Here is a 56,132-nt window from a genome sequence, read left to right on the forward strand (position 1 = left end):
CTGATCGAGCTCGTCAAGATCCGGGCCTCGCAGATCAACGGTTGCGCCTTCTGCATCAACATGCACACCGAGGATGCGCGCAAGCGCGGCGAGACCGAGCAGCGCATCTATCTGCTCAACGCCTGGCGCGAGTCCCCGCTCTATACCGATCGCGAGCGCGCCGCGCTGGCCTGGACTGAGTCCGTGACGTTGATTGCGGAGACGCACGCGCCCGACGACGTCTACGAAGAGGTTCGCGCCCAGTTCTCCGATGCCGAGACGGTCAACCTGACCGCGCTGATCGGCGCGATCAACGCCTGGAACAGGCTGGCGATCGCGTTCCGCTCGGTTCATCCGGTGAAGGTGAAGGCGTCGGTGGCGTAGGGGAGGACAGTGCCGTAGGGTGGGTTAGCCGAAGGCGTAACCCACCACCTCTGTCTCCGCGGAAACCAAAGAGGTGGGTTACGGCTTCGCCTAACCCACCCTACGGCAACCGAGCGGTGGCTTAAACCGCCGTCGCCTTGGCGAACTCCACATAGATCTCGCGCAGCCGCGTGGCCATCGGGCCGGGCTTGCCGTCGCCAACCTTCTTGCCGTCGATCGCGACCACGGGCTGCACGAACAACGAGGCCGAGGTGGCGAAGGCTTCCTTGGCGGCCAGGGCCTCCTCAACCGTGAAGGACCGTTCCTCGACGCGGAGTTGGCGCTCTTCGGCGAGAGCGACGACCGCCTTGCGGGTGCAGCCCGGCAGGATCGCATTGGAGTTCTTGCGGGTGACGATGACGTCATCCTTGGTGAGGATGAAGGCCGAGGACGAACCACCTTCGGTGACATAACCGTCTTCCAGCATCCAGGCTTCGCCGGCGCCGGCTTCCGCCGCGGCCTGCTTTGCCAGCACTTGCGCCAGCAGCGCGACGCTCTTGATGTCGCGGCGTTCCCAGCGGATGTCGGGCACGGTGATGACGTTGATGCCGGTCTTCGCAGATTCTGAGTTGATGATGTCCTTTTCCGAGGTGAACATCACCAGGCTCGATACGATTTCGCCCTTGGGGAAGGCGAAATCGCGGCCCTTGTCGGCGCCGCGCGTGACCTGGAGATAGACGAGGCCGCTCACCAGCTCGTTGCGGGCAATCAGCTCCTTCTGCAGCTCGGTGATGCGCTCGACCGTCTCCGGCAGCTTCAGCTTGATCTCGCCGACCGAGCGCTCCAGCCGCGCCAGATGCGAGGCGTTGTCGACCAGCTTGCCGTCGAGCACGGCCGAAACCTCGTAGATGCCGTCGGCAAACAGGAAGCCGCGGTCGAGCACCGAGATTTTCGCGTCCGAAAGCGGGACGAATGAGCCGTTGACGTAGGCGATCGAATCCAAGGCGGGTCTCCAGCAAAAAGGGATTTGGCGCCTTATACGCCAGTTGCGGGAAACGTTCACCCCTCGTTTCGTCATTCCGGGGCGGCGCGAAGCGACGAGCCCGGAATGACGTTGGAAATCAGTGCGACAAAATCTTGGACAAGAACTTCTGTGCGCGGTCGCTGCGGGGCTTGCCAAAGAAATCGTCCTTCAGCGCGTCCTCGACGATCTCGCCGCGGTCCATGAAGATCACGCGATTGGCGACCTTGCGGGCAAAGCCCATCTCATGGGTCACGACCATCATGGTCATGCCTTCACGGGCGAGATCGACCATGACGTCGAGTACCTCGCTGATCATTTCAGGATCGAGCGCCGAGGTCGGCTCGTCGAACAGCATCGCGATCGGATCCATGGCGAGAGCGCGCGCAATGGCGACGCGCTGCTGCTGGCCGCCGGAGAGCTGCGCTGGAAATTTCTTCGCATGCTCCTTCAGGCCGACGCGATCGAGCAGGGCCATGCCTTTCGTCATCGCCTTGTCGTGCGCCCGGCCCAGCACCTTCTCCTGGGCCAGGCAGAGATTGTCGATGATTTTCAGATGCGGAAACAGCTCGAAATGCTGGAACACCATGCCGACGCGCGAACGCAGCTTCGGCAGATCGGTCTTGGGGTCGTTGACCTTGACGCCGTCGATGCTGATGTCGCCCTTCTGGAACGGCTCCAGTGCGTTGACGCATTTGATGAGCGTCGACTTGCCCGAACCGGACGGGCCGCACACCACCACCACCTCGCCCTTGGCGACGCTGGTGCTGCAATCGGTCAGCACCTGGAAGGTCGGGCTGTACCATTTATCGACGTGGCTGATTTCGATCATGACGGGCCCTAGCGAAGGATGGCGATGCGCGACTGCAGGCGGCGGACGCCGTAGGACGCGATACAGGAAATGGTGAAGTAAACGACGGCAGCAAACAGGTACATCTCGACCAGACGACCGTCACGCTGCGCGACCTTGCTGGCAGCGCCGAGGAAATCGGTGATCGACAGCACGTAGACCAGCGAGGTGTCCTGAAACAGGACGATGGTTTGCGTGATCAGCACCGGCAGCATGTTGCGGAACGCCTGCGGCAGCACGACGTAGCGCATGGTTTGCGCGTAAGTCAGGCCGAGCGCGCTGGCCGCGGCCGGCTGTCCCCGCGAGATCGACTGGATGCCGGCGCGCATGATCTCGGAGAAATAGGCGGCCTCGAACATGATGAAGGTGATGAGCGAGGACGCGAACGCACCGACGCTGATCGGCCGCGAGGCGCCGGTCAGCCACTGTCCGATATAGGGCACCAGGAAGTAGAACCAGAAGATCACCAGGACCAGCGGCAGCGAGCGCATGAAGTCGACATAGAGGCCGGCGATCCGCCCGAGGGTCTTGTAGCCCGACAGCCGCATCAGCGCGAGCGCCGTGCCGAAAACCAGGCCGCCGAGCGCGGACAGCGCCGTCAACAACAACGTGAAGCTCATGCCCTCATAGAACAGATAGGGCAGCGCGCGGATGATGACATCGAAATCGAAATTGCCGAACATCGCGCTATTTCCCCGTGATGTAGCCGGGGATCGCGACGTAGCGCTCGAGGAAGCGCATCGCGGTCACGACGACGGCGTTGACGAGGAGATACAGAAGCGTGGCGGCGGTGAAGGCCTCGAACACCTGGAACGAGAATTCCTGCATCGAGCGCGCCTGTCCGGTCAACTCGAGCAGGCCGATGGTGATGGCGACCGCCGTGTTCTTGATGGTGTTGAGGAACTCGGAGGTCAGCGGCGGCAAGATGATGCGAAACGCCATCGGCAACAGCACGTAGCGATAGGCCTGCACCGTCGTCAGCCCGAGCGCTGTGGCGGCCATCTTCTGCCCGCGCGGCAGCGAGCCGATGCCGGCCTGCAATTGCACCGCGACGCGCGCCGACATGAAGAAGCCGATGCCGATCGCCGCGGTCCAGAACGGCGCATTCGGCAATTGCTTCAGCCAGAGGCCGGCCGATTTCGGCAGCAGCTCCGGCAGCACGAAGAACCACAGGAACAGCTGCACCAGCAGCGGCATGTTGCGGAAGAATTCGACGTAAGCGAAGCCGAACCAGCTGGCGGCTCTCGACGGCAGCGTGCGCAGCACGCCGACCACCGAGCCGGTGACCAGCGCGATGATCCAGGCCAGCAGCCCGGTTTCAAGAGTCAGCTCCAGTCCCGACAACAACAGGTCGAGATAGGTGCCGGTCCCCATCGGGTTCGGCTGGAAAAAAATTCCCCAGTTCCAATGGTAGTTCACGTGTCCCCCGCGCGAACGCGCCCTTCAGAGATGGTCGTTGGGCTTCCATGCAAATGTCCGACCACTCTGGTGTCAAGAGTGGTCGGACATGATCCCGACCGCAAGGTCGAGATTGATCTTACTTGTAGTCGTCCGGATTCGGCGAGTCCGAGGGCTTGGCGAACTCGTGCTTCAGCTCTTCCGACATCGGGGTGTTGAGGTTCAGTCCCTTCGGCGGGATCTTCTGCATGAACCACTTGTCGTAGATCTTCTCGCCCTCGCCGGAGGTGTAGAGCGCTGCGGTCGCCGCATCGACCACCTTCTTGAACGGCGCGTCATCCTTGCGCAGCATGATGCCGTAGGGCTCGGGCTTGGAGAACGCGTCCTTCGAGATGACGTAGTCGGACGGCGACTTCGAGCCGGCAACGAGGCTCGCGAGCAGGATGTCGTCCATGACGAAGGCGACCGCACGGTCGGTTTCCACCATCAGGAAGGCTTCGGCGTGGTCCTTGGCCGGGATGATGTTGGCGCCGAGCTTCTTCTCGACATTGGCTTCGGTCAGCTGCTTGATGTTGGTGGTGCCGGCGGTGGAGACCACCGTCTTGCCTTTGAGGTCGTCGATCGACTTCAGCCCGCTCGACTTCTTGAAGACGTAGCGGCTGGCGGTCAGGAAGTGGGTGTTGGTGAAGGCGACCTGCTTCTGGCGCTCGGCATTGTTGGTGGTCGAGCCGCATTCGAGGTCGATGGTGCCGTTCGCCATCAGCGGAATACGGGTCGCCGAGGTGACGGGATTGAGCTTCACCTCGAGCTTGTCGAGCTTGAGCTCCTTCTTCACGGCATCGACGATCTTGTAGCAGATGTCCATCGCGAACCCGACGGGCTTCTGGTTGTCGTCGAGATAGGAGAACGGGATCGAGGAGTCGCGGAAGCCGAGCGTGATGGTGCCGGTGTCCTTGATGTTCTTGAGCGTGCCGGTCAGCTCCTCGGCCCCTGCCTGGCTGACGGCGAAGGTCGCGGCGAGCGCGAGCCCGATGCTACGGAAATGTTTCACTTTTTTGTTCCCCTTTCAGGATGATGCGGCGAGATGCAAGCACAAATCAGGCCGGATTAGAATGTGACTTTCGGCTGGATGCCGGCTCAGATGAGTGGCCCGGGTAATTCCCCGAGATCCCAGAACAGCCCCGCCATCACCGTCAAGGCCTCCTCCGTCAATGGCAGCAGGATGTGCTCATTGGGCGCATGCTGGGAGCAGCCGGGATAGGAATGCGGGACCCAGATCGTCGGCAGGCCCAGGACTTCCGAAAACACGTCGTTCGGCAGCGAGCCGCCGAAGTTTGGCAGCACCGCCGGTGCCTTGTCGGTGGTGGTCTGCACTGATTCAGCCGCCCATTCGATCCACGGGCTGTCGAAATCGGTGCGGGAGGCGGCAAAGCTCTGGGCCGCCCGCACCTCGACCATCGGAAAGCCCTTTGCGACGAGGTGCGCGCGGACGGCATCGATCAGGCCATCGACCTTGGTGCCCACCACGAAACGCAGTTGCAGCACGGCATTGGCATGGCCGGGAATGGCGTTGGCCGGCTTCTCGATATTGCCCGAGGACATCGCCAGCACTTCCAACGTGTTCCAGGCATAGAGGCGCTCGGCCGCGGACAGGCCGTCCTCGCCCCAGTTCTCCGCAAGCTGTGGCTCGTCCTCGGTCGGAACGACCTGCACATCGGCCAGATAGCTGCGGATCTGGTTGGTCAGTCGCGGCGGCTTCAGCGCCTCGAGCTGAAGCCGGCCATGGCCGTCGACCAGCGTTGAAATCGCATTGACCAGGATGGTCGCAGGGTTGGCGAGCACGCCTCCCCAATTGCCGGAATGATGACCGCCGTCTCGCAGGTTGACATCGAGATGAATGCGGATGCCGCCGCGGCAGCCCAGGAACAGGGTCGGCCGATCCGCCGACAGCCGCGGCCCATCGGAGGCCATGAACAAATCGGCCTTGAGCGCGTCGCGGTTGAGCTCGCAGACCTTGGCAAGATCAGGCGAGCCGATCTCCTCGCCCATCTCGACGATGAATTTCGCATTGAAACCGAGCTTGCCGCCACGAGCTTGCCGCACCGCGCGGAGTGCGGCCATGTTGATGCTGTGCTGGCCCTTGTTGTCGGCAGTGCCGCGGCCATAGAGACGAATGCCTGATGTCGTCGTGCGCCAGGGATCGCGGCCGTCGCGCCACTCGCCTTCCATGCCATCGACGACGTCGCCATGGCCGTAGACCAACACGGTCGGCGCCGACGCATTCTCGTGATGCTCGGCAAACAGGAACGGCGACTTGCCGCTCGGGGATTCGACCAGGCGGCTGCTGAAATCGAGCGCGGCGAAGGAGGGCATCATCTCCTGCTCCAGATAGGCGCGCAGCTCGGCGCCCCGCGACGGATTCTGGCTTTCGGTCTTGAAGCCGACGCGGCGGTCAAGTTCGGCGAGGAACGCACCGGATTTGAAGTCGTCCCGGGCGCGGGCGATGGCGTCGGCTCTGCTCATTCGTTTCGCTTCAACTGATGGAACGAGGCAACGTAGCGGACTACGCGGGCGCTCGAAAGTGGCGGGGACCGGCGATTTCCTTCTTGCTCTCTTGAGCCTGGCTTGCCAAGTGCAGACGTGCCGCGGATTTTGGCCTTGCCAGACGCAAGTTATATGCAAGAACGTCGCCAGGTTGGGGCGCACGTCTATCATTCGAAGAGCGCTCAGTACAGGGCGCCGAGGGACCAGCATGGCCAAGCAGATCAGGCTCAACGCATTTGCGATGAATTGCGTCGCACATCAGTCACCGGGACTCTGGACCCATCCGCGCGACCGCACCGCCGAGTATAACCGCCTGCCCTACTGGATCGATCTCGCCAGGACGCTGGAACGGGGCCGTTTCGACGGCCTGTTCCTGGCCGACGTGCTCGGCGTCTACGACGTCTATGGCAGCAGCCCTGACGCAGCCTTGCGCAATGCTGCGCAGACGCCGTCGAACGAACCGCTGCTGCTGCTTTCGGCGATGGCGGCGGTGACGAAAAACCTCGGCTTCGGCGTCACCAGCAACCTCTCGTTCGAGCCGCCCTATCCGTTCGCCCGGCGGATGTCGACGCTTGATCATCTCACCGAAGGCCGGATCGGCTGGAACGTCGTCACCGGCTATCTCGACAGCGCCGCACGCGGCGCCGGTAAGGACAAGCAGACCGGGCATGACGATCGCTACGACATCGCCGACGAATATATGGAGGTGGTCTACAAGCTCTGGGAAGGCAGCTGGGAGGATGATGCGGTGCTGCGCGATCGCAAGCGCGGTATCTTCACCGATCCCAGCAAGGTTCATCGCATCAATCATGAGAGTGCGAATTACCGCATCAACAACACCATCCATCTCAGTGAGCCATCGCCGCAGCGTACGCCGGTGCTCTATCAGGCCGGCACCTCGCCGCGCGGCCGGCAGTTCGCGGCCAAGCACGCCGAATGCGTGTTCATGTCGGGACCGTCAGCCAAGATCATTGCGCCGCGCGTCGCCGCGATCCGCCAGGAGGCTGCCGCACTCGGCCGCAACCCGGCCGAGATCCTCATGTTCAACATGATGACGATCATCCTCGGCAACACGGAAGCCGAGGCCGCGGCGAAATATGCCGACTATCGGTCGCATATCAATCCGGAAGGCGCGCTCGCCTTGATGTCGGGATGGACCGGCATCGACTTCTCCGGCTACGAGCTCGATCAGCAGGTCCGTCACGTCCAGAACGATGCCGGCCGCAGCGCCCTGGACAACGTCACCCGCGGCGATCCCGACCGGGTCTGGACCGTGCGCGATGTCATCGAGCATGTCGGCATCGGCGGAGCGGGCCCGGTCGTGGTCGGCACGCCGGAAAGCGTCGCGGACAAGATCGAGGACTGGTTCGAAAAGACTGACGTCGACGGCCTCAACGTCGCCTTTGCGATCTCGCCCGGCGATTTCGAGGATATCTCGGACATGCTGGTGCCGGAGTTGACCAGGCGCGGGCGGTACAAGAAGGAATATGCTCAGGGGACGCTGCGGGAGAAGCTGTTTGGTGGCGGACGTGCAAGGCTGGATGCGCGGCATCCGGCGGCGGGGTACCGGGTGGGCAAGAAGGGCTAGGCCGAAAGTCGCGCCACACCCCGGGCTGTCGTCCCTGCGAACGCGGGGACGACAAGTGGCTACACTTTCCCGTCCACCATCACCTCGATCAGCTTCGTTCCGGGCCTGCCAAATGCCGACGCCAGCGTCGCTTTCAGCTCGCCGGGATCGCTGATCTTGATCGCCTCACAGCCCAGCGCCTTCGCGACACCCGTGAAATCCACCGGAGGATCGGCGAAATCCATGCCGACGTAATTATCGTCACCATGGAAGGCGAGCAGCCGCTGCTTGATGATGCGGTAGCCGCCGTTGTTGGCGATGACGACATTGAGCGGCAGCTTGTGATGCGCCGCCGTCCACAGCGACTGGATCGAATACATCGCGCTGCCGTCGCCGGAGAAGCAAACCACGGGGCGATCCGGATTGGCGATGCTGGCGCCGACCGACGCCGGCAGGCCCCAGCCGATGCCGCCCGAGGCGAGGCCGTGATAGCCGTAGCGGTCGCGATGCGGGCGCAGCGCCGTGACCTGGCGGCTGGAGGTGAGGCCTTCGTCGACGAGGATGGCATGGTCGGGCATGGCGTCGACCATTTGCAGCACGAGATAATCGGGATCGATCGGAGAGCGGCCCGCGCTCTTGCCGATCTGCTCAATCAGCGCCGCGCGGCGCGCGGTCCAGTTCTTCGGCGCAAGCTCGGCAAGGCGCTGCCCGGCGCGGCTCGCGAGCGTCGCACCGCCCATCTCTTTCAGCACCGGGATCAGCGCGCGCAGCGTTTCCTTCACATCCGCCTTCAACGCGATCTCGGCACCGTAGTTCTTGGCGATCTCCCAATCGACAAGGCCGATCTGGACGATGCCGAGTCCATCGGGCAGCGCATCGATCTCGCTGTGGACGGACATGCGCAGCGGATCGCCGCCGAGCGCGATCAGGAGATCGTAGGGCGCCAGCGTATCGCGCGCGAGCTTCTGTACACGCGCAAGCGTGCCGATGAAGCTCGGGCTCTCCGACAGGAAGTGCGAGCCATAGGGCGTCGAGGACTGGTAGGCGGCAGCACCCAGCAGCTCGGCGAGCTCGGCGGCCTCTTTCAGAGCGTCGCTCTTGACCACCTCGTCCATGGTGACGATGACGGGGCGCTCGGCCTTCAGCAGCCGCGCGGCAAGCGCCCTCAGCGCCTCGTCTGATGGCTTTGTGCGCGCGTCGATGCGGGTGGAGCAGCCGAGGTCGATGCCGGCCTCGCTGTTGAGGATGTCGCCCGGCAGCGAGATGAACACCGGCCCGGTCGGCGGCGTCATCGCAACCTTGGCGGCGCGACGCACGATGCGCGGCAAGTCCTCCAGCCGCGTCACCTCGACCGCCCATTTCACCACCGGCTCGGCCATGCGCACCAGCGGACCATAAAGCACGGGCTCCATCAGTCCGTGGCCCTGCTCCTGCTGTCCCGCGGTGAGGATCATCGGCGTGCCCGTGAACTGCGCGTTGTAGAGCGAGCCCATCGCGTTGCCGAGGCCGGGCGCGACATGGACGTTGCAGGCGACGAGCTTTCCGGAGGCCCGGCTATAGCCGTCCGCGATCGCCACCACCAGGCTCTCCTGCATCGCCATCACATAGGTGAGGTCGGGGTGATCCTTCAGAGCATGCATGATCGGCAGCTCGGTGGTCCCGGGATTGCCGAACAGATGCGTGATGCCTTCGTCCTTGAGCAGCGCGAGAAAGGCGGAGCGGCCCGTGATCTTGTTCTTCATGTTTCCTCCAGGAGCGGACGTTGCCGCAAGGACGGAAGCATGATGGCCGAAATCTTGGCGTACGCGCAAGGAAGCGCGGTCATGGCTGCATTGCGAGGGAGCGGCGCTACATCTCCTCGCGCCCCAATTCGAACGGATCCTCACCGCCCGCGCGCTTCTTCTTTTTCGAGCGCTGCCAGACCACACCGGGAAAGCCCTTCAGCGGCACCAGCGGCTCGCCGGTATAGGCCCATTCCTGCAACTCCTCGATCGCGATGTGATAGAGCGGCCGGCGGCCGGTGCGCTCCTTAAACAGCGCGCGAGGAATGTTGACCATGTGGGGACCGCGCGGGCGCTCATAGGCGATCGGCGTGCCGCAATGCGAGCAGAAGCTGCGCGCCGTCCTGGTCGCCTTGTCCTCGTAGCGGGTCAGCGCGGTCCGGCCCGAGGTGATGCGAAACCGCTTCTTCCAGCTGCCGACATAGGTGGCATAGGCGGCGCCATGGGCGCGGCGGCTGGCGGCGGAGTGATCGTGCCAGGCCCATCGCGCAGGGACGTCGATCTCGAACGTGACCTTGCCGCACAGGCACTGCCCGGTGGCGGTTCCTGCGGCGACTGCGGCTTTGGCCATGATGGTCTCTCCGTCGTCCAAGCAGCTCGGGACAAAATTGCCTAGCAATTTTGCGCTGATGCGACGAAGCAATCCAGGCTGTCTCTGCGGAGGGGCCCTGGATTGCTTCGCTGCGCTGGCAATGACGGAGTTTGTGGGTCCGTCGGAGTCACATGCTAACCCCGTAGCCCGGATGGGGCGAAGCGCAATCCGAAAATCTCGACGGTAGGCACGAAACCCGGATTTCGCTTCGCTCCATCCGAGCTACGGCCGCGTCACGCCGGCGTCAGCTCGCCATAGACGGGATAATCCGTATACCCCTTCTCCTCGCCGCCATAGAACGTCGCGCGGTTATATGGCGCAATCGGGTAATCGTGCTCGAGACGCCGCGGCAGATCGGGATTGGAGATGAAGATCCGGCCGAACGCGATGATGTCGGCATGACCGTCCGCGATCGCCGCGTTCGCGGTCTCGCCGGTAAAACCACCTGCCGTCATCAGCACGCCGCTGTAGTGTGGACGGAACAGCACCATGGCGGAGGGCACGTTTTCCCAATGGACGTCGGCGCGGCCCGCGCCGCTCGAGCGCGGCTCGATGAAATGCAGATAGGCGAGACCGAGCTTGTCGAGCGCTCTCACCACGTGGGTGTAGAGCGGCATCGGATCAGGCTCGGCGGAATCATTGGCGATGCCGTGCGGCGACAGCCGCACGCCGACGCGGTTCGCGCCCCAGACGTCGATTGCGGCCTGCGTCACTTCAAGCAGCAGGCGCGTGCGGTTCTCGATCGAGCCGCCATATTGATCGGTGCGCTGATTGCTGCGCGACTGCAGGAACTGCTCGAGCAGATAGCCGTTGGCGCCGTGGATCTCGACACCGTCGAAGCCCGCGGCGAGCGCGTTCTTCGCGCCCTGCCTGAACGCCTCGACGATGTCCTTGACCTCGCCGGTCTCCAGCGCGCGCGGCGTCTCGTAGTCGGCGAGCTTGCCGTCGGCGGTCATCGCCTTCATGCCGTCGGCCCTGATCGGAATCGCCGACGCCGACACCGGCATTGCGCCGCCATGATAGGAGGAATGCGAGGCTCGGCCGACATGCCAGAGCTGGAGAAAGATGATGCCGCCCTTGGCATGCACGGCATCGACCACCTTGCGCCAGCCGGACACTTGCGCCTCCGAATAGATGCCGGGCGTCGCCGGGTTGCCGCGTCCTTGTGAAAGGACCGGCGACGCCTCCGCGATGATGAGGCCACCTTCCGTCGCGCGCTGGCCGTAATATTCGGCGTTGAGCGGCCGTGGAGCAAAACTGTCGCGCTCCGCCCGCATCCGGGTCAGCGGTGCCATCGCGACGCGATGCGCAAGCTTGTACGGACCGACCTGCAAGGGTCTAAACAACGCCTCGAATTTCATGGGAGCCCCGGATATCTCGGAAAGGATGCGGATCATATAGCGAGGGGCGGTCACCGGAAGGGCGCCGCCCCATGAAAACCGGATATTCGCTCGCGCCGCACGCGGCAGAGAACAGCCTTACGCCGTCTTGATCCAGACGGCCTTCACGTTGAGATATTCCTCGACGTGCTGCTTGCCGGACTCGCGGCCATAGCCGCTCATCTTGTAGCCGCCGAACGGCACGGCCGGGTCCATCGCCTGGTAGCAATTCACCCACACCGAACCGGCGCGCAGGCGCTTCGCGACCGCATGCGCCTTGGTGACGTCACGCGTCCACAGACCGGAGCCGAGGCCAAACGTGGTGTTGTTGGCACGATTGACCAGCTCGTCCATGTCCTTGAACGCGATTGCGGAGATGACGGGACCGAAAATCTCCTCCTGTGCGATCCGCATGTTGTCCTGGACGCCGGCGAACACCGTCGGCGAGACGAAGAAGCCTTTGGCAAGCGCGCCTTCGGTGACGCGGCCGCCGCCGGCAAGCGCGCGTGCGCCCTCCTTCTGGCCGACGTCGAGGTAGCCGGTGACGCGCTCGAGCTGCTGCTCGGAGACCAGCGGGCCGATCTGCACGTTGGGATCGAGGCCGTTGCCGACCTGAAGCTTCTTGCCGAATTCGGCGACGCGGCCGACGAATTCCTCGTAGATCGCCTGCTCGACGAACAGGCGCGTGCCGGCGCTGCAGATCTGGCCCGAATTGGCAAACACCGCCATCGCAGCACCCGGGACTGCCGCATCGAGATCGGCATCCGCGAACACGATATCAGGCGACTTGCCGCCGAGCTCGAGCGACACGCGCTTGAGATTGCCGGCGGAAGCGCGAATGATCGACTGGCCCGTGACATGCGAGCCGGTGAAGGCGACCTTGTCGACATCATGATGCGAGGCCAGCGCGGCACCCGCGGTCTCGCCGTAGCCGGGCACGACGTTGATGACACCAGGCGGAACGCCGGCTTCCATCGCGAGCTCGGCGATGCGCAGCGAGGTCAGCGGCGCCTCTTCGGCCGGCTTGAGCACCACGGTGCAGCCGGTCGCGATCGCCGGGCCAATCTTCCAGATGGTCGCAGTGAGCGGCCCGTTCCAGGGGATGATGGCGCCGACGACACCGATCGGCTCCTTCAGCGTGTAGGAGAATATCTCGCCGGGCAGCGAGTTCTCGATCGTCTCGCCGTGGATCGCCGTGGTCTGGCCGGCGTAATAGCGCAGCATGCCGACGGCGCGCAGGCGATAGGCCCGGGTGCGGCTGAGCGGCGCGCCCATGTCGAGCGTGTCGAGCTGCGACAATTCGTCGAAATTCTTCTCGACGAGATCGGCAAGCCTGAGCAGAAGGTTCTGGCGCTCGAACGGTTTGACCTTGCTCCAGGGCCCTTCGAAGGCGCGGCGGGCGGCGGCGACCGCACGATCGATGTCTTCCTTGTCGCCCTCCGCCACGGTTGCGAGCAGCTCGCCGGTGGCGGGGTTATGAGTCTCGAAACGCTTGCCGGAAACAGCATCCACCCACTTCCCGTCGATCAGCATCTGCTTGTAGGACCCGTTGGCGAACGGATGGCGCGTGATCGGAATAGCCTGCGACACAGCCATGGCTGCACTCCCTGGGTAGGTGATTGATTGGGTTCGATCTGGGCGGGATCGATGATCCGAACAGAATACAGCGGCGCTGGAAAGGCGTAAAGTCGACGCGGAACGAAGACCTCCCATGCCGACTTGTGCAGGGTCGCGCGAGCGCCATGTCATAGCTCCATCACGAGCCAGTCCCGGAGAACAGCCATGCCACATCCTGTCATCGCCAAGGGCAACGTCGCCGTCGTCACCGGCGGCGCATCCGGCACCGGTCTTGCCGCGGCAGCCGCGTTCGCGCGCGCCGGGATGAAGGTCTGCATTGCCGATCTCGACGAAAACAGGCTGGCCGAAGCCGCAACAAGACTGTCATCGATTGCAGGCGCGGCTCATGTGATGACATCCGCGATCGACGTCAGCCGAATCGAGAACGTGGCGGAATTGGAACGCGCCGTAGGCGCTCATTTCGGCGGCACGGACCTGCTGATGAACAACGCCGGTATCCAGCCGGGCAGCACGCTGTTCGGAGAGCCTGACAATTGGCAGCGGATCATCGACGTCAACATGTGGGGCATCATCAACGTCGCGCGCATCTTCGCACCCAACATGATTGCACGCGGCAGGCCGGGCCTGATCGTCAACACCGGCTCCAAGCAGGGCATCACCACCCCACCCGGCGATCCCGCCTACAACGTCTCCAAGGCTGGCGTGAAGGCTTTTACGGAAGCGCTCCAGCACGAGCTGCGCAACACGAAGGATTGCCGCATCACCGCGCATCTGCTGATCCCCGGCTTCGTGTTCACCGGGCTCACCGCCAAGGGCCGCACCGAAAAGCCCGACGGCGCGTGGACGCCGGAGCAAACAGTGGATTTCATGATTGCGCGGCTTGAGGCCGGCGATTTCTACATCCTGTGCCCTGACAACGACGTGCCGCGCGCACTCGACGAGAAGCGCATATTGTGGGCCGCCGGCGATATCGTCGAAAACCGCCCGCCGCTGTCGCGCTGGCATCCGGATTACACGGATAAATTTGCCAAGTTTGTGAAGGGAAGCTAGGCGGACCGCCTTACAGCGTCTCTTGCTGGTGCCCACAATTCTTGCAGGCGAATTTGACCCTGCTCTGGCCCTTTTCCGCCTGCACCCGGTTTGGCGCGCCGCATTTGCCGCAGACCGCCTCAATACGGGTGGTGCCCTGCTTCACGACGACGGTCTTCTTTTCCATCGATTCGCGGATCAGGCGCTCGGCCTCTTCACGCAGGGATTGTTTCGACAAAGCTCGTCTCCGCCCTTGAAAGCGCGAGAGCCATAACGCACTTGCGTTTGAATCTCAATCGGCAATGCCGCCCTAGACGTCGACAATCACATAGGAGTCTTCGACATGTACCGGAAACGTCTCAGCGACATAGGGCCCCTTCTGCAATTCGTCGCCGCGCTCCACCGCAACCGGATATGAGCGAATCCTGACCCGTGTCGGGTCGAACCAGGACTGGCCGTTGCGCATGTCGAACTCCCAACCGTGCCACGGGCAGCGCAGCATCTCGCCGACGCGTGATCGCTCATACACGCCGGGCTCTGGCGAAGTCAGCCGCGCCACGCAGGCTGCCTTCTCCAGCGGCGCGCCCTCGTGAGGGCAGCGGTTCAACAGCGCGAAGAACTCGCCATTGACGTGGAACACGACGATGTCGCGCCCGGCAATATCGACGACCTTGTTGCCCCCGGGCGGAATCTCTGATGTGGACGCGACGATGTGACGGGCCATGTGGATCAGAGCTTGTAAACCGCGCGGGCGTTGGTGCTGAAGATCTTCTTCCGCTCGGCCTCGGTCAGCGGCGTCTTGAAGGCGAAACGCGGATCGTCGAAATCCCAGTGTGGATAGTCCGACGAGAACAGCAGACGATCGATGCCAACCCACTCGATCAGCGAGCGCAGATGCCGCGCCTCGTCGGGCTCGTCGATCGGCTGGGTCGTGAACCAGAAGTGATCACGGACATATTCCGACGGCCTGCGCTTGAGATGCGGCACCTCGCTGCGGAAGCGCTCGAAATGTTGGTCCATGCGCCACACCGCCGAGGGAATCCAGCCGAAGCCGCCCTCGATGAAGACGATCTTCAGCTTCGGAAACCGTTCCGGCACGCCCTCGATCACGAGGCTGGCAAGTTGAGCTGCGATGGTGTGCGCGTTCGACTGATGCTCCTCGACATAATATGACGGCCAGCCGCCGCCGGTCGGCGCATGGCCGCCATAGCCGCCGACATGGATGCCGAGCGGCAGGTCGAGCGCCTGCGCACGCTCGTAAATCGGCCAGTAGCGGCGGCGGCCGAGCGGCTCGTTGGCGCGCGGCGAGACGTTGATCTGGATGTATTCGCCTGTTCTGGCGCAACGCTCGATCTCGGCGATGGCGAGGTCGACCCCGTCCTGCCCGACCAGGATCGAGGCCTTCAGGCGCGGATCGCGGTGCGACCAGAACGCCAGTTGCCAGTCGTTGATGGCGCGCTGGATCGCGGCGCCGAATTCCAGGTTCTGCTGCGAGAAGATGAAGAGATCGAGCACCTGCAAGATGCCGAACTCGACATCGAGCGGATCGAGATGCTGCTTCTGCATGAACGCGAGATCGGAGCCCGGCGGCCCGCCGGTCGGCGGCCAGGCATCGCGGCGCGCGATCAGCGGTGATGACCGCGGATAGGGTGTGGTGAAAAGATAGGGCGTGCGCAGATGGCTGCCATACTCCCTCAAGTGCTGCTGCCATCTTTTCGGTAGGAACGCGTTGAGGTCTTCGAACGAATGCAGGCTCGGATGCACGTCGCAATCGACGATGCGCAGCTTTGATGCGACGGGCTTCGCGTCGTCACGCAATGGACGGTCGATGACTTCACTCATACGAACCTCCTGAACTAATTGAGCTTCAACCGCGGAAATGTCTCCAGCGGATTGTCGACGCACATCTTGTCGATGACGCTCTTCGGAAGATGCGGCGGGATGGGATCGTCGCCATCGAATTGCCAGTGCGGATAGTCGGACGCGAACAAGAACATTTTTTCGGAGCCGATCTGGTTGATGATCTCCTCGACGCTCCTGGCATCGCCGGGCGCATCGAACGGCTGCATGGTGACGCGGAAATTGTCGCGGATGATCGCGGCGGGTTCGCGCTCGACCCAGGGCACCTCGACGCGGACGCCGCGCCAGGTCTTGTTGGCGCGCCACATAAAGGCGGGCAGCCAGCTCACGCCTGATTCCATGAGCACGACCTTGAGACCTGGGAACTTGCCGAACACACCCTCGTAGATGAGGCTCAGGATCTGGGCCTGAAACGCTTGCGCCTCGACGAAATAGTACTCGTAGCGGTGCGATGGCCAGCCGGCCGAGCTCGGCGCTTGCCGATACTGCGTGCCGGCGTGGATCGCGAGCGGCAGCTTGTATTTCTCCGCGAGCTGATAGACCGGCCAGAAATGCCGCCGGCCCAGCAACGTCTCACCCTGCGCCAGCACCAGGATGGAGACGAAGCGCTGGTCGCTGGCATGACGCTCGATCTCGTCGATCGCGAGGTCAGGCGCCTGCATCGGAACCACGATGGACGCGCGCAGGCGCGGGTCACGCGACAGCCATTCGGCCGCAATCCAATCGTTGATAGCCTTGCAGAAGTCGGCCGCCATATAGGCGTCGAACACGGCCTGCGCGCCGTACAGCACGTTGAGGATTGCGTGGCTGGCGCCCAGCTGGTCGAAGGCGCCCTTCTGCACCATGGCGAGATCGGAGCCGGGTTTGGCACCGTTGGCCGGCCGCCAATCGGCGCGGCCGGTGAGCGGCATGCTCGGCGGATAGGAGGTGAGATCGAGGCCGTCGATGGCGCGGCTCACCACCTGCTCTTTCCAGTGATCGCTGAGATACGGCCGCAGCGTCGTGCGCGTGCCTCCAACCGCCGGGTGGATATCGCAGTCGATCCGCGTCACCGCCATGGATGCTTCCTCGGGCAATCTTTATCGGCGGCGTTCTCTGCACCGCCCGTGCAGAGTGCTCCGAGCCGAACCGACGCGCAAGGGCGCAGCGCTGCGCGATCCGTCATGCCTCGGTTGCATTTCGCAATAGCGATATGGCGTCAGGTCGCCATCATCAAAATGCGCTGCACCAGCGCGATCGCAGCCTCGGTGGCGGGAACGGCCGACGTTAGGGGAACTGCGAGCACCGAGCTCACCAGCCGGAGCACGGTGAGCAGCACCGCGTGCCGGCGCGCTTCACCACTGCTGGCGGCGATCAGCATGACAGTGACCACGAGCAGTGCGCAGAGCGCGCCCAGCTTGACCGGCACTCAGGCATAACGCACCGAAATCGCTGACGATGAAGAGCGCGAAGGCGGCGGATGCTGCGGCATCCGCCGCCTCTCTTCCATGTTCTCCGCTCAAGCGGCCTTGGAGACCTCCATCAGCAGCCGCTCGGCCTTGGCGTCTTCGATGCGGTTCACGAGGCGGCTGCTCTCGTGGTTGTCACGCACGGTCTTGGTCAAGGTGACGCAGGTCTGGACCAGCATCACGATGCCCATGGCGAGATAGCCCTTCATCCAGAGATCGATCGGCAGGAAGAAGACGCCGAGGGCAACGAGGAAGGCGGAGGCTGCAAAGGACGCGTAAGTAAAGGTCACCCAGGCGCCGCTGTGGGGTTGGCCATTCTGGTTCATAGTCGTCTCCTGTTGGATCTGATGATGAGTGGGCTTGAGTTCATGCAGTCGGTGTGCGCTTGGACTTCAGCCGCGCCAGCACGTCGTCCGCGGTTGTCTTGAGCCGCGGGCCAAAGCCCTGCTCGGCGAGCTTCTCGGCGGTGGCGAGCGGACCGGTGGCCGCGTCGAGCTCGACCAGGGCGTCATCGGCGGCCTGGGCCTCGATCTGCCGGTCTCGCAGACGTCTCAAGGTGCTCTCCGCCTCCGGTAGCGTCGATTCGCAAGGACGCGCCGCCTCAATGCCGCTGCGGCGAATCGAGCGTACCGCCTCCGAGGCCCGCGCAACACGGCGGCCGCGATCGAGCTCCGTGATGCGAGCCTGCGCGTTCGCGACATGCCGCTTCAGCCGGGCAATCTCGTTGGCGAACAGCGCCCTCGCCGTCAGCGCCGCGTCACGGTCGGCCTCGAGGCCCGCAATGGACTCGGCCGCCTCCTTGGCGAGATCCTCGCGGCCACCATCGAGCGCCGCGACCGCCCGGGTCTCGAGGTCGGCGATCCGGGCGACAGTGGCTTCGAGCTTGCGACCTTCCTGCTGGTCCTGCGCGATCGCCAGCGCCAGCGTTCGCTTGCTGCGCTCGACGGCCGCGGCCGCATCGCGCATCTGCTGGTCGAGGATCAGCAGGGCCGTCCGGTCCTCCAGCTCCTCGCCTGCGGCGGCGACGCTGCCGCGGAAAAGTGTAACGACGGTCTTGAACATTGTCCGCTCCCTGTTATGAGCATTGCTCACGTGCTTTGTAGCACACCTTGAGCGTTGCTCAAGATAAATTTGAGCAACGCTCACATCACTGGTTAATAAATGTCTAAGACACTGGAACGTCGAGAGAAATTACGGACAGATCTGATCCAGGCGGCGGAGCGGATGATTGCTACCCGCGGATTGGCGGGCCTGAAAACCCGCGATCTTGCCAGCGAGATCGGCTGCGCCAACGGGGCAGTTTACAATCTCGTTGCCGATATGGACGAGCTGATCCTGCGGGTCGGCTCGCGCACACTGCATCGACTGGACGACGCGCTCAGCGCCGCGGAAGAAGCCGGTGAGCCCTCGCCGCGGGAGAGGCTGGTCCGCATTGCCATCGCCTATTGCGATTTCGCCGCGGAAAATCTCGAGCTCTGGCGCGCGCTGTTCGAACACCGTATGGAGGCCGACAAGATCGTTCCGGACTGGTCGATCCACGACCAGATGCAGCTGTTCCGGCACATCTATGCGCCGCTCGCCGCGCTGTTTCCCGAACGCAGCCAGGAGGAGCTCGGCATCACCGCGCGCAGCCTGTTCTCGGCCGTGCATGGCATGGTGGCCCTCGGACTGGAGCAGAAGCTCGTCGCCGTGCCGCTGCCCGCGCTGCGCAAGGAAATCGCGGGCCTGGTGCGCGCGATGATCGACGGACTGATCGCACGGGCCGCGTAACGACGAGAGCGCGCAGCGAGCGGCGGCTGACTAAAATTTCGCCTGTCGCATCGCGACCAGGACGCTTAGCCTCCGCTTCCCGTGTCCTCTCCCCTCGCCTTTCGGAGCTCCCATGACCCTCCTCATCCGCGGCGGCACCGTCGTCAATCACGATCATTCGCGCCGTGCGGACGTGCTGATCGAGGGCGGCAGCATCGTCGCGGTCGGCGCGTCGATCCCGGCTCCCACCGGTGCGGAGATCATCGACGCCGGCGGCGCCTACGTCATTCCAGGCGGCATCGATCCGCACACCCATCTCGAAATGCCGTTCATGGGCACCGTCACCGCCGATGATTTCGAATCCGGCACGAAGGCGGCGCTGGCGGGCGGCACCACCATGGTGGTGGATTTCTGCCTGCCCGATCCGGGCCAGTCGATGCTTGCGGCCTATCAGGAATGGCGACACAAATCCGAGAAGGCCGCGACCGACTACGGCTTCCACATGGCGGTGACGTCATGGTCCAAGCAGATCTATGACGAGATGGAGACCGTGGTCAAAACCTACGGCATCAACACCTTCAAGCATTTCATGGCCTACAAGGGCGCGCTGATGGTGAACGACGACGAGCTCTACAACTCGTTCGCACGCTGCGCCCATCTCGGCGCGATGCCGGTGGTGCACGCCGAAAACGGCGATGTCGTCGCGCTGATGCAGGAGGCGCTGATCGCGCGTGGCGTCACCGGCCCTGAAGGCCATGCCTATTCGCGGCCGCCGGAGGTCGAGGGCGAAGCCACCAACCGCGCCATCATGATCGCCGACATGACGGGCACGCCTGTCTATATCGTGCACACAAGTTGCCGTGAGGCGCATGAGGCCATCGCGCGGGCGCGGGCGGCCGGGAAGCGCGTCTATGGCGAGCCGCTGATCCAGCATCTGCTGCTTGATGACCGCGAATATCAGAACAAGGACTGGGATCATTCGGCGCAGCGCGTGATGTCGCCCCCGTTCCGGGACAAGTCGCATCAGGACAGCCTGTGGGCCGGCCTCCAATCCGGCTCGCTGCAAGTGGTCGCGACCGACCATTGCGCCTTCACCACCGAGCAGAAGCGCTTTGGCCTCGGCGACTTCAGGAAGATTCCCAACGGTACCGGCGGCCTCGAAGATCGCCTGGCATTGCTGTGGACCGCCGGCGTCGCCACGGGGCGACTGACGACGGAGGAATTCGTTGCGGTGACCTCGGCGAACATCGCCCGGATCCTGAACATCTATCCGCGCAAGGGCGCGATCGCGGTCGGCTCGGAGGCCGATATCGTGGTGTGGGATCCCAAGGCGACGAAGACCATCAGCGCGAAGCGGCAAATGAGCCGGATCGATTACAACGTGTTCGAGGGCTTCGCCTGCACCGGCCAGCCCGCCGCAACGCTCTCGCGCGGTCGCATCGTGTGGAAGGACGGCGATCTGCGTGCCGAGGCGGGCGATGGGCACTATGTCGAGCGCCCGGCATTCTCGCCGGTGCATATCGCCAACTCGACCTGGAAAGAGCTGACCGCCCCGCGCGGCGTGGCTCGCGGAGCGGTGACGCCTTAGGATCGCGACCCTTCTCGACCGGAAACGAAAGTTCTCGTCACGCATCAGCGCGCGAAAGGCTGACCGGCCAAGCCAGTGACGTGTGACGCCTGCTCGATCGGAAGGCCTCTTCCCAATCGCGCCGCACTCGCACGCAGCCTTTCCGCATCGAGCTTGCCCTGCCGCGATCCATCGAGAGCGCATCCAAAGATCCGGTAGAACTGCGCGCCATCATAGGCGACCAGCAGCAGGTCTACGCCGGCGTTGCGCGCGACCTCTGGAAAGAGGAATAGCCGACCACGAAGTGGGGACCGAGCCGACGCGCTTCGGTCGCGCTGGCGCCTGAGCACATCGTGCTTGCGCAGCTCGAAGCTGAGATGCGCCACCGCCATCAGCATCGGCGGCAAGCACCGGAGCGTGACGAGCAGCTTGCCGGAGCGACTGTGACAACGCCCGCGGCGAAGCCGCAGAATGGCAATCGCGATGCTTGCAATGACAGGCGCGATGTTTCCAACACCGCGCAGCGGGACCAGATAGGGATCGTTCTTGTTCGCGGCCGCGAATGCGAAGAGAGGCGCGCCGAGCCAGAGCAGGATGAGGCCGAGACGACCGAGGAATTGCATGATGCATCACGTCCGGGGAGTGGCTGATGCTTCGCACCTATCAAAGCGATTCGCGTTCCGCGAGAGCCGTGAGCGGGCCTGCACGAAATCTGCAAAAGACTCCTGAAACCATGCAGACGTTGATCCGGGCTTCTGCACAAGGGCCATGCAGATTTCCTGGTGCCACTCATCACGAAAGGTCATCTGCACATGACGAGCCCGGCTACGACGATCGCTGCGGAGATCCGGCCGATCAGGCATTTCTCGATTCCGTATCAAGGGCGCGGCCGAGCTTCTGCAGGATTCCTGTGAGGGCAAGGCCGAGGGCCTGACGCCGGCCGAGCAGCGGACCTTCATCGCCAACATCCTGTCCGATACCCGACGGCTCGAGGCGATGGCGCAGCGGCTGCGCGAGCTGGCTCGTGCCGAAAGCCTGCAGCAGAACGAGCGCCCGGATCTGGCGCCCGTGATCGCCGACCTGAGGAGCCGGTTTCCGGGCAGCTCCGGGGAGGGCGTGGCCTTCGAGCTTCGGTTTCCTGCGACCTAGATCGCAAACACCCAGGCGGCGACAATGGTGCCGATGGTGACGAGACCAGCGATGGTCCAGCCGGCGGCATATTCCAACTCAGGATGACCGGTCGCCCGCATGATCTCCGCCGGGTCGGCGGTATGCTTCTCTGCCATGACAGCCTCGCGCTTTACTCCAGCGTCTATGGATAAGTCGCACCAGCCGCCAACAGGTTCCATCACGGACGCGCGAACGGCGAAAAAGTCGAAAACAACCCCATGCAAAGTAGAACGACCTCGCCGGAATGCGGCGGGGTTGCGCTCGCCAGACGCCTGGCGCGCCGGAGCAAACGTCATCCCTGCGCAACTGCGAGATTGGCACGGCGGGATCGAATTTCGAGAGCCTGGGCAAGCCGAGCTGCACGATCGACCCCAATGCCTTCGGGCAGACGGACGGCAGCCGCGCCGACTGCACGTCCAGCCGCGGATTAAAACAAAGAACAGGCTCAGGGTGCCGTGAAAACGCCGCAAGACCAACCAACAAGAGAAACCAACAAAGTAGTAATGTGGCAAATTGAAAAGACCGGCCAAACCGGCCCGCCAATATGAATTGCGCCAGCCCCGGCAACCTCATGATGAAGAATTGTCTGGTATTTTTGCTTCTCCTGACCGTGACCGCGGCTTCTGCGCATGGCCTGTTGCCGGTGCGGCCACCGTCCGATCTTGTCCTGACAGGCCTCACCGATAGCGACACCACTGCCGGCGGAGTCGCGCGGCTGTGCGAGCAGGTCACCTTCGCGCGCGGCCTGCGCTATGGCGACAGCGAGGCCAATGTGCTCGACGTGGCGACCAGCGAGGCCACCAAGGCGGACACGCCGCGGCCGGTGCTGCTGTTCGTGGCGGGCGAAACGTTCACCGGCGACCGCGGCGCGCCGGAGCTGTCCCGCGACATCCAGGACGAGGCGATGTGCTTCGCCGCGCGCAACGGCATGATCGGGGTGCGCGTGAATTATCGCCTGGCCCCGGCGGCGACCTGGCCGATGGGCGCGACCGACGTGGCAGCGGCGCTGTCGTGGATCCACGGCAATATCGACCTGTTCAACGGCGATGCCCGCGAGATCGTCGCAGTCGGCTATGGCGCCGGCGCATTCCATGTCGCGAGCCTCTTGGCGCATCCCGAGTTGCAGGCCGACCGCGCCGATCTCGCTGCCGTGGTGCTGGTCTCCGGCATCTACCGCGCCGGTAAGGATGCCAGCGACAGCGAGAAAGCCTATTTCGGCGCTGACCCCGCTCAATATGACAAGCGCTCGGTATTTCCCGGTATTCTCAATGTCGAGGAGCCGATCTTGCTGGCCTGGGCCGCCAACGATCCCGCGCATCTCGTTGCACAAGGCGAGACGCTGAAGAAAACGCTCTGCGGCGCCGGCCACTGCCCGCGCACCACGCTGCTGCGCAGCCACGACGGCATCGCCGCGGCGTTCGGTTTGGACGGCTCCGGCGACAGCCTCGCGGAGCCGACGCTGCTGCTGGTGCATCAGTTGGAGGCGCGCGGGCTGCCGTAGCCGCGGCTCGGCCACGTGTCTCAGCATTTCCCGCGCCCCTCTCAAGCCCGTCAACACGTCTGCCGCTTCCTTTCAGGGTGCCACAGGATTGCCAAACGCTTGACGTAGATCAAGTTGCCTTGGTGCAGAACGAGCCGACTTCGTTGGGGCCAGCGACAAGGTGTCGAGCATGCGCGTCACCGGCAGACTGTTGTTCGTTTTGATCGCCGCGCTCGCTTCGCTGGGGGCGATGTCGCAGCAGCGTTCCGAGCAACCCAGCTCCGATCCCGGATCGGACAAGGACATCCGCATCGGCAACATCGTGCCCTATTCGGGGCCGCTCTCGGAGTTCGGCGCGATCGGCAAGGCGGAGGCCGCCTATTTCGACATGATCAACGATCGCGGCGGCATCAACGGCCGCAAGATCCGCTTCATCAGCCGCGACGACAATTCCGATCCCGCGACAGCGCTGCAGTTGACCCGCGATCTCGTCGAGAAGGACAACGTGCAGCTGATGTTCGGCTCATTCGGCACACCAGGCAATCTCGCCACGCGCTGGTACCTGAACGAGAGGAAGATCCCGCAGCTGTTCGTCGCCTCCGGCGACGAGGAGCTGAGCCAGGCCAGGGCGTTTCCCTGGACCATGGGTTGGCAACCGCCCTACCGGTCGGAGGGACGCATCTACGCCAATTACATCCAGGCCTATTATCCCCGGAAGAAGATCGTCGTTCTCTGGCAGAACGACCAGTTCGGCCGGATGCTCTACAAGGGCATCCAGGAGGGGCTCGGCGACCTGAACCGCCAGGTCCTGGTCGACGTCGCCTTCGACATCAACGACGAGCATCTCGAAGGGCACGTCTCGATCCTCAAGCGCGCGGATGCGGATATCTTCGTCTTTCTCGGTGTGCCCTCGACCGCGGCCAAGGTGATCCAGCTGGCGGCCTCGCTGCACTGGCACCCGGTGTTCATCGTCAACGACGCCTCCGCCTCGATCGCCAACGCGATGGCGCCCGCGGGCCTGGAGAATTCGGCCGGGGTGATCTCGGCGGCCTTCCTGAAGGACCCGAGCGATCCCGCCTGGAAGGACGATCCGGCCATGAAGGACTGGTTCGCCTTCATGGACAAGTTCTATCAGGTCGAGAGCGCGAACAGCAGCGCGGCACTGTACGGCTATGCCGCGGCCGAGGCCCTGACGCAGGTTCTGAAGCAATGCGGTGACGACTTCTCACGCGAGAACATCATGCGCCAGGCGGCTTCGCTGCGGAATTATCACCCATCGGTGGCGCTGCCCAACATCAGGATGAACACGTCGCCGGACAGCTATCTGCCGATCAAGCAGATGAGGCTGGTACAATTTGATGGGCGCTCGTGGCAGCCGTTCGGCGCGGTGATCGAGACGGCGTTCACGGAAGGGGCGGCAAGGTGAGGTGACTTATTTCACGATTGTATGCGGGCTTGCTCCGCCTCGCCCGCTTGTCGGAGAGGGCGATGCGCTCGCAGAGCGCGGCGGGTGAGGGTTCTCAGCACGGCGGGACATCATCCACTTTCCCGATGCGGAGGCACCCCCTCCCCAACCTTCCCCCGCAAGCGGGAGAGGGAGCGCACCTGGCCCTTGGCAACGTCCGGGTTCAATAGGAGCTCCCCCTCACGCCGGATTCGACGCCCGCGCGCTCTCCAGCAGCGAACGCACGCGCGCGGCAGCGCCTGATTTCACCACGGCGGGATCGAGATAAAGCTCGAGGCCCGGCGCGCGCTCGGTGATGACGCCGCTCCGCCGCATCGTTGAGCGCGTCCAACCCAATGATGATAAGTCGCGGCAGACGCCTTTTCGTTTCATGACGAATGTCTAAGATCGCTCATGAACCTGCATTCACACCGTGAGACCCCATGACCGAGACCATCCGTATCACGCGCTTCAAGGCGCGCCCCGTGATCGTGCCGATGAATTTGCCGCTGAAGACCTCGACCGGCGCGGTCGCGCAGGCGCCGCTGGTGCTGATCGACTGCGAGACCGACCAGGGCGCGGTGGGCCGTGCCTATCTGTTTGCGATCACGCCGTCGGCCCTGAAGCCGTTGACCGCGATGGTCGCGGAGATGTCGCAGCTCGTCGCCGGCGACGAGTTGCTGCCGTTCGAGATCGAGCGCAAGCTGACCCAGCGCTTCACGCTGCTCGGGCTTGCCGGGCTGCAACGGCTGGCGCAGTCCGGCATCGACATGGCGGCGTGGGATGCACTGGCACGTAGCAGAGCCCTGCCGCTGGCGCGGCTGCTCGGCGGCGCGCCGAAGCCGGTGAAGGCCTACAATTCGAAGGGGCTCGGCATCATGCCCGTTGGCGCCGCGGTGGAGGAAGCCCACAAGCTGCTGGCCGAAGGCTTCCACGCCGCCAAGATCCGCGTCGGCCGGCCCGATGCGCGGGAGGATCTCGCCGTGGTCCGCGCGGTGCGCAAGGCCGTCGGCGACGACGTGACGCTGATGTGCGACTACAATCAGGCGCTGACGATCACCGAAGCGATCCGCCGCGGCGAGATGCTCGACGACGAGGGGTTGAGCTGGATCGAGGAGCCGATCCGTCACGACGATTATGCGGGCTGCGCCCGCATCGCGGATGCGCTGCGCACGCCGGTCCAGATCGGCGAGAACTTTGACGGCGCCTTGGCGATGCAGGCCGCGCTCTCGGCCGAGGCCTGCGACTATGTGATGCCCGACGTGCAGCGCATCGGCGGCGTCACCGGTTGGCTGCGCGCCGCGTCACTGGCGCACGCCGCAGGCATCGAGATGTCGACGCATCTGTTCTCGGAAGTCAGCGCGCACCTGCTCTGCGTAACGCCGACGGCGCACTGGCTGGAATATGTCGACTGGGCCGATGCGGTGCTGGCGAGCCGGCTGAAGATCAAGGACGGCTATGCGCTGCCAAGCGAGGAGCCGGGGAATGGGATCGAATGGGATGAAGGGGCGGTGAGCAAGTATCTGGCGGGGTGATTGAAGCTGCTCACCGCGCCGCCGCATTCAGGTCCATCGTCTCCAACAGGCTATTCTGGCGCCAGTCGATGAAGGCATCCTTGAGGCGGTTGATCTCGCCGGCATGCTCGGGCATGCCCCAGAGATTGTGGCGCTCGAACGGATCGGTCGCGAGGTCGAACAGCTGCCCGTCCGCGGCGCCGTGAATGAACACGACCTTCCACCTGTCATCGCGCACCATCGTGATCAGCCTTGCGCCGGTCATGGCAACGTCGCCGGCCTGCTCGGAGAAAACGACATCGCGGCCGGTCCATGCCTCGCCCTTCAGGGCCGGCAGCAGGCTGCGAGCCTGGAGCGGCTTTGGATGCTCGGCGCCGGCAAGATCCAGGATGGTCGGCGCAAGATCGAACAGCTGGCACTTCCCGCGGATGCGGCGGCCGCCGGAGAGCAGGCTGGGCGACCAGAACAGCAGCGGGATGCGGGTTACGGGCTCGTACATCGACCATTTCTGGCTGAGACCGTGCTCACCGAGATTGTCGCCATGGTCCGACATGAAGACGACGACGCAATCATCGAGGTACCCCTTGTCCTCGAGCGTCTGGATCAGACGGCCGATCTGCTCGTCGATCATGGTGACGTTGGCATAATAATGCGCGCGAAGGCGGCGCATCTCTTCATGCGTGGGCTGAAGCTTCCATGACACCGCGTCGTGATCCACTTCAGTGTCGTGGCGGCGCTTCTCCTTGAGGTACGCCGGCAGGCCCTCGATCTCCGCGTCGGTCGGTTGCGGCACCGGAAGATCGTTGCGGGCGAGATAGTGCTCCAGATATTCCGGCAGCGGATCATAGGGCGGATGCGGCCCCGGCAGGCCGATCTGCATGAACAGCGCCGCCGGCTTGGGGCGCGTCTGCAGCCACCACATCGCGGTCTCAGCGACGAAGATGTCCGGGTGCAGCGACTTCGGCATCTCCCAGGTGAAGGCGCCCATGCGGTCGCCATAGTCGGGCAGGCTGCGATAGCCGGCGCGCGACGGTTTTGTCAGCTTGTGCGCCGCGAAGGCCTTGTCGAGCTCGTCGGCGAACCAGCGGCCCTCGAAGAAGCGATCCTTGTTCTCGACCACGAAGCGTTCGTGGAAGCCGGCCTTCGCGTCATAGGGGATGGTGTGCATCTTGCCGACATTGACGCTGTGATAGCCGGCTTCGCCCAGCTTGCTGACCCAGGTCTTCTGCCAGTGCTGGCCGTTCTTCAGCACGCCCGAGGCGTGCGGATAGAGCCCGGAGAACAGTGCCGCGCGCGAGGGCACGCAGCTCGGCGCGTTGATGAAGCAATTGTCGAAATAGACGCCCTCACGCACCAGGCGGTCGAGGTTCGGCGTCTTCATGTAGGGGTGGCCCGTCGCCGCGATCGTGTCGAAACGCTGCTGGTCGGTCATGACCAGGATGATGTGGGGCTTTGTCACGATGGCATTGTCCTGTGCGGCACTGCGTCAATAGGATATATGTCTGACATAATAATTCTTGTCAAACGAGGATGGATTTGATTATCTGCTTTCACCGGCGCAATTATGCGCCATTCTTCGCACGCAAGCGAAATAAATCAGACATTTCAATTCCACGAATCCAGGATCGCCGTGGCAAAATCTCCCAGCAAGGACAGCCCGCAATCGAGCGCCCAGGTCGCCCGTGAGGTGGCGCGGATGATCCTGACCGGGGTCTGGCGCGAAGGCACGACCTTGCCGCGCGAGATCGAGTTGGCGTCACGCTTCGATGTCAGCCGCGCCTCGATCCGCGAGGCGCTGTCGCTGCTCAAGGCCAAGGGCCTGATCGCCTCGAAACAGAAGGCCGGCACCCATGTGCGGGCGCGGTTCGACTGGAACATGCTCGACGAGGAGCTCTTGAACTGGACGCTGTCGGCGCTGCCGACGCAGGAATTCGCCAAGCAGATCCTCGAAGTACGCCGCATCGTGGAGCCGGAGGCCTGCGCCATCTGCGCGCTGCGCGGCACCGACGAAGACTTTGCGCGGATCGAGCGCGCCTATCGCGGCATGGATGCGGCCGGCATGGACCGCGTCGCCTATGCCGAGCCTGATTTGCAATTCCACCGCGGCATTCTCATTGCCACCGGCAATGATTTCCTGATCGCGTTCGGCGCGACGGTCGCGGCCGCACTGCGGATGTCATTCGACTTGTCGAGCACCAATCCCGGCGCGCCGCGGAAAAGCCTGCCCTATCACCGCGCCGTGCTCGACGAGATCTGGGCGCGCAATCCCGATGGTGCGCGCCAGGCGATGCACAAGCTGATGGACCTCACCGAAGGGAACATCATCACGGCCATGGCGCGCCAGAAGAAGAAGGACGCCGAGGACGAGAACGTCCGCACCAGACGGACGCGTTGAAGCCTAACATCAATGAGGGAGGTAAGGATGAAAAACGCATCGCGCGCGAGCTCGATCACCCGCCGCAAATTGCTGAAAGCGAGTGCCGCGGGCGCGGCGTTGGCCGCATTTCCGGCGCCGCTGATCGCCCAGACAAAACCGTTTGCCGGCGTCACGCTGCACGGCGCGTCGTTCCAGCACCGCTTCTTCACGCTGCTGCAAAAATACATACCCGAGTTCGAGGAGAAGACCGGCATGAAGGTCGACCTCCAGCTCTCGGCCCTGCCCGTCTACAACCAGCAGGCCAATCTCGAATTGTCGTCTGGCGGCTCGGCTTATGATTTCGTCAACGTCACCTTCACGCTGGCGACGCGCTGGATCGCCGCCGGTCTGCTCGCCAATCTCGACGAGTTCACGGGCGATGCCAACCTGACTGCGGCGGAGTGGAATCCGAAGGATTTCGTCGATGGCGCGCAGGTGCCCTATCGCGACGCCAAGGGCGCCACTTACGGCTATTCCTGGGAAGGCGGCGCCATGCTGATGGGCCTGTCGCGCATGGACCTGATGGAGAAGAAGGGGCTGAAGATCCCTAAAACCTTCGCCGAGCTGCAGCAGGTTTGCGCCGAGATCAACGGCACCGATGGGGTCAGCGGCCTGGTGTCGTGGTTCCTGCACAACTGGAATCTACCGCCCTACATCCAGGGCTTTGGCGGCAACATCTTCAAAAATCCGCCGGGCGATCCGATGCCGGCGCTGAATACGCCCGAGGCGATTCAGGGCGTCGAGTTCTATGCGAACCTCCTGAAGAGCGCGCCGAAAGGCGTGTTGACCTACACCGAGGACCAGGCCCGGCAGGCGATGCTGACCGGGCGCGCCAACATCTTCATCCATTCCAGCGCCTGGGTCACGCCGATCCTGCTCTCGGACGACAGCAAGGTGAAGGACACTTCGCGTGTGGTGCGCTCGCCCGCCGGCCCCGTGCACGATTATCCGGCCTCGAACAGCCAGGGCCTCGGCATTCCCAAGAACGCCAAGAACCAGAAGGCGGCGTGGGAATTCATCAAATGGGCGCTCGGCCCCGAGATCTCGATGAAGCTCGTGAAGGAGCACGGCCACTCCTCGATCTGCCGCCGCTCGATCATCACCAGCGATGAGTATCGCAAGCTCAACACGGTGAACGGCCAGGATCTCGGCGCGCTCTATCTCGAGGTTCTGGAACTGCCGGGCAAGGGCGAGAACTACATGGCTTATCGCACCACCAAGGAATTCCCTGTTGTCGGCGACGTCCTCAACAAGGCATTCGAGCAGGTCGCAACCGGCCAGCTGCCGGCCAAGGACGCCATGAACGCAGCGCAAGACCAGGCCATTGCCGCACTCCGCCGCGCCGGGGCGAAGCTTTGAGCGAGAGTGGAATTGACCGAGAGCGGAATTGACCTGGAGCGCCGAAGGTTCATCGCCTTCGCGCTCACCCCAAGCCTGATCGTGCTGTTCGCCGTCGCCGTGCTGCCGGCGATCTATCTCGTCGTGACCAGCCTGACGCCGTTCCAGCTGACGACGCCGGGCTCGGCCACCGATTTCAGCGAGCCGTTGCGTAACTATTCGCTGCTACCGGGCGATCCGCGCTTCGTCAACTCGCTGGCTGTGCAGGCCAAGCTCTCGGTCGCGAGCGTGCTGTTCCAGGTGCTGCTCGGCATGCTGCTGGCGCTGTTGTTGAACGTGCCGTCGCGTTTCGTCGAACTCGCCCGCACGTTCTTCTTAATCCCGATGGTGCTGCCGCCGATCGTGGTGGCGGTGATCTGGAAGCTGATCTACGCGCCCGACATCAGCCCGCTTTACTACGCGGCGCAGGCGCTGCATTTCACGCTGCCGGCACTGACGTCAAACGTCGATTTCGCGCTGACCTCGATCATCATCGCCGACACCTGGGAATGGTTGCCGTTCACCTTCCTGATGGTGCTGGCGGCGCTGCAAACCATTCCCGACGAATATTCGGAAGCTGCCCTCGTCGATGGCGCCAACAAGCTGCAGATCTTTTGGTACGTCACCCTGCCCTTCATCACGCCGATCCTGGTGATCTCAGGTATGTTCCGCCTGATCGACAGCGTGAAGGCGTTTCCGCTGATCTTCCTGCTCACTGGTGGCGGCCCGGGCACCGTCACTGAAGTCACCAATTATTACGCATACCTCCTCGCCTTCGACACCAACGAGATCGGCTATTCCAGCGCGGTCACCGTGGTGATGCTGCTGCTGGTCTGCGGCATCAGCCTTGGCGTGGTCTGGATGGGCCGCCGCCGCGAGGCACTGGCATGAACGAATCGTCCCTCCGCAAGGCCACGCCCGGCCGGCTGATCGCAATCACGGTCACGCTGCTGATCCTGCTGTCGCCGTTCCTGTGGCTATTGCAGATGAGCTTCAAGACCAACGACCAGATCCTGCAATTCCCGCCGCCGCTGATCTTCACGCCGACGCTGCAGAATTACATCGCGCTCTGGCACAGCGCGTTCTCGGCCTCCTTCGTCAACAGCCTGCTCAGCGCCTCGCTTTCGACCGCACTGGCGCTGCTGTTTGGCGTGCCTGCGGCCTACGCACTGTCGCGCTGGTCTGGCCGCGGCAAGCACGGGCTGTCCTTCGCCATCCTGGTGACCCGCATGGCGCCGCCGATCGCCTTCACGATTCCGTTCTTCCTGTTCTATCGCTGGATCGGCCTGCTCGACACCATCACCGGCCTCGTGCTGGTCTACACCAGCTTCAACCTGCCGCTGGTGATCTGGATGATGCAGCCGTTCTTCGACACGATTCCCGTCTCGCTGGAGGAAGCAGCCCTCGTCGACGGCGCGCGGACCCGCACGGTATTCACCAGAATCGTGTTGCCAATGGTGACGCCGGGGATCGCGGCGACCGCGATCCTGTGCTTCCTCTACGCCTGGAACGATTTCTTTTTCGCGCTGATCCTGACCCGCACCAATGCGCGCACCGCGCCGGTCGCCGTCGTCAACTTCATGAATTACGAGGGCTGGGAATGGGGCAAGATCGCCGCCGGCGGCTCGCTGGTGATGGCGCCGGTGCTGATCTTCTCGCTCGCGGTGCGCCGCTATCTCGTGTCCGGGCTGACGGCCGGCGCAGTCAAAGGCTGATGCTATGAGGCTGCAAAACAGCCCTTTTGCGGTCGTCAGCGAAGCTCCGTCATCCCCAGGTGCGAGTGGCGCAATGCAAAGCATTGCGCCGGGAGCCTCGAAGGATGCGCGGCCCGGATGCAGCCGGGCCGTCGCCCTTCGAGGGCCGCTGAAGAAGCAGGGTGACGGCAATAGTCCGGCTACCACGTCTCGGCGCCAGGGATCTTCCTGCGCACCGCCATGCGCTGGATCCAGATGCAGCGGCGGACGGATCTGTTGGAGCGGCCGACGGCGGATATGCCCTCGCCGGCCTGAAGCAGCGGCGTCACGGTCTCGCGCAGCGCACGGCAGCGCTGCAGTTCGGCCTGCCAATCGATGATCGCCGCATCAGCGCGCGTTGCCGTCAGCACCAGCACCGCGAGGACAAGACAGATCGGCCGCGTCATCCGCATTCCCTTCCCCGTGAAATGCACCACATTTGAAGCATCGTCCATATCATAGCGCGATGTAACCGACACGGACGGGCTCACCCCCCACACGTCTATTTCGATCATTTCATTTTCGAACCAGGAGCGGAAGCAGGCAATGCTGGCGACATCTCATCAGGGAGCGCCTGACTGCTCCTGCGCGGGATAATCGAGCCGGCCGTCAGGAAGGACGTGCGCAGCTGAATTCATCGTGGCCTCGTCGACCTGTCCGGGACCGAGAATGTGAAACACCGTCTCGCCGGCGGCGAGCAGGTAGTCGGCGATGATCCGCCGGTGACAGCGCCACCACAAGGTCTCCGCACACATGATGGCGCAGCGCCGCGTCTGCGCCAGCTCGCGCAAATGCACGAGGCCCTCGTGAAAGGCCGCGCCCATGGCGTGGTCGGCGTAATTGTGAAAGCTGTCGTTCTGCCAGAACGCGTTGGTCTCGCGCGGCACCTCGCGCGTGCGGCTGCGCAGGCCGCCGAGCGAGGCAATGTGCTCGTAGCCGATCGCAAATGCCGCCAGCGTTTGCGGCAGCGTCTCGCGATCATATTGCGGATTGGTGCGCGAGCGCGGCACGGTGCGGACATCGGCGACGAAGCTGACGGAGCAGCCTTGCAGGAGCGCGACGAAGTCCTCGATCGAACGTGTGGCGTGGCCGATCGTGAAGAAGGGGTGAGCCATGGCAGGCCTCGTCGGCTCAGCTCTCGAGCCGCCGCAACGCCTTGCCTTTGTGCAGGGCGACGTGATCGGTCTTGTCGCTCTTGATCTCGTATTGCGGATCGTCCGCTGTCGCGTGGTGGGTGTGGCCCTTGTAGTCGACGTCGCTGGTGTGGACGCGCAGGATATGGCCGCGGACGCGGCCGGCCTCGGAATTCCAGCTGACGTGATCGCCGCGGTGAAAGGACTTGGGCATGGGGGAACAATGCCGGATGGGCGTGGCGCGTTCCAGGGAGATCGGCGCGAGACGCACCAGTCCGTCTACGCTCTGCGAGCTTCGCCGGACACGCTTCGCCGTCATCGGGCGTGGCTGCGCCACGCGAAGCCTTTTGGCGAAGCGTGGTGGGCACGACAGGGATCGAACCTGTGACCCCTACCATGTCAAGGTAGTGCTCTCCCGCTGAGCTACGTGCCCTAATAGTCCACTTGCGTCGGGTCGGGGTCCCTATAACGGCTCAGGGGAGCGTGCGCAAGGACGGAACGCGGCCGATTTAGGCCGCCAGCATCTTGTTCACTTCGCTCACCAATTCGCGCAGGTGAACGGGCTTGGACAGCACCTTGGCGTTCTTGGGGGCGTCTGAATCCGAGTTCAGGGCGACCGCCGCGAAGCCGGTGATGAACATGATCTTGATATCGGGATCCAGTTCCGAGGCCCGGCGGGCAAGCTCGATGCCGTCCATCTCCGGCATCACGATGTCGGTGAGCAGCATCTCGAACGGCTCTTCCCGCAAGCGCTGATAGGCAGCCATGCCGTTGTCATGGGACGAAACCTGAAAACCGGCGTTTTCCAGCGCCTTGACCAGGAAACGGCGCATGTCGTTGTCGTCTTCGGCGAGCAGGATTTTTGGCATGGCAGGAACGTCGAATCCCCAGAGGACAGGCAGAGGTCACTAAGCCCGACAGAGGGTAAATTTGGGGTGAAAATCTTAACCCTGTGACGGCTCACGCTGCGAGGGATGTTGTGAACCGGAATGGGGTGCGAATCAATCGAGCCGCAAGGGCGTGTCCCCGCCTCCCTGCCCACACGGTTAAGACATGTTCCAGAGCGGACTCACGCTTTTTCGCTTGGCAGAATGGTTGCGATTCCGGACAATGAGGACACATAAGAGCCGCTCGACCGGCCGAATCATTCGATCTGGGTCCATGTCGGATCGTGCGGCGTGAAGGGACGAAGCCTGAGAAGATGACACGATTTGACGGCGACATGTCGCCAGCCTTCGACATCGTGGAGCCCGCCGTGTGGCGCGCGCCTGTTATCTTCAACTCGCCCCATTCCGGCTCGACCTACCCGGACGAATTCCTCAACGCTTCGCGGATCGACCTGCCGCAATTGCGGCGGTCGGAGGATTCCTTCATGGACGAGCTGATCGGCCATCTCAGCGCGCGCGGTTTTCCGACCGTGCGGGTCAACTTTCCCCGCTCCTATGTCGACGTCAACAGAGAGCCCTATGAGCTCGATCCCCGGATGTTCACCGGTCGCCTGCCGAGCTTTGCCAATACCCGGTCGATGCGGGTCGCGGGCGGATTAGGCACCATTCCGCGCGTGGTCGGCGACGGCCAGGAGATCTATCGCGACCGCATCCTGGTCGACGACGCGCTGGCGCGGATCGAGACCCTGTACAAGCCCTATCATCGCGCGCTGCGCCGGCTGATCAACAAGGTGCACCAGATGTTCGGCACCGTGGTGCTGGTCGACTGCCATTCGATGCCGTCGGTCGGGGTCAGCAGGGACGAGCCGCGCCGGCCCGACATCGTGATCGGCGACCGCTACGGCACGAGCTGTGTACCGTTGCTGCCCGACAGGATCGAGGAGACCATGACCGGGCTCGGCTATTCGATCGGCCGCAACAAGCCTTATGCGGGCGGCTTCATCACCGAGCATTACGGCAATCCGGCGAGCGGCCTGCATGCGGTACAGCTCGAGCTCAACCGCGCCATCTATATGGATGAGCGTCGCCGCGAACGCGGTCCGCGCTTTGCGCAGGTGGCGAGCGACTTCGGCGTGCTCGCCGATGTGCTGGCGACCACGATCCCGTTCGGCGACCTCGGCCCATTCCAGGCCGCGGCCGAATAGACGCGCCTCCTTCTCGAACGAGCGCGCTCTCTGCGAGAAGCGCGAATGCGTTTTCGTTTCGCACGCGAACGCGCGTGAAACTGAAAACGGAGATCGCAGAAAAAAGGGCCGCTTCTAATGAAGAAGCGGCCCAAGTCTAGGGAGGAAACGCCCAAGGAGGGCAGCGGTAACGCCAAGCGCTACCGCACCGCAACAATATGCGGCCGCGCCGCACAAAGCGCAAGGGTTTTTGAGCGGTTTCCCATGCAAAAAGCACATGGCTCAATTGCTTTTAGCGAAATCCAGATTCAGTTTCTTTGATAAGCAAATTCAATGGGTTGATTATCATTTGCAGACGAACGAGGCATATACGGAACTAAGCTCTCAACACTGTGATCGATATTTGACCAGCGAATGGCTCGCGAGGCGGCTCATTTGGGCTGCCGGTATCCGCGCCCAAAATACCGGGGTGCAAACCAAGACAGCGCTGCACGGGAGGGGCGAATTGAGCTAGGCAGATGAGAGCTTCACCCGACTTTCGTTTTGAGGATGCGCCGTGACGGTGATCGACTTCTCTGCCTTCATCGGACGGCTCGCCACCGCCTCCGGCGAAACCATCCTGCCGTTCTTCCGCACCTCGCTGTCGATCGACGACAAGAGCAAGACCAAGGATTTCGACCCTGTGACGGAGGCCGACCGCGCCGCCGAGGCGGTGATGCGGCGCCTGATCAAGGCGAGCTTCCCCCAGCACGGCATCGTCGGCGAGGAATTCGGCAACGAGCGCGAGGACGCCGACTATGTCTGGGTGCTCGACCCCATCGACGGCACCAAGTCTTTCATCGGCGGCTTTCCGATCTGGGGCACGCTGATCGCGCTTCTGCACAAGGGCATGCCCGTCTACGGCATGATGCACCAGCCCTTCATCGGCGAGCGCTTCTCCGGCGACAACGGCTCGGCCAACTACAAGGGACCGTCCGGCGAGCGCCGGCTCCAGGTCCGCCGCTGCGCCTCGCTCTCGGAGGCGACGACCTACACCACCTCTCCCCTGCTGATGAACGAGCGCGACCGCGCCACCTTCGGCCGGATCGAGCGGGGTGCGCGGCTGTCGCGCTACGGCGGCGATTGCTATTCCTATTGCATGCTCGCCGCCGGCCATGTCGATCTCGTGGTCGAGACCGAGCTGAAGCCTTACGACATCGCGGCCCTGATCCCGATCGTCACCGGCGCCGGCGGCGTCGTCACCACCTGGGAGGGCAAGCCCGCCCAGGGCGGCGGTCGCATCATCGCGGCCGGCGACGCCAGAGTTCACGAAGAAGCACTCAAGCTGCTCAATCAATAACAACGCGAGTGGAAGCCTGCATGATCAGTCTCACGCAGGGGCTCTCGGGCCGAAGGTGCTGATCGACAACCGCGGCGGCCACGGCGGCGTGCCTGGCATATCTCACACCGACGCCGCCCTCAAATGCTCCACCAGCATCTTGGCCGGCCTTGGCAGCGCCTTGAAACTCCGGGCGCAGATCACGAGCCGCCGGTTGGCCCAGGTGTCGCGCAGGCGCACCATCGCGAGCGGCATCAGCTTGGCGCAGCGGCGGGCGGCGGATTCCGGCACCAGCGCGACGCCGACATCGGCTGAGACCAGCTGGCAGATCGCGTCGAAATCGCGTAGCCGCGCGCGGTAATGCGGACGCATGCCGAGCCGGGCTGCGTGTTTTGAAATATGCATCTGGAGCGCGGTCGCGCTGGTGAGGCCGACGAATTCGCAATCGTTCGCCTCCTGGAAGTCGATCTGGCGACGGCCGGCGAATGGACCGCGTCTGGACGTCACCAGGGTCAGGCGGTCCTCGCTGAAGACAAAGCGTTCGATATGATCGGGCAGCGCGTGCTCGGCGGCGAAGCCGAGATCCGCGGCGCCTGCGGTGATCGCCGCCGCGATGTCGGTGCTCTCACGCTCCTCGATGTCGATGGCGACGTCGCGATGCTCGCGCAGGAAGCCGGCGAGTGCCTTCGGCAGATGCTCCGACAGGCCCGAGGTATTGGCGAGGAAGTGCACGCTGGCGCGGACGCCGCTGGCGAAGCCTGCGAGATCGCCGCGCATGGCGTCGACCTGGTGAATCACGAGCCGGGCATGATCGAGCAGGCTCTCGCCGGCGGCGGTCAATTCCACGCCGCGCCGCAGGCGCTTGAGCAGGGCGACGCCGAGCGCATCCTCGAGCCCCTTGATCCGCGCGCTGGCCGATGCCAGCGCCAGATGCGACCGTTCCGCACCGCGGGTGATGCTGCGCTGATCGGCGACCGCGATGAAGAGCTGGAGATCGACGAGATCGAAACGCATGGCAGGTCTCCCTAGCCTTCGTTGTTTACGAAGGCATTCTCCGTAACCTCCAGATTGTGCGCGGGCGCGGCTTCGGTCAATGTGCAGGCATGATCGACCCGCTTCTCATTCTCGTCGCCGCCGTCTTCCTGGTCGCCGGATTCGTCAAGGGCGTCGTCGGGCTTGGCCTGCCGACCGTGTCCATGGGCCTGCTCGCGGTGAACATGGCGCCGAGCCGCGCGATCGCGATCGTGATCGTGCCCGCCATCGTCACCAACATCTGGCAGACGTTTGTCGGCCCGCATCTGCGCGACATCCTGAGGCGGCTATGGCCACTGATGATCGGCACCGTGCTCGGATGCTGGCTGAATGCCGGAGCGCTGACGGGTCCCCATGCCCGCTACGGCACCGTGGTGCTCGGCGTGCTGCTGGTGATCTACGCCATCGTCGGCCTCAGCAAATTCAAGTTCCACGTCGCGCCGCGCAACGAGAAATGGGTCGGCGGCGTGGTCGGCGTCATCACCGGCGTGATCTCGGCCTCGACTGGCGTGCAGGTGATCCCCTCGATGCCGTTCATGCAGGCGATCGGGATGGAGAAGGACGAGCTGGTGCAGGCGCTCGGCGTGTTCTTCACCACCGCCACGCTCGCGCTCGCCTTCAACCTCACCGCCGGCGGATTGTTGACCCCGGCCAATGCCGTGCCGGGTGCCATCGCCATGGCGATGGCCTTTGCCGGCATGTATATCGGCCAGTCGGTACGGGCACGGATGCCGGCGGAGGCGTTTCGCCGCTGGTTCCTGGTCGCCATGGTCTTGCTCGGCATTTATCTCGCCGGCAGCGCGCTGCTGAAGCAGGTCGCCTGAGCGCGCTAGCGCGCCTCCAGCATGGCGACGCGGATGCCGAGATAGATGAAGAGGCCGCCGAGCGCCCGGTTGACCCAGGCGATCACGCCTTCGGACTGCCGCAGCCGGTTGGCGGCCCTGGCCGCGAACGCTGCCAGCACAAGGCACCACAGCGTCCCCGTGCAGATGAAGATCAGGCCGAGCGTCAGGAACGCCAGCGGCTTGTGCGGCGCGTCGGCTGCGACGAATTGTGGCAGGAAGGCCAGGAAGAACAGCGCGACCTTGGGATTGAGCGCGTTGGTGAAGACGCCCTGGAGGAACACCCGCCGCAGCGAGCTTCGCTCGGCCTCGTTCTTCACCGCCAGCAGCGCCGGCCGCGACCACAGCATCTGGAGCCCGGTCAGGACCAGATAGGCGGCACCGACCAGCTTCAGGAGCGAGAATGCGGTGGAAGAGGCCATCAAAAGCGCCGAAAGACCGATTGCGGCGCCGGCGACGTGGAAAAAGCAGCCACAGCTGATTCCGAAGGCGGCCGCCGCCCCGCCGCGCCAGCCCATCTGCATGCTGCGGCCGATCACATAGACGGTATCCGGCCCCGGTGTGATGTTGAGCAGCACGCCCGAGAGGACGAAGAGCCAGATTTCGTGAATGCCCAGCATGTGACGTACCCCGCGACTGTCCGCCTCGAGAACTTGCCCTTAGTCGGTTCGCACCCCGTCGTCCACCGCCGGAAACGCCTAGGATTTGTCTTGAATTTGCAATGCGGTTCATACTTTCGCTCGGCTTCATCTGCTCTATAAAGACTCCTGTTCTTGAAATGCGGGATTCGCGGAGGCCGCCGTACCGGCGGCGCCCGCTCCCCTGGAGCTCCGAGGATATGGAAAGACGTCTGGCTGCCATCGTCTGCGCCGATGTCGCCGGTTATTCCCGGATGATGGGTGCTGACGAGGCCGGCACCCATGCCGCCTTCAAGGCCCACCGCAGCGCGATCCACCCCATCATCCTCAATCACGGCGGCCGTGTCGTCAAAAACACCGGCGACGGCTTCCTGCTGGAGTTTCCCTCCATCGTCGGCGCCACGGAGGCGGCGATCGCGATGCAGGTGCTGATGGCGGAGCGCAATCTCCATCTGCCCGCCGACCGCGCCATGCAGTTCCGGCTCGGCATCCATATGGGCGACGTCATCGCCGACGAGGACGAGGTGTTCGGTGACGATGTCAACATCGCCGTCCGCCTGGAATCGGTGGCGAGCCCCGGGGGTTTCGCCATCTCGGCCAAGGCTTACCGCGAGGCCAGCAAGCATCTGAGCGTGGCGCTGGTCGATGGCGGCAACCACCGCTTCAAGAACATCAAGGATCCGATCGGGGTCTGGACCTGGACGCCCGACGGCGCGCCGGCACTTGCGTCCGAGTTCAGGGAAGGATCGGCGCTCTCGCAGGCCTCCCGCACCGCGATCGTCGGCGTGCTGCCCTTCGCCAACCTCAGCGACGCCCAGGACGAATATTTCTCCGACGGCCTGACCGAGGATCTGATCCACGCGCTGTCGCTGCAGTCGTTCTACCGCGTGCTGAGCCGCAACTCGACCTTCGCCTTCAAGGGCAAGAATGCGAGCACCCGCGTGATCGCGCGCGAAATCGACGCCACCTATCTGATCCAGGGCTCGGTGCGGCGCGCCGGCGCCAAGATCCGCGTCACAGCCGAACTGATCGCGCCCGAAACCGGCGAGCAGCTCTGGACCGGCCGCTATGACCGCGACATCGGCGACTTCTTCGCCATGCAGGACGAGATCACGACCAATCTGTCCGCGGCCATCGCCACCGAGATCGTCCGGGCCGAGGCCTCCGCGCCCGCGCGCCCGACCAACGACGTCACTGCCTGGGACCGCTTCTTGAAGGGCCTGTCGCATTATTACCGGCAGACCAAGGAAGATCTGGGCGCTGCCGTTGAGCTGTTCAGGGAGGCGATCGCGCTCGATCCCAAACTGTCGATTGCACACGCCTATCTCGCCACGATCCAGATCCAGAGCATCCAGTTCGGCTGGGTCAAGGGCACCCGCGAGATGTGGAGCGAGGCGATGCGGCTTGCCGAAACCAGCGTCCGGCTCGACCCGCGCTCGTCCTTTGCGTTCTCGATCCTGTCCTGGGCGCACGCGATGGAAGGCCATGACGAGGCGGCGATGGATGCCGCCAAGCGCGCCGTGGCCCTCAACCCCTACGACGTGGGCGCGCGCGGCGTGCTCGGCATCTGCCATTTCGTCATCGGCCAGCACCGTCAGGCGATCGAACTGTTTTCGATGGCCGCCCAGCGCGACAACAGCGATCCACGTTATCAGTGGGCCGCGCTGAACGCCTTCAGCCACTACCTCGTCCGCCAATACGACGCGACCTTGTCCTGGGCCCGCGAGCAGCTCTACATCAATCCGAACCACATGCAGGCCCTGGCGATCCGCGCCGCAGCGCTGGCGCAATTGGGCCGGACCGACGAGGCGGCCGAGGCGGCCAGCGTGCTGATGAGCAATTACCCGACCCTCAATGTCGACCGCCATTTGCGGAATTTTCACTGGAAGCGGCCCGAGGACATCGCGCATTACCGCGAGGGTCTCCTGAAGGCGGGCGTGCCCGCCAGCAAGCTCACGCTGGTCCAGGGCGACCTCAGGCGCGCTGCCGAATCCTGAGGATGAGCTGGCGCGTGCGCCGCAATCTCACCACTGGCTTTATTGACACAACGGTGAATTCCGCCACACTCCTTCACACGCTGAAGTAGTATGAATTACTGTCGGTTTGTTAGAACTTTCCGCGCTTATCGGCGCGTCCGTATTTCACGATTCGCTGTTTTCAGGATTTTGGGTCATGAACGATTCCGTCTCGAAGCCGCCCGTCGATCCCTCGACCCAGGTCTCGCCGAACAATCCCTGCCCGTTCCTGCGCGGCCTCGTCGGCGAAGGCTTCGTCGAGGGTGGAACGGTGCCACTTCGGACGCTGTCGCAGACCATCGCAAATGCGAGCGGCGAGACTGGCGCGAAGAAGACGCTGGCGCGCATCCAGGTCCGTGGCGTTGCGCTGATCGCCAACGGTGCCTGTCACATCCTGCAGAGTATCTTCTGGGGAGCGCAGCTCAACCGCTTGCGCGGCGGCCCGCTCGACAAGCTCGGCGCCGGCTCACGCATCCTCGGCATCGACGGGCGCGTCAACGAAGACGAGATCGCGCGGCTCGCCGGTTTCGGCGCCACCTGTGCCGATCCCGATGGCGGCGCCGAGGTCGGGCTCAACGCCTCGCAGATCGAGATGTTCATGAAGGACAATCTCAAGCGCGCCGGCAACCAGGCGCGCTGGTACTACCCGATGCTGATGAAGTTCGAATGGCCGATCCTGCTCAAGATCATGGGCAAGGGTCAGGGAGACGATCGCTATCTCAGCGTGGCCGAGGTGAGGACATTGTTCAACGAGCGCAAATTTCCCGACAGGATCACCCAGCGGGTCGTCAGCCAGCCGGTCACCCCGCCCTCGCTGATCTTGCGCGCGGGCGGTGGACTGGTCGCAGCGCTTCTTGTTTTTGGCATCGTGACGTTGCGCTTTCCCGATCAATTCCAGCCGCTGCTGCCCCATGTCATCGGCCAGTTCGTCGCCCCGCCGCTGCCGAGGCTCGTCGAACCCCGCGCGGCGTACTGGCTCGAGCAGAACTGGGCGCTGGAGGACCGGCACTGGTTTCATCACGCCAGCCAGGGCACCGCGACCTTCCCGGTGCCCTATCGCTGGTTCATGGCGCTGGAGCAGCCGCGGCTTCACTTCTTCGCAAAGCCCGGGATGCTGCACGACAGCGACCATCTGCAGCGCTTCGGCTTCATCCCGAGCCCGCAGACGATCAACACCGACGACGCCACGTTGCGCCAATTCGGCTATGCCAATGTCTACGACAAGTCCAAGCCGGTGCCGGCGCGGCTGTGGGATCCGCCGGTCAATTGGGGCGCCCAGGTTGAGAACGTCGATGGCCTGCCCGTCGGCTTTGCGCGGATGACCGGCGTGGCCGATCCCGCGACCGGCAAGGTCGGCGAAGACCGGATCGGCCTGACTTGCGCCGCCTGCCACACCGGCCAGATCCACTACAAGGGCATCGACATCCGCTTCGACGGCGGCCCGGCGATGACCGACCTCAGGAAGCTCGAGATCACGACCGGCCTGTCGATCGCCTACACGCTGCTCGTGCCCGGTCGCTTCACCCGCTTTGCCGACCGCGTGCTCGGCGCCTCCGCCGGCGACGCGGACCGCGATGCGCTGAAGCAGAAGCTGAGTGCGATCGGCACATTCCTGAAAGACTGGGAAACCACCTACGACAAGACCATCGCAGGCAAGACGAGGCTCAACGAGAAGACGAAACGGGAGGAGCAGCAGCAGGACACCGAGGAAGGATACGGCCGCCTCGACGCGCTCAACCGCATCGGCAACCAGGTCTTCGCCCAGGACATGACGCTCAGCGGGCTCAGCGGCTTCGAGAAGAATCTGCATGCCAAGGACGCGCCGGTCAGTTTCCCGCCGATCTGGACCGTGCCCTGGCTCAAATTCGCGCAATATGACGCCTCGATCGAACAACCGCTGATCCGCAATGCCGGCGAGGCGCTGGGCGTGACCGCGCTGCTCAATCTGTCCGACTCGACGCCCAAGGACACTCTGTTCCGCTCCTCGATGGACATCAGGAATCTGAACTGGATCGAGGACCTGCTGAAGGGATCGGCGCCGTATCCGAAAAAACAGCTCTCCGGATTGACCTCACCGAAATGGCCCTCCGACATCATCGGCGATGCCGCCTGGAAGATCGATGAGGAGCGCGTCAAACGCGGACGAAAACTCTATGCGGAGATCTGCGCCGAATGCCATCTCGGTCCGGTCAACGATTCCGTGTTCGACGCCGAATTTCCGGAGCAGAGCGTCTGGGCCTCACGATGGGAGACCATCGGCAAGGACACATTCCTCAACGAGGTCCAGAAAGGCGTCAGAGGCATGGGGACCGATCCTGCGCAGGCCAGCGTGCTGGCGACGCGCACGGTTCAGGTGCCGGGCTTTCTCAAGCTCGATCCCTCGCAGAATCTCAACACGTGGTGGAAATGCAACCTGCCAGAGGTGTCTTCGACGGACATGCCCTATTCGCTCGGCCTGATGGTGCTCGTCGACATCGTCAGCCGCAAGGCGATGAAGGACGCCAAGATCAGTCGGGAGGAGCAGGATGATTGGTGGGGCAAGCGCCAGAACTGCCCCAATCCCGGACCGCCGCCGCCGGACAAGCCGGAGAAGGGACCCTGGTATCGCGCGCGCCCGCTCAACGGCGTCTGGGCCACCGCGCCGTACCTGCACAACGGATCGGTGCCCTCGCTCTACTGGATGTTGAGCCCCGCCGCGGAGCGCCCCAAATCGTTCTGCATGGGCGGCGATCGCGACTACGATCCGAAGCAGGTCGGCTTCGCAGTCACCGACGACGAGAGTTGCAAGACGGGGCAGTCGCGTTTCTCGACGCGAGCCTCTGACGGCACGGAGATGTACGGCAACAGCAATGCCGGGCACTCGTTCGAGGGCAACGGGACGGCACACAAGGACGGCGTCGTCGGCCGCGAGCTCAAGGAGCAGGAGCGCTACGATTTGATCGAGTATCTGAAGACGCTGTGAGGGCACACCGTCACTGCGAGCGAAGCGAAGCAATCCGGAGGGCTCCTCGCAATGAGGAGGATGGGGCCAGCCCGCCGCTCACTTGAACAGCGGCGTGCCCGGCACGAACGCATCGAACGCCGCCCAGAACTGGGAGCGGTAGCGGTCCTGCTCCTGGAGGATCTCGTGCTTGGAGCCGGCGATGACCAGATGCGAGCCGGCGCGCAAATGATAGGCGAACTCCTCGATCGCCGCGGTCGAGACCACGGCATCGTTGGACGCCGCCAGCATCAGGATCGGCTGGCGGATCTCGGAGGGGTAGTTCATACCCTTGAAGGTGTGCATGGCGCGGAAGGCGGTATCGGCCCAGGCGACCGTCGGCGACGCGAGACCCAGCGTCGGGTCCTCCTCCAGGATCGCGGCGTTGCGTGCATAGCGCACGGGATCGCTGGTCAGGGGGTTGTTGATGAAGGGTGACAGTCCGGTCAGTCGTTCGCTGCCGCCGGGGACGTAGGCGCCGCCGCGCCCCATCATCCGCATCGTCTTCAACATCAGCCGCACCGGGAACGAGGTGGAGCGGCCGGGTAGATCGATCATCGGCGCCGACAGCACCATGCGGTCGAACCAACGCTTGCCGGCATGGGCAAGGCGCAACAGCACTGCGCCGCCCATGGAATGGGCCAACGCGAAGTACGGCGGCGGACAATCCGGCAGCACCACCTGCTGCACGAAGGCTTCGACGTCGATCTCATAGTCGGCGAAATTACGCACATAGCCCTTGCGCGGATCGCGCAGGCGGCGCGCCGAATGGCCCTGCCCGCGCCAATCGACGATCGCCACGGCAAAACCGCGGTCGCGCAGGTCGCGCACGGTCTCGAAATATTTCTCGATCTGCTCGCTGCGCCCGGTGAAAACGCAGACCGTGCCCTTGCGGTTCGCCGGCGGCGCCCAGCGGGCGAACCGCAGCTCGACGCCGTCAGGCGTCTTGATGGTGCCGCTGACGACGTCTTCGGGAACGGGGTTGGACGGAATCGAGACCAGCGTCATGATCGGAAGGGCTTGGCGCCAAGTGCTGTGAACAAGTGCTGCAAATCAAGGGGCGGGAGCGCCGAAAAGGGGCTGATGCCGCCCTCTTGAACGCCGTCTGGACCCACCCATATCATCTTCGTGCAGGCCGCTACCAGTGTTTCGGAACCGGAACATCAGGCTGCACACAGACTAAAGCCCGGCCCGATTGGCGGGCGGGTTAGCCAACAGTCGCTCAATGGAGGACTTGACCATGCGTACCTACGATCTCACCCCGTTCTATCGTTCCACCGTCGGCTTCGACCGTCTCTTCAACCTGCTCGACCAGACGAGCTCGGACGGCAGCCCCGGTTATCCCCCCTACAACATCGAGCGCACCGGCGAGAACGCCTACCGCATCACTGTTGCGGTCTCCGGCTTTGCCAAGGATGAGCTCTCCATCGTCGCGAAGGAAAACACGCTGACGATCAAGGGCGAGAAAGTCGCCAATGAGAACTCGAAAGCCGAAGTGCTCTATCGCGGCATCGCCGCGCGTGCCTTCGAGCGTGCCTTCCAGCTTGCCGACTTCGTGCAGGTGAAGGATGCCTCGCTCGAGAACGGCCTGCTCCACGTCGACCTCGTGCGCGAGATTCCCGAAGCCAAGAAGCCGCGCCAGATCGCGATCAACACGGGCGCTGCCAAGGCGCAGGTGATCGAGAGCAAGGCCGAGCAAGCGGCCGCCTAAGCCCCGACGAACCAGGTTGCGAAAACGCCCCGGTGCCCCCGGGGCGTTTTTTTGCATCGCATCACAGAGCGGAGAGGCCGCGTGATGCAGCGTCCGCACGAGGGCTGATTGCAGAAGGCGCCTGTAGATCTCAGGCGCCTTTTGTTTTGTCCGACTGTCTCCGCGATCGCGGTTGTCGTCCCCGCAGCACAGGGAGCAGTTTGCCGAAGATCGGAGGTCCGGTACTCGCACCTCATCCCCACCGACAGATCACGCGGCATGGGTCCCTCGTTCGCAGGGACGACAGCGTGAGTGCGGCTGGCGCTATCGCGTTAAACGCGCGTCATCAATCCAGCCCTTGCACTGCGGGCATCTCCTGTGTCGGCAAAATGGCGGGGGCCGGCTTGGCCTGGACGACGGTTGGAGCGGCGGCCTGCGGCGCGGCCTCGGCGGCCTTTGGCTGCATGGCTGCGGTCTGCTGCGCCGGCTGCTCCGCGGGCTTCGCGGCCGCCACCGGTGTCTCGGCACGCTGCGGACCCGCCTTCGGGAGCGGAACGGTACGGCTGGCGACATGCGGGATCGGGGCCGGCGGGCGCGGCGGGCCGCCGCGGACCATGGTCGGCGCCGGCAGCGCGCTTTGCGGCCGGTAAGGCGTGACCTGCGGCTCGCCATAGGCGGGCGCCATGCCATAGGCGTCAGCGGCCGGCATGAAGCGGATGATCCGGCCGTCGCGGGCGTCGATGACCAGCCGGCCGTCGTCGCCGCGGCGGTCGATGACCGCGATGGTGTAGACAGCGCCGCGCAGGTGCGGGATGCCGAGCGGGGAAAAGCCATTGTCGCGCAGCACGGCATAGACCTCGGTCGCCGGCAGCAGCGCCGGCGCGGGGCCGCGCTCCTCATACCCGTAGCCGTAACGCGGCGGCCGCAGAGCGTCCGGCGCGTAAGGTCCGTCGAAATCGGACACGGCAACATAGGCTCCGCCCGAAAGTCCGCTCGCTGGAACCTGTGCCTGGGCAGCAGGTGCAGCCAGCGCCAGCGTGGCAGCAGCCACACATCCTGTGAAAAACTTCATGGTCGACACGCTCCTGTCAGGCCCCCGGATGGTCGCACTCTTTCGCTTCTTGCGGGCGTGGCGCGCCTGTCGAGGGGCTGATCCGAAGCATCAGGGGGGATTCCGGCGCCGCTTGGGCCGGATCAGGGCGCGTTTGCTTCAAAACCGGGGCCGCGCAACTTTCGGAAAGCGATCGATTGACTTGTGAGGAATCGGGACTTCCGCGCGCTTGTGTGATAGACAAAAATTTGGCAAGGTGATGGTTAGGACAGGAAGACTGTCTCAATTTTGCTTGCGGTTCCGGCATAGGGATTGCAACGAAAGTCGGTGCTTTCGAGCACCATAAGGCAGCAGGAAAAGCCGTTCTCGGGGACGAAGAACGCCTTGGCCTGAATTTAAGAAAATGCGGCTCGCCAGCGGACGAGCGGTGACCCAGAGGCGGGTGCCGCGGAACGCCCAAGGTGCGCCGAAGATGGCGGTGAGACAGCTTGCCGCACGGAGAGGATTGGAACAATGAACGGGTCGCAATTCGAGCGCGGAAACATCGTGGCAGAAGAGCTGTCGGCGACGGTCGCCTCGAAAACGACCGATCCGATTCAGGAGCACAATTCACGGCCAGAAGCCGAGGGTCTCTACGATCCGAGCCTGGAGAAGGATTCCTGCGGCGTCGGCTTCATCGCCAACATCAAGGGCCAGAAGTCGCACGCGATCGTCTCGGACGCGCTCAGCATCCTCTGCAACCTCGAGCATCGCGGCGCCGTCGGCGCCGATCCGCGCGCCGGTGACGGCGCCGGCATCCTGGTGCAGATCCCGCACGCCTTCTTCAGCCGCAAGGCCAAGGAGAACAAGTTCGAGCTGCCGGCGCCGGGCGAATATGCCATCGGCGCGCTGTTCATGCCGCGCGACACCGCCTGGCGCAACGTCATCAAGAGCATCATCGCCGACCAGATCAAGGAAGAGGGTCTGACCCTGCTCGGCTGGCGCGATGTGCCGACCGACAATTCCTCGCTCGGCGTCACCGTGAAGCCGACCGAGCCCGCCTGCATGCAGGTGTTCATCGGACGCAACGGCACCGCCAAGACCGAGGATGAGTTCGAGCGCCGGCTCTACATCCTGCGCAAGTCGATTTCGCAGGCGATCTACCAGCGCCGCGACCGCGGCCTGGCCGGCTATTACCCCTGCTCGATGTCCTGCCGTACCGTGATCTACAAGGGCATGTTCCTCGCCGACCAGCTCGGCAAGTACTATCCCGATCTGCACGAGCAGGATTTCGAGAGCGCGCTCGCGCTCGTGCACCAGCGCTTCTCGACCAACACCTTCCCGGCGTGGTCGCTGGCGCATCCCTACCGCATGATCGCGCATAACGGCGAGATCAACACGCTGCGCGGCAACACCAACTGGATGGCGGCGCGCCAGGCTTCCGTGAGCTCGGAGCTTTACGGCAAGGACATCAGCCGGCTCTGGCCGATCTCCTACGAAGGCCAGTCGGACACCGCCTGCTTCGACAACGCGCTCGAATTCCTGGTGCAGGGCGGCTACTCGCTGCCGCACGCCGTCATGATGATGATCCCGGAGGCGTGGGCCGGCAATCCCCTGATGGATGAGAAGCGCCGCGCCTTCTACGAATATCATGCCGCCCTGATGGAGCCCTGGGACGGCCCCGCCGCGATCGCATTCACCGATGGCCGCCAGATCGGCGCCACGCTGGACCGCAACGGGTTGCGGCCGGCACGTTATCTGGTGACCAGGGACGATCGCATCGTGATGGCGTCCGAAATGGGCGTGCTGACGATCCCCGAGGACCAGATCATCACCAAGTGGCGCTTGCAGCCCGGCAAGATGCTGCTGGTCGACCTCGAACAGGGCCGCCTGATCCCTGACGACGAGATCAAGGCCGATCTCGCCAGGAGCCATCCCTACAAGGAGTGGCTGGAGCGAACCCAGATCGTGCTGGAAGATCTGCCGCAGGTTCCGACCACGGGCGTGCGCTCGAACCTGTCGCTGCTCGATCGCCAGCAGGCGTTCGGCTATAGCCAGGAAGACATCGCGATCCTGATGACGCCGATGGCGGCCACCGGTGAAGAGGCTGCCGGCTCGATGGGCAACGACACGCCGATCTCGGCGCTGTCGGCCAAGGCCAAGCCGCTGTTCACCTACTTCAAGCAGAACTTCGCGCAGGTCACCAACCCGCCGATCGACCCGATCCGCGAGGAGCTGGTGATGAGCCTGGTCTCCATCATCGGACCGCGGCCGAACCTGTTCGACCTGAAGGGCCTTGCCACCACCAAGCGCCTTGAAGCGCGCCAGCCGATCCTGACCGATGCGGACCTCGAAAAGATTCGCTCGATCTCCGACGTGGCTGACTCCCACTTCAAGTCGCGCACGCTCGACACCACCTTCCACGCCGGTCTCGGGGCGGCCGGCATGGACCAGGTGCTGGACGAGCTCTGCGCGCGTGCGGAAAGCGCGGTGCGCGAGGGCGTCAACATCATCATCCTGTCCGACCGCATGGTGGGCACCGACCGGGTTGCGATCCCGTCGCTGCTGGCCTGCGCCTCCGTGCATCATCACCTGATCCGCACGGGCCTGCGCACCTCGGTCGGTCTCGTCGTCGAATCCGGCGAGCCGCGCGAAGTGCATCATTTCGCCTGCCTGGCCGGCTACGGCGCCGAAGCGATCAATCCGTACCTCGCGTTCGAAACCATCATCGCGATGAAGGACCGCCTGCCCGGCTCGCTCGACGATTACGAGATCGTCAAGCGTTACATCAAGTCGATCGGCAAGGGTCTCCTGAAGGTGATGTCCAAGATGGGCATCTCGACCTACCAGTCGTATTGCGGCGCGCAGATCTTCGACGCGGTCGGCCTCAAGGCTGATTTCGTCGCGAAGTTCTTCGCCGGCACGCATACCCGCGTCGAGGGCGTGGGCCTTGCCGAGATCGCGGAAGAAGCCGTGCGCCGGCATGCCGACGCGTTCGGCGAGGCGCTGGTCTACAAGACCGCGCTCGACGTCGGCGGCGAATATGCCTATCGCAGCCGCGGCGAGGACCATGCCTGGACTGCGGAATCAGTCGGCCTGCTGCAGCACGCCGCGCGCGGCAACTCGCTGGAGCGCTACCGCGCCTTCGCCAAGATCCTCAACGAGCAGTCGGAGCGTCTCTTGACGCTGCGCGGCCTGTTCCGGATCAAGAGCGCGGATGAAGAGAAGCGCAAGCCCATCCCGCTCGAGCAGGTCGAGCCGGCCAAGGACATCGTCAAGCGTTTCGCCACGGGCGCGATGAGCTTCGGCTCGATTTCACGCGAGGCACATACGACGCTCGCGATCGCCATGAACCGGATCGGCGGCAAGTCGAACACCGGCGAAGGCGGCGAGGAAGCCGACCGCTTCAAGCCGATGCCGAACGGCGACAGCATGCGCTCGGCAATCAAGCAGGTCGCCTCGGGCCGCTTCGGCGTCACCACGGAGTATCTCGTCAACTCCGACATGATGCAGATCAAGATGGCGCAAGGCGCCAAGCCCGGCGAAGGCGGCCAGCTGCCCGGCCACAAGGTCGATGCGACCATCGCCAAGGTCCGGCACTCGACGCCGGGCGTCGGCCTGATCTCGCCGCCGCCGCACCACGACATCTACTCGATCGAGGATCTCGCGCAGCTGATCTACGACCTCAAGAACGTCAACCCGACGGGCGACGTCTCGGTCAAGCTCGTCTCCGAGATCGGCGTCGGCACCGTGGCTGCGGGCGTCGCCAAGGCGCGCGCCGATCATGTCACCATCGCGGGCTTCGAGGGCGGCACCGGCGCGTCGCCGCTGACCTCGATCAAGCACGCAGGCTCGCCGTGGGAGATCGGCCTTGCCGAAACCCACCAGACGCTGGTGCGCGAGCGGCTGCGCAGCCGCATCGTGGTCCAGGTCGACGGCGGCTTCCGCACCGGCCGCGACGTCGTGATCGGTGCGTTGCTGGGCGCCGACGAGTTCGGCTTCGCCACCGCGCCCTTGATTGCGGCCGGCTGCATCATGATGCGCAAGTGCCATCTCAACACCTGCCCGGTCGGCGTCGCGACCCAGGACCCCGTCCTGCGCAAGCGCTTCACCGGCCAGCCCGAGCACGTGATCAACTACTTCTTCTTCGTCGCCGAGGAAGTCCGCGAGATCATGGCCTCGCTCGGCTTCCGCACCTTCAACGAGATGGTCGGCCAGGTTCAGCTGCTCGACCAGACCAAGCTGGTGGCGCACTGGAAGGCCAAGGGCCTCGATTTCTCGAAGCTGTTCGTCAAGCAGAAGGAAGAGAAGGGCCAGAAGATCTATCACTCCGAGCGCCAGAACCATCATCTGGAGGCGGTGCTCGACCGCACGCTGATCGAGAAGGCGCAGCCTTCGCTCGACCGCGGTGCGCCGGTGAAGATCGAGGCCAGGATCAACAGCACCAACCGCTCCGCGGGCGCGATGCTGTCGGGCGCGGTCGCCAAGATCTATGGCCATGCCGGCCTGCCGCAAGACACCATCCATGTCAGCCTCAAGGGCACGGCCGGCCAGGCCTTCGGGGCCTGGCTCGCCAACGGCGTCACCTTCGAGCTCGAGGGCGAAGCCAACGACTATGTCGGCAAGGGCCTCTCGGGCGGCAAGATCATCGTCAAGCCGCCGGCCAACAGCGGCATCGTGCCGGAAGAAAGCATCATCGTCGGCAACACCGTGATGTACGGCGCCATTCAGGGCGAGTGCTACTTCCGCGGCGTCGCCGGCGAACGCTTTGCCGTGCGCAACTCGGGCGCGGTCGCGGTGGTCGAAGGCGCGGGCGATCATTGCTGCGAATACATGACCGGCGGCATCGTGGTCGTGCTCGGCAAGACCGGGCGCAATTTCGCGGCCGGCATGTCGGGCGGCATCGCCTATGTGCTGGACGAGACCGGCGACTTCAACAAGCTGTGCAACATGGCGATGGTCGAGCTCGAGCCGGTGCTGTCGGAAGAGATGATCAACGCCGACACCTATCATCACTCCGGTGACCTCGAGGCGCATGGCCGGGTCGACGTGTTCAAGGATCTGCTCGACTCCGACGTCGAGCGTCTGCACGTCCTGATCTCGCGCCACGCGAAAGCGACCGGCTCCAAGCGCGCCGCCGACATCCTTGCCAATTGGAAGGAATGGCTGCCCAAATTCCGCAAGGTGATGCCGGTCGAGTACCGGCGCGCACTGCGCGAGATGGCCGCCAATGCGGACGCCGAGCCAAAAATTGCGATCGGGGCGTAAGGCACAAGGCATCACACCCCGTCATTGCCAGCGCAGCGAAGCAATCCAGAATTTCTTCTCGGACACGCTGGATTGCTTCGTCGCTTCGCTCCTCGCAATGACGGTTGAGGAAATAACAGACGAATTAGCCGGCAGGGACTTCGGGTTTAATGGGCAAGATCACGGGTTTTCTCGAAATCGAACGGCATGACCGCAGGTACACCCCGGTCGCCGAGCGCGTGAAGCACTACAACGAGTTCGTCGTTCCCTTGACCGAGAAGGAAACGCGCGACCAGGCCGCGCGCTGCATGAACTGCGGCATTCCCTACTGCCACGGCACCGGCTCGGTCGCGCCGGGCACGCCCGGCTGCCCGGTCAACAACCAGATCCCCGACTGGAACGACCTCGTCTATCAGGGCAATTGGGAAGAGGCTTCGCGCAATCTGCACTCGACCAACAATTTCCCCGAATTCACCGGCCGCATCTGCCCGGCGCCGTGCGAAGCGTCCTGCACGCTCAACATCGACGACAACCCCGTCACCATCAAGACCATCGAATGCGCGATCGTCGACCGCGCCTGGGACAATGGCTGGCTGAAGCCTGAAGTCGCAGCCGTGAAGACGGGCAAGAAAGTCGCGGTGATCGGCTCGGGTCCGGCCGGCATGGCCTGCGCGCAGCAGCTCGCGCGCGCCGGCCACGAGGTGCATCTGTTCGAGAAGTACGCCAAGGCCGGCGGACTGCTGCGCTACGGCATCCCCGACTTCAAGATGGAGAAGGGTGTCATCGACCGCCGCGTCAAGCAGATGGAGGGCGAAGGCGTCACCTTCCACTACAACAGCCATGTCGGCGTCGACGGCAATGTCGACCCGCGCGAGATGCTCAACCAGTACGACGCGATCGCGCTGACCGGCGGCGCGGAAGCCCCGCGCGACCTGCCGATCCCCGGCCGCGAGTTCGACGGCATCCACTACGCCATGGACTTCCTGCCGCAGCAGAACCGCCGTGTCTCCAGCGAGCCGCTGAACGGCGTCAAGGAGATCCTGGCCGGCGGCAAGCATGTCGTCGTCATCGGCGGCGGCGACACCGGATCGGACTGCATCGGCACTTCGCTGCGCCAGGGCGCGCTGTCCGTGACCCAGCTCGAGATCATGCCCGCACCGCCCGAGCGCGAGAACAAGGGCCTGACCTGGCCGAACTGGCCGCTGAAGATGCGCACGTCCTCGAGCCAGGCCGAAGGCGCGGTCCGCGAATTCGCCGTGCTGACGCAGAAGTTCTCGGGCGAGAACGGCAAGGTCAGGAAGCTGCACTGCGTGCGCGTCGACGACAAGTTCAAGCCGATCGAAGGCACCGAGTTCGAGCTCGATGCCGAGCTGGTCCTCCTTGCGATGGGCTTTGTGCACCCGGTGCACGAGGGCCTCTTGAAGCAGCTCGCCGTCGATCTCGACCCGCGCGGCAACGTCAAGGCCAACACGCTGGACTACCAGACCTCACGCCCGAACGTGTTCTCCGCCGGCGACATGCGCCGCGGCCAGTCGCTGGTGGTCTGGGCCATCCGCGAGGGCCGGCTGTGTGCCCGCTCGATCGACACGTTCCTGATGGGGAAGACGGATCTGCCAAGGTAGATTCGTTACGACGCTCCGACGTGCTCAAGCCTTTCGAGCCAGGCTCGAAAATTTGGGCAGTGATCCCTAATAATCTGAAGGCCAATTCCCAGTACTGCTACGTTCCCGTGTAATATCTTCTGATAGGACGGGAATAGAGCAGCTATCCGCTTTGAAGGCGCGGTCACAGGCGAATCATTAATCTCTTCCGGGGACTGAAAGCCGTCGCGAATCTGCTGAAACTGTGCCCCAAGATTTGCCTGTCCGATCGCTTCGGCAAATCGGGCACAGTCGCTGAATAGCAGCGCTTCGAACTCGTGCATCAATACAAATGGCACAAATCTGCTTCGATCGAAGTCGGAGCCCATCGCAGCAGCAATATCGTCCAATATTTTTGATTGCACGATCGCTACTTTGGCTTCAGCTGAACCCAAAGCATTTGCTTCTGCTCGCCCCGGCCATCCGTCGTCAGCGCCTGACGGCAATCCATAGAAGTCAACCATCAAAGTTGCGATGCACGATGGATCGTTCTTCAGGTGCCCAAGGATGTCACGCTTTGTCGAGGACCATGGCTTTATGCCGCCACGATGAATCCTCAGGCGAGCATTGCCTATTAGGCGAGCGCTAATACTGTTGAAACCATGAGAATAGAGATGCATGCAAAGCACCTCATTCACGAAGGTCTCCTCAGTCTGCCCCTCTACGTGCACCAACAACCGCTTCATATTATTCTGGCGTGGGGCGCCCTCCGATTTCGTTCTTTTCCCAGAGTTGACCTAAACTGTAGTCAGAGAGCCAATCCTTGAGAGGCGCAGATTCCAAACGATTCAGAATGGTGCCACCACCATCCCTCCGCGCGACGAGAACCTCCTCAGGCTCAAAATAGTCCAGCAGAAGTGGTGATTGAGTAGAGACGATTACTTGAGCTCTAGCGGAAACTTGCCGTACGAGCGATGCAAGCAAGCCAATCGCATATGGATGCAAGCCCAACTCCGGCTCATCAACGAGAACAATCGACGGAAGATACTTTTGTGGCTGCAAAAATAGGGTCGCGAGCAAAATGAACCTAAGAGAGCCATCCGAAAGGGCCGAGGCATTGAAATATTGATCTGAACGCTTGTGCTTCCAAGCAAGACGGATCGCCTCCTCATTGAGGGGATCGGGCCGCAACAAAAAATCATCGAAGAACGGTGCGACAAGCTGCACCGTTGCTCTGATCAAATCATATTCCGACGAATGCTTCTCTTTGAGCAAATAGAGAAAGGCAGCGAGGTTAGCACCATCCGGACGCAGATAGGCATTATCATCAAGCTTTGCGGTTTGCCGCATAGGTGACGTGGGGCTTGTATCGTGAACATGATACAATCTCCACAAGCTGAGGCGATGTTGAACCCACCCGGGCGTCCTGATCAATCTTGGATTGCTTATGCCGGCCTCGCGACCTGCTCCCTGAGGATCGAGATACTCAATATAGGGACTCCCAAACCCTCTCGATTTGTCCCAGAAGAGCGCCTCTTCACGAGAGGGGTACAGGCTATCGTCCTGGGTAGCGCTCAAGTCCAGCCTATAGCCGTTCATTTCGTCTTTGAATGAAAGCTCAAATTCCATCCTCGGTGTTGCTTTGGACCCGAAGTGGAGCAATTGATTTGCGCCGCCAGTCCTTCGAACGTAATCCTGCAGACGCCCTTCGCGAACCGAGTGAAGGAAGGAAAAAGCTCCGATGAAGTTCGACTTACCGGACCCGTTGGCTCCGACAATAATGTTAATCGAATTCAAGGGCAGCCGCTCGATAGAAGCGATGCTCTTGAAGCCTTTCACAGTGACATAGTCGAGCTTTTCCTTAAGGGACATAAGCAACCGAGTTTGCTTTCAATGCTGCTTCTTTCGCGGTGCAGACTATTTGTACCTTATCGTGAAAACTGAGTGTCTACCACCCCTGTACGTACCGCCCCTCTAATTCTGCAACCTAACTCCCAGCATCACCACCGTCCCCTGCGAACTCGCGCCAGAGACGTTCGAATCCAGGATGTCGTGGCGCAGCGTGCCCTTGATCCAGATGTTGCGGTTCAGCTTGTAGATCAGGTTGCCTTCGAGCGAGTAGGTCTTGTCGTTGCGATTCTGGCCCTGATAGTCGTAGGTGCCGTAGGTGAACTTGCCGATCGCGGTGAGCCAGCGGCGGAAGTCGTGGTCGACTTCGGCGGCATAGGTGTGCACCAGCACGCCGGAGGAGCCGGGGATGGTGGTTTCCGCGATCTGCGTGTCGGTGTTGAATTTCACCGTCGTCAGGCCGCTGGCGTTCCAGATCAGCGAGCCCGAGGTGAGGAAGCCCGAGAGCTGGCTCAGCCGCGCGTCGACATAGGTGCGCGCGGAATAGCCGACCGAGACTTCGCCGGTGAGGATGCGCGAGAACTCGAAGGACGAGCCGACCTTGGCATAGCCGCCGGATGAATCGCGCAAATAGCCGTTGCGGTCGGCGGCCTGGTCGTGAATGCGGTTGTCGCCCTCGATCTCGACGAACGGCTTGAGGCCAGGCTTCAGCTCGTAAGAGAAACGCCCGACGCCGCCATACTGGTTGAAGTCGCGGTCATCATTGCTGAAGGTCGAACCGTCGGTGAGTTTTGAATCCGTGTAGGCGGTGCGATCGACGGTCGCGCCGGCCGCGACCTGGAAGCGGTTGAAGGTCTGGTCGAAGCCGA

Annotated in this window: 53 protein-coding genes, 1 tRNA gene and 1 pseudogene (2 of these 55 only partly in view); 22 read left to right on the forward strand and 33 right to left on the reverse strand. The window is 63.6% G+C overall.

Features of this window, described 5'->3' with window-relative positions; translation table 11 throughout:
• Positions 1 to 363 carry the 3' portion of a carboxymuconolactone decarboxylase family protein gene (locus ACVIIW_RS05075; protein WP_456699740.1) on the forward strand. Its footprint begins 99 nt before the window's first position, so only the last 363 of its 462 coding nucleotides appear in the window; the start codon falls outside the window, past its left edge; its stop codon occupies positions 361 to 363.
• A 121-nt stretch (positions 364 to 484) separates the two neighbouring features.
• Here ACVIIW_RS05075 and ACVIIW_RS05080 read toward each other — a convergent pair whose 3' ends face one another.
• From ACVIIW_RS05080 to ACVIIW_RS05105, 6 genes are all read right to left on the reverse strand, one after another.
• Positions 485 to 1,345, reverse strand: coding sequence for a D-amino-acid transaminase (locus tag ACVIIW_RS05080; RefSeq protein WP_456699741.1), 861 nt, complete (start codon positions 1,343 to 1,345; stop codon positions 485 to 487).
• Positions 1,346 to 1,463: 118 nt separating this feature from the next.
• Positions 1,464 to 2,195, reverse strand: a complete 732-nt coding sequence (locus tag ACVIIW_RS05085) for an amino acid ABC transporter ATP-binding protein (RefSeq protein WP_456699742.1) — start codon at positions 2,193 to 2,195, stop codon at positions 1,464 to 1,466.
• An 8-nt stretch (positions 2,196 to 2,203) separates the two neighbouring features.
• Complete coding sequence (locus tag ACVIIW_RS05090) at positions 2,204 to 2,896, reverse strand: amino acid ABC transporter permease (protein ID WP_456699743.1); 693 nt, start codon at positions 2,894 to 2,896, stop codon at positions 2,204 to 2,206.
• Between the two features lie 4 nt (positions 2,897 to 2,900).
• Positions 2,901 to 3,632, reverse strand: coding sequence for an amino acid ABC transporter permease (locus ACVIIW_RS05095; RefSeq protein WP_456699744.1), 732 nt, complete (start codon positions 3,630 to 3,632; stop codon positions 2,901 to 2,903).
• Positions 3,633 to 3,750: 118 nt separating this feature from the next.
• Complete coding sequence (locus tag ACVIIW_RS05100) at positions 3,751 to 4,662, reverse strand: amino acid ABC transporter substrate-binding protein (RefSeq protein ID WP_456699745.1); 912 nt, start codon at positions 4,660 to 4,662, stop codon at positions 3,751 to 3,753.
• Positions 4,663 to 4,748: 86 nt separating this feature from the next.
• The gene (locus ACVIIW_RS05105) at positions 4,749 to 6,134 is read right to left on the reverse strand and encodes a M20 family metallopeptidase (protein WP_456699746.1); all 1,386 of its coding nucleotides are present in this window, start codon (positions 6,132 to 6,134) and stop codon (positions 4,749 to 4,751) included.
• A 229-nt stretch (positions 6,135 to 6,363) separates the two neighbouring features.
• Here ACVIIW_RS05105 and ACVIIW_RS05110 point away from each other — a divergent pair, with 229 nt between their 5' ends.
• A complete protein-coding gene (locus ACVIIW_RS05110; protein WP_456699747.1) occupies positions 6,364 to 7,743 on the forward strand; it encodes an LLM class flavin-dependent oxidoreductase in 1,380 nt (459 codons plus the stop codon).
• Between the two features lie 59 nt (positions 7,744 to 7,802).
• On the opposite strand, the gene ACVIIW_RS05115 is transcribed toward ACVIIW_RS05110, so the two are convergent.
• The 4 genes from ACVIIW_RS05115 to ACVIIW_RS05130 all read right to left on the reverse strand — a co-directional run bounded on the left by ACVIIW_RS05115 (position 7,803) and on the right by ACVIIW_RS05130 (position 13,070).
• Positions 7,803 to 9,464, reverse strand: coding sequence for a thiamine pyrophosphate-binding protein (locus tag ACVIIW_RS05115; RefSeq protein WP_456699748.1), 1,662 nt, complete (start codon positions 9,462 to 9,464; stop codon positions 7,803 to 7,805).
• 106 nt (positions 9,465 to 9,570) lie between these two features.
• Complete coding sequence (locus tag ACVIIW_RS05120; protein ID WP_456699749.1) at positions 9,571 to 10,074, reverse strand: GFA family protein; 504 nt, start codon at positions 10,072 to 10,074, stop codon at positions 9,571 to 9,573.
• Between the two features lie 254 nt (positions 10,075 to 10,328).
• Entirely contained in the window at positions 10,329 to 11,456 is a 1,128-nt protein-coding gene (locus ACVIIW_RS05125) for an alkene reductase (protein WP_456699750.1), read from the reverse strand.
• A 117-nt stretch (positions 11,457 to 11,573) separates the two neighbouring features.
• On the reverse strand, positions 11,574 to 13,070 hold the full coding sequence (locus tag ACVIIW_RS05130) for an aldehyde dehydrogenase family protein (protein ID WP_456699751.1): 1,497 nt from the start codon (positions 13,068 to 13,070) through the stop codon (positions 11,574 to 11,576).
• A 186-nt stretch (positions 13,071 to 13,256) separates the two neighbouring features.
• Here ACVIIW_RS05130 and ACVIIW_RS05135 point away from each other — a divergent pair, with 186 nt between their 5' ends.
• Positions 13,257 to 14,102, forward strand: a complete 846-nt coding sequence (locus ACVIIW_RS05135; protein WP_456699752.1) for an SDR family NAD(P)-dependent oxidoreductase — start codon at positions 13,257 to 13,259, stop codon at positions 14,100 to 14,102.
• Between the two features lie 10 nt (positions 14,103 to 14,112).
• Here ACVIIW_RS05135 and ACVIIW_RS05140 read toward each other — a convergent pair whose 3' ends face one another.
• From ACVIIW_RS05140 to ACVIIW_RS05170, 7 genes are all read right to left on the reverse strand, one after another.
• Positions 14,113 to 14,319, reverse strand: coding sequence for a hypothetical protein (locus ACVIIW_RS05140; RefSeq protein ID WP_092239813.1), 207 nt, complete (start codon positions 14,317 to 14,319; stop codon positions 14,113 to 14,115).
• 72 nt (positions 14,320 to 14,391) lie between these two features.
• Positions 14,392 to 14,805 carry a Rieske (2Fe-2S) protein gene (locus tag ACVIIW_RS05145; protein ID WP_456699753.1) on the reverse strand — a complete coding sequence of 138 codons (414 nt, stop codon included), beginning with the start codon at positions 14,803 to 14,805 and terminating at the stop codon, positions 14,392 to 14,394.
• A gap of 5 nt (positions 14,806 to 14,810) precedes the next feature.
• Positions 14,811 to 15,923, reverse strand: coding sequence for an amidohydrolase family protein (locus tag ACVIIW_RS05150; protein WP_456699754.1), 1,113 nt, complete (start codon positions 15,921 to 15,923; stop codon positions 14,811 to 14,813).
• A 14-nt stretch (positions 15,924 to 15,937) separates the two neighbouring features.
• Positions 15,938 to 16,999, reverse strand: a complete 1,062-nt coding sequence (locus tag ACVIIW_RS05155) for an amidohydrolase family protein (RefSeq protein ID WP_456699755.1) — start codon at positions 16,997 to 16,999, stop codon at positions 15,938 to 15,940.
• A gap of 140 nt (positions 17,000 to 17,139) precedes the next feature.
• On the reverse strand, positions 17,140 to 17,349 hold the full coding sequence (locus ACVIIW_RS05160) for a hypothetical protein (protein ID WP_456699756.1): 210 nt from the start codon (positions 17,347 to 17,349) through the stop codon (positions 17,140 to 17,142).
• A 90-nt stretch (positions 17,350 to 17,439) separates the two neighbouring features.
• Positions 17,440 to 17,715, reverse strand: a complete 276-nt coding sequence (locus ACVIIW_RS05165) for a YiaA/YiaB family inner membrane protein (protein ID WP_456699757.1) — start codon at positions 17,713 to 17,715, stop codon at positions 17,440 to 17,442.
• 40 nt (positions 17,716 to 17,755) lie between these two features.
• The gene (locus ACVIIW_RS05170; protein ID WP_456699758.1) at positions 17,756 to 18,451 is read right to left on the reverse strand and encodes a PspA/IM30 family protein; all 696 of its coding nucleotides are present in this window, start codon (positions 18,449 to 18,451) and stop codon (positions 17,756 to 17,758) included.
• Between the two features lie 99 nt (positions 18,452 to 18,550).
• Between ACVIIW_RS05170 and ACVIIW_RS05175 the strand changes: the two genes are divergently transcribed.
• Complete coding sequence (locus ACVIIW_RS05175; protein ID WP_456699759.1) at positions 18,551 to 19,159, forward strand: TetR/AcrR family transcriptional regulator; 609 nt, start codon at positions 18,551 to 18,553, stop codon at positions 19,157 to 19,159.
• 112 nt (positions 19,160 to 19,271) lie between these two features.
• The gene (gene hydA, locus ACVIIW_RS05180; protein ID WP_456699760.1) at positions 19,272 to 20,726 is read left to right on the forward strand and encodes a dihydropyrimidinase; all 1,455 of its coding nucleotides are present in this window, start codon (positions 19,272 to 19,274) and stop codon (positions 20,724 to 20,726) included.
• A gap of 44 nt (positions 20,727 to 20,770) precedes the next feature.
• Here hydA and ACVIIW_RS05185 read toward each other — a convergent pair whose 3' ends face one another.
• Complete coding sequence (locus ACVIIW_RS05185; protein WP_456699761.1) at positions 20,771 to 21,328, reverse strand: hypothetical protein; 558 nt, start codon at positions 21,326 to 21,328, stop codon at positions 20,771 to 20,773.
• Between the two features lie 253 nt (positions 21,329 to 21,581).
• On the opposite strand from ACVIIW_RS05185, the pseudogene ACVIIW_RS05190 reads away from it, so the two are divergent.
• Positions 21,582 to 21,818: pseudogene (locus ACVIIW_RS05190) on the forward strand (histidine kinase dimerization/phospho-acceptor domain-containing protein); the annotation flags it as partial.
• A 32-nt stretch (positions 21,819 to 21,850) separates the two neighbouring features.
• Here the strand turns inward: ACVIIW_RS05190 and ACVIIW_RS05195 are convergent.
• Positions 21,851 to 21,991 (reverse strand): hypothetical protein, encoded by a 141-nt coding sequence (locus ACVIIW_RS05195; protein ID WP_007597071.1) that lies wholly within the window; start codon positions 21,989 to 21,991, stop codon positions 21,851 to 21,853.
• 458 nt (positions 21,992 to 22,449) lie between these two features.
• On the opposite strand from ACVIIW_RS05195, the gene ACVIIW_RS05200 reads away from it, so the two are divergent.
• Complete coding sequence (locus ACVIIW_RS05200) at positions 22,450 to 23,376, forward strand: alpha/beta hydrolase (RefSeq protein WP_456705090.1); 927 nt, start codon at positions 22,450 to 22,452, stop codon at positions 23,374 to 23,376.
• A 169-nt stretch (positions 23,377 to 23,545) separates the two neighbouring features.
• On the forward strand, positions 23,546 to 24,781 hold the full coding sequence (locus ACVIIW_RS05205) for an ABC transporter substrate-binding protein (protein WP_456699762.1): 1,236 nt from the start codon (positions 23,546 to 23,548) through the stop codon (positions 24,779 to 24,781).
• A 219-nt stretch (positions 24,782 to 25,000) separates the two neighbouring features.
• Here ACVIIW_RS05205 and ACVIIW_RS05210 read toward each other — a convergent pair whose 3' ends face one another.
• On the reverse strand, positions 25,001 to 25,135 hold the full coding sequence (locus ACVIIW_RS05210; RefSeq protein WP_456699763.1) for a hypothetical protein: 135 nt from the start codon (positions 25,133 to 25,135) through the stop codon (positions 25,001 to 25,003).
• Positions 25,136 to 25,242: 107 nt separating this feature from the next.
• On the opposite strand from ACVIIW_RS05210, the gene ACVIIW_RS05215 reads away from it, so the two are divergent.
• Positions 25,243 to 26,334 carry an enolase C-terminal domain-like protein gene (locus tag ACVIIW_RS05215; RefSeq protein WP_456699764.1) on the forward strand — a complete coding sequence of 364 codons (1,092 nt, stop codon included), beginning with the start codon at positions 25,243 to 25,245 and terminating at the stop codon, positions 26,332 to 26,334.
• A gap of 10 nt (positions 26,335 to 26,344) precedes the next feature.
• Here the strand turns inward: ACVIIW_RS05215 and ACVIIW_RS05220 are convergent, their stop codons facing one another.
• Complete coding sequence (locus ACVIIW_RS05220; protein ID WP_456699765.1) at positions 26,345 to 27,772, reverse strand: sulfatase family protein; 1,428 nt, start codon at positions 27,770 to 27,772, stop codon at positions 26,345 to 26,347.
• Positions 27,773 to 27,943: 171 nt separating this feature from the next.
• Between ACVIIW_RS05220 and ACVIIW_RS05225 the strand changes: the two genes are divergently transcribed.
• The 4 genes from ACVIIW_RS05225 to ACVIIW_RS05240 are packed head-to-tail and all read left to right on the forward strand — an operon-like array spanning position 27,944 to position 31,821.
• The gene (locus ACVIIW_RS05225) at positions 27,944 to 28,708 is read left to right on the forward strand and encodes a FadR/GntR family transcriptional regulator (protein WP_456699766.1); all 765 of its coding nucleotides are present in this window, start codon (positions 27,944 to 27,946) and stop codon (positions 28,706 to 28,708) included.
• A gap of 27 nt (positions 28,709 to 28,735) precedes the next feature.
• Entirely contained in the window at positions 28,736 to 30,088 is a 1,353-nt protein-coding gene (locus ACVIIW_RS05230; protein ID WP_456699767.1) for an ABC transporter substrate-binding protein, read from the forward strand.
• Positions 30,089 to 30,094: 6 nt separating this feature from the next.
• Positions 30,095 to 30,997, forward strand: a complete 903-nt coding sequence (locus ACVIIW_RS05235; RefSeq protein ID WP_456699768.1) for a carbohydrate ABC transporter permease — start codon at positions 30,095 to 30,097, stop codon at positions 30,995 to 30,997.
• Positions 30,994 to 31,821 (forward strand): carbohydrate ABC transporter permease, encoded by an 828-nt coding sequence (locus tag ACVIIW_RS05240; protein ID WP_456699769.1) that lies wholly within the window; start codon positions 30,994 to 30,996, stop codon positions 31,819 to 31,821. The genes ACVIIW_RS05235 and ACVIIW_RS05240 overlap by 4 nt, the downstream gene beginning before the upstream one ends.
• A 179-nt stretch (positions 31,822 to 32,000) precedes the next feature.
• Here the strand turns inward: ACVIIW_RS05240 and ACVIIW_RS05245 are convergent, their stop codons facing one another.
• The 5 genes from ACVIIW_RS05245 to cpdR all read right to left on the reverse strand — a co-directional run bounded on the left by ACVIIW_RS05245 (position 32,001) and on the right by cpdR (position 33,841).
• The gene (locus ACVIIW_RS05245; RefSeq protein WP_456699770.1) at positions 32,001 to 32,246 is read right to left on the reverse strand and encodes a hypothetical protein; all 246 of its coding nucleotides are present in this window, start codon (positions 32,244 to 32,246) and stop codon (positions 32,001 to 32,003) included.
• Between the two features lie 156 nt (positions 32,247 to 32,402).
• Positions 32,403 to 32,954, reverse strand: a complete 552-nt coding sequence (locus tag ACVIIW_RS05250) for a DUF488 domain-containing protein (RefSeq protein WP_456699771.1) — start codon at positions 32,952 to 32,954, stop codon at positions 32,403 to 32,405.
• 16 nt (positions 32,955 to 32,970) lie between these two features.
• Positions 32,971 to 33,186 (reverse strand): DUF2945 domain-containing protein, encoded by a 216-nt coding sequence (locus ACVIIW_RS05255; protein ID WP_456699772.1) that lies wholly within the window; start codon positions 33,184 to 33,186, stop codon positions 32,971 to 32,973.
• A 144-nt stretch (positions 33,187 to 33,330) separates the two neighbouring features.
• Positions 33,331 to 33,405, reverse strand: a tRNA-Val gene (locus ACVIIW_RS05260).
• 76 nt (positions 33,406 to 33,481) lie between these two features.
• Positions 33,482 to 33,841, reverse strand: a complete 360-nt coding sequence (cpdR, locus tag ACVIIW_RS05265; protein WP_007597092.1) for a cell cycle two-component system response regulator CpdR — start codon at positions 33,839 to 33,841, stop codon at positions 33,482 to 33,484.
• A 332-nt stretch (positions 33,842 to 34,173) separates the two neighbouring features.
• Between cpdR and ACVIIW_RS05270 the strand changes: the two genes are divergently transcribed.
• The 3 genes from ACVIIW_RS05270 to hisN all read left to right on the forward strand — a co-directional run bounded on the left by ACVIIW_RS05270 (position 34,174) and on the right by hisN (position 36,382).
• Positions 34,174 to 35,064, forward strand: coding sequence for an N-formylglutamate amidohydrolase (locus tag ACVIIW_RS05270; RefSeq protein ID WP_456699773.1), 891 nt, complete (start codon positions 34,174 to 34,176; stop codon positions 35,062 to 35,064).
• A gap of 117 nt (positions 35,065 to 35,181) precedes the next feature.
• The gene (locus tag ACVIIW_RS05275) at positions 35,182 to 35,364 is read left to right on the forward strand and encodes a hypothetical protein (RefSeq protein WP_456699774.1); all 183 of its coding nucleotides are present in this window, start codon (positions 35,182 to 35,184) and stop codon (positions 35,362 to 35,364) included.
• Between the two features lie 235 nt (positions 35,365 to 35,599).
• Positions 35,600 to 36,382, forward strand: coding sequence for a histidinol-phosphatase (hisN, locus tag ACVIIW_RS05280; RefSeq protein ID WP_456699775.1), 783 nt, complete (start codon positions 35,600 to 35,602; stop codon positions 36,380 to 36,382).
• Positions 36,383 to 36,484: 102 nt separating this feature from the next.
• Here hisN and ACVIIW_RS05285 read toward each other — a convergent pair whose 3' ends face one another.
• Entirely contained in the window at positions 36,485 to 37,375 is an 891-nt protein-coding gene (locus ACVIIW_RS05285) for a LysR substrate-binding domain-containing protein (protein ID WP_456699776.1), read from the reverse strand.
• A gap of 89 nt (positions 37,376 to 37,464) precedes the next feature.
• On the opposite strand from ACVIIW_RS05285, the gene ACVIIW_RS05290 reads away from it, so the two are divergent.
• Positions 37,465 to 38,217 carry a sulfite exporter TauE/SafE family protein gene (locus ACVIIW_RS05290; RefSeq protein WP_456699777.1) on the forward strand — a complete coding sequence of 251 codons (753 nt, stop codon included), beginning with the start codon at positions 37,465 to 37,467 and terminating at the stop codon, positions 38,215 to 38,217.
• A 5-nt stretch (positions 38,218 to 38,222) separates the two neighbouring features.
• Here the strand turns inward: ACVIIW_RS05290 and ACVIIW_RS05295 are convergent, their stop codons facing one another.
• Entirely contained in the window at positions 38,223 to 38,855 is a 633-nt protein-coding gene (locus tag ACVIIW_RS05295; RefSeq protein ID WP_456699778.1) for a LysE family translocator, read from the reverse strand.
• Positions 38,856 to 39,073: 218 nt separating this feature from the next.
• On the opposite strand from ACVIIW_RS05295, the gene ACVIIW_RS05300 reads away from it, so the two are divergent.
• Together ACVIIW_RS05300 and ACVIIW_RS05305 are read left to right on the forward strand one after the other, a co-directional pair.
• Positions 39,074 to 40,870: an adenylate/guanylate cyclase domain-containing protein gene (locus tag ACVIIW_RS05300; protein WP_456699779.1), complete on the forward strand. Its 1,797-nt coding sequence runs from the start codon at positions 39,074 to 39,076 to the stop codon at positions 40,868 to 40,870.
• A 175-nt stretch (positions 40,871 to 41,045) separates the two neighbouring features.
• The gene (locus ACVIIW_RS05305; protein ID WP_456699780.1) at positions 41,046 to 43,850 is read left to right on the forward strand and encodes a di-heme-cytochrome C peroxidase; all 2,805 of its coding nucleotides are present in this window, start codon (positions 41,046 to 41,048) and stop codon (positions 43,848 to 43,850) included.
• Between the two features lie 78 nt (positions 43,851 to 43,928).
• Here the strand turns inward: ACVIIW_RS05305 and ACVIIW_RS05310 are convergent, their stop codons facing one another.
• Positions 43,929 to 44,876, reverse strand: coding sequence for an alpha/beta fold hydrolase (locus ACVIIW_RS05310; protein ID WP_456699781.1), 948 nt, complete (start codon positions 44,874 to 44,876; stop codon positions 43,929 to 43,931).
• A 232-nt stretch (positions 44,877 to 45,108) separates the two neighbouring features.
• Between ACVIIW_RS05310 and ACVIIW_RS05315 the strand changes: the two genes are divergently transcribed.
• Entirely contained in the window at positions 45,109 to 45,579 is a 471-nt protein-coding gene (locus ACVIIW_RS05315) for an Hsp20 family protein (RefSeq protein WP_177243510.1), read from the forward strand.
• Positions 45,580 to 45,904: 325 nt separating this feature from the next.
• Here the strand turns inward: ACVIIW_RS05315 and ACVIIW_RS05320 are convergent, their stop codons facing one another.
• Complete coding sequence (locus ACVIIW_RS05320) at positions 45,905 to 46,630, reverse strand: hypothetical protein (RefSeq protein ID WP_456699782.1); 726 nt, start codon at positions 46,628 to 46,630, stop codon at positions 45,905 to 45,907.
• A gap of 492 nt (positions 46,631 to 47,122) precedes the next feature.
• Between ACVIIW_RS05320 and gltB the strand changes: the two genes are divergently transcribed.
• Both gltB and ACVIIW_RS05330 read left to right on the forward strand, forming a co-directional pair.
• Positions 47,123 to 51,856, forward strand: coding sequence for a glutamate synthase large subunit (gene gltB / locus ACVIIW_RS05325; RefSeq protein WP_456699783.1), 4,734 nt, complete (start codon positions 47,123 to 47,125; stop codon positions 51,854 to 51,856).
• A 149-nt stretch (positions 51,857 to 52,005) separates the two neighbouring features.
• On the forward strand, positions 52,006 to 53,457 hold the full coding sequence (locus ACVIIW_RS05330; RefSeq protein WP_456699784.1) for a glutamate synthase subunit beta: 1,452 nt from the start codon (positions 52,006 to 52,008) through the stop codon (positions 53,455 to 53,457).
• A gap of 5 nt (positions 53,458 to 53,462) precedes the next feature.
• Here the strand turns inward: ACVIIW_RS05330 and ACVIIW_RS05335 are convergent, their stop codons facing one another.
• From ACVIIW_RS05335 to ACVIIW_RS05345, 3 genes are all read right to left on the reverse strand, one after another.
• Entirely contained in the window at positions 53,463 to 54,161 is a 699-nt protein-coding gene (locus ACVIIW_RS05335) for a DUF4276 family protein (protein ID WP_456699785.1), read from the reverse strand.
• 1 nt (position 54,162) lies between these two features.
• Positions 54,163 to 55,287 carry an AAA family ATPase gene (locus ACVIIW_RS05340; protein WP_456699786.1) on the reverse strand — a complete coding sequence of 375 codons (1,125 nt, stop codon included), beginning with the start codon at positions 55,285 to 55,287 and terminating at the stop codon, positions 54,163 to 54,165.
• Positions 55,288 to 55,389: 102 nt separating this feature from the next.
• Positions 55,390 to 56,132, reverse strand: the 3' end of a protein-coding gene (locus tag ACVIIW_RS05345) for an outer membrane beta-barrel protein (protein ID WP_456699787.1). The gene runs 1,000 nt beyond the window's last position; 743 of the gene's 1,743 nt are visible here — the last part of the coding sequence; its start codon lies beyond the right edge, outside the window; its stop codon occupies positions 55,390 to 55,392.

It is taken from the genome of Bradyrhizobium sp. USDA 4449, assembly GCF_054056275.1.

Excerpts from the sequence above, each read along its gene's own strand:
- ACVIIW_RS05085 (WP_456699742.1), bottom strand. The coding sequence starts at position 2,195 with ATGATCGAAATCAGCCACGTCGATAAATGGTACAGCCCGACCTTCCAG.
- ACVIIW_RS05090 (WP_456699743.1), bottom strand. The coding sequence starts at position 2,896 with ATGTTCGGCAATTTCGATTTCGATGTCATCATCCGCGCGCTGCCCTAT.
- ACVIIW_RS05105 (WP_456699746.1), bottom strand. The coding sequence starts at position 6,134 with ATGAGCAGAGCCGACGCCATCGCCCGCGCCCGGGACGACTTCAAATCC.
- ACVIIW_RS05110 (WP_456699747.1), top strand. The coding sequence starts at position 6,364 with ATGGCCAAGCAGATCAGGCTCAACGCATTTGCGATGAATTGCGTCGCA.
- ACVIIW_RS05115 (WP_456699748.1), bottom strand. The coding sequence starts at position 9,464 with ATGAAGAACAAGATCACGGGCCGCTCCGCCTTTCTCGCGCTGCTCAAG.
- ACVIIW_RS05120 (WP_456699749.1), bottom strand. The coding sequence starts at position 10,074 with ATGGCCAAAGCCGCAGTCGCCGCAGGAACCGCCACCGGGCAGTGCCTG.
- ACVIIW_RS05125 (WP_456699750.1), bottom strand. The coding sequence starts at position 11,456 with ATGAAATTCGAGGCGTTGTTTAGACCCTTGCAGGTCGGTCCGTACAAG.
- ACVIIW_RS05130 (WP_456699751.1), bottom strand. The coding sequence starts at position 13,070 with ATGGCTGTGTCGCAGGCTATTCCGATCACGCGCCATCCGTTCGCCAAC.
- ACVIIW_RS05135 (WP_456699752.1), top strand. The coding sequence starts at position 13,257 with ATGCCACATCCTGTCATCGCCAAGGGCAACGTCGCCGTCGTCACCGGC.
- ACVIIW_RS05145 (WP_456699753.1), bottom strand. The coding sequence starts at position 14,805 with ATGGCCCGTCACATCGTCGCGTCCACATCAGAGATTCCGCCCGGGGGC.
- ACVIIW_RS05150 (WP_456699754.1), bottom strand. The coding sequence starts at position 15,923 with ATGAGTGAAGTCATCGACCGTCCATTGCGTGACGACGCGAAGCCCGTC.
- ACVIIW_RS05155 (WP_456699755.1), bottom strand. The coding sequence starts at position 16,999 with ATGGCGGTGACGCGGATCGACTGCGATATCCACCCGGCGGTTGGAGGC.
- ACVIIW_RS05165 (WP_456699757.1), bottom strand. The coding sequence starts at position 17,715 with ATGAACCAGAATGGCCAACCCCACAGCGGCGCCTGGGTGACCTTTACT.
- ACVIIW_RS05170 (WP_456699758.1), bottom strand. The coding sequence starts at position 18,451 with ATGTTCAAGACCGTCGTTACACTTTTCCGCGGCAGCGTCGCCGCCGCA.
- ACVIIW_RS05175 (WP_456699759.1), top strand. The coding sequence starts at position 18,551 with ATGTCTAAGACACTGGAACGTCGAGAGAAATTACGGACAGATCTGATC.
- hydA (WP_456699760.1), top strand. The coding sequence starts at position 19,272 with ATGACCCTCCTCATCCGCGGCGGCACCGTCGTCAATCACGATCATTCG.
- ACVIIW_RS05185 (WP_456699761.1), bottom strand. The coding sequence starts at position 21,328 with ATGCAATTCCTCGGTCGTCTCGGCCTCATCCTGCTCTGGCTCGGCGCG.
- ACVIIW_RS05195 (WP_007597071.1), bottom strand. The coding sequence starts at position 21,991 with ATGGCAGAGAAGCATACCGCCGACCCGGCGGAGATCATGCGGGCGACC.
- ACVIIW_RS05200 (WP_456705090.1), top strand. The coding sequence starts at position 22,450 with ATGAAGAATTGTCTGGTATTTTTGCTTCTCCTGACCGTGACCGCGGCT.
- ACVIIW_RS05205 (WP_456699762.1), top strand. The coding sequence starts at position 23,546 with ATGCGCGTCACCGGCAGACTGTTGTTCGTTTTGATCGCCGCGCTCGCT.
- ACVIIW_RS05210 (WP_456699763.1), bottom strand. The coding sequence starts at position 25,135 with ATGCGGCGGAGCGGCGTCATCACCGAGCGCGCGCCGGGCCTCGAGCTT.
- ACVIIW_RS05215 (WP_456699764.1), top strand. The coding sequence starts at position 25,243 with ATGACCGAGACCATCCGTATCACGCGCTTCAAGGCGCGCCCCGTGATC.
- ACVIIW_RS05230 (WP_456699767.1), top strand. The coding sequence starts at position 28,736 with ATGAAAAACGCATCGCGCGCGAGCTCGATCACCCGCCGCAAATTGCTG.
- ACVIIW_RS05240 (WP_456699769.1), top strand. The coding sequence starts at position 30,994 with ATGAACGAATCGTCCCTCCGCAAGGCCACGCCCGGCCGGCTGATCGCA.
- ACVIIW_RS05245 (WP_456699770.1), bottom strand. The coding sequence starts at position 32,246 with ATGACGCGGCCGATCTGTCTTGTCCTCGCGGTGCTGGTGCTGACGGCA.
- ACVIIW_RS05250 (WP_456699771.1), bottom strand. The coding sequence starts at position 32,954 with ATGGCTCACCCCTTCTTCACGATCGGCCACGCCACACGTTCGATCGAG.
- ACVIIW_RS05255 (WP_456699772.1), bottom strand. The coding sequence starts at position 33,186 with ATGCCCAAGTCCTTTCACCGCGGCGATCACGTCAGCTGGAATTCCGAG.
- cpdR (WP_007597092.1), bottom strand. The coding sequence starts at position 33,841 with ATGCCAAAAATCCTGCTCGCCGAAGACGACAACGACATGCGCCGTTTC.
- ACVIIW_RS05270 (WP_456699773.1), top strand. The coding sequence starts at position 34,174 with ATGACACGATTTGACGGCGACATGTCGCCAGCCTTCGACATCGTGGAG.
- ACVIIW_RS05275 (WP_456699774.1), top strand. The coding sequence starts at position 35,182 with ATGAAGAAGCGGCCCAAGTCTAGGGAGGAAACGCCCAAGGAGGGCAGC.
- ACVIIW_RS05285 (WP_456699776.1), bottom strand. The coding sequence starts at position 37,375 with ATGCGTTTCGATCTCGTCGATCTCCAGCTCTTCATCGCGGTCGCCGAT.
- ACVIIW_RS05290 (WP_456699777.1), top strand. The coding sequence starts at position 37,465 with ATGATCGACCCGCTTCTCATTCTCGTCGCCGCCGTCTTCCTGGTCGCC.
- ACVIIW_RS05295 (WP_456699778.1), bottom strand. The coding sequence starts at position 38,855 with ATGCTGGGCATTCACGAAATCTGGCTCTTCGTCCTCTCGGGCGTGCTG.
- ACVIIW_RS05300 (WP_456699779.1), top strand. The coding sequence starts at position 39,074 with ATGGAAAGACGTCTGGCTGCCATCGTCTGCGCCGATGTCGCCGGTTAT.
- ACVIIW_RS05305 (WP_456699780.1), top strand. The coding sequence starts at position 41,046 with ATGAACGATTCCGTCTCGAAGCCGCCCGTCGATCCCTCGACCCAGGTC.
- ACVIIW_RS05310 (WP_456699781.1), bottom strand. The coding sequence starts at position 44,876 with ATGACGCTGGTCTCGATTCCGTCCAACCCCGTTCCCGAAGACGTCGTC.
- ACVIIW_RS05315 (WP_177243510.1), top strand. The coding sequence starts at position 45,109 with ATGCGTACCTACGATCTCACCCCGTTCTATCGTTCCACCGTCGGCTTC.
- ACVIIW_RS05320 (WP_456699782.1), bottom strand. The coding sequence starts at position 46,630 with ATGAAGTTTTTCACAGGATGTGTGGCTGCTGCCACGCTGGCGCTGGCT.
- gltB (WP_456699783.1), top strand. The coding sequence starts at position 47,123 with ATGAACGGGTCGCAATTCGAGCGCGGAAACATCGTGGCAGAAGAGCTG.
- ACVIIW_RS05330 (WP_456699784.1), top strand. The coding sequence starts at position 52,006 with ATGGGCAAGATCACGGGTTTTCTCGAAATCGAACGGCATGACCGCAGG.
- ACVIIW_RS05335 (WP_456699785.1), bottom strand. The coding sequence starts at position 54,161 with ATGAAGCGGTTGTTGGTGCACGTAGAGGGGCAGACTGAGGAGACCTTC.
- ACVIIW_RS05340 (WP_456699786.1), bottom strand. The coding sequence starts at position 55,287 with ATGTCCCTTAAGGAAAAGCTCGACTATGTCACTGTGAAAGGCTTCAAG.